Origin of the sequence: Streptomyces sp. NBC_01803, assembly GCF_035917415.1 — a bacterium.
Lineage (GTDB): Bacteria > Actinomycetota > Actinomycetes > Streptomycetales > Streptomycetaceae > Streptomyces.
Genome location: NZ_CP109073.1, coordinates 2,662,419 through 2,717,187, shown reverse-complemented (window position 1 = coordinate 2,717,187; position 54,769 = coordinate 2,662,419). Strand labels below are relative to the sequence as shown.

Here is a 54,769-nt window from a genome sequence, read left to right as displayed (position 1 = left end):
GGTCCACGGCGCGGCCCCGTAACCGAGGTCGACGGCCAGCGGCGGGCCGGGGGAGCGGCGCAGGGCCGGGGCGTGGGTGGCGGCGATCCAGCGGTCCATGCGGCGCAGCCGGTTGGGGTTGGTCGTCCCCCGCGTCACGACACCCTCCGCCATGCGCCCGAGGGTAGTGGCCGCGCACAATGGGATCGCGCGGGAGGGGAGAAAGGGAAGAAGTCGGGCCGTGGCATAGTTGCACGGATTGGCGTGTAGACGGGAACAGGGACTGACCCGTTGTCTCAGGAGGATCGGTGCCGCACATCCGACGGATCGCGATGCTCAGTGTGCACACCTCGCCGCTCCATCAGCCGGGGACCGGCGACGCGGGCGGCATGAACGTCTACATCGTGGAGCTGTCGCGGCAGCTCGCCGCGCTGGGGATCGAGGTCGAGATCTTCACGCGCGCCACCTCGGGCGATCTGGCGCCGGCCGTCGAGCTGGCGCCGGGCGTGCTGGTGCGGCACGTCGACGCCGGGCCGTACGAGGGGCTGAGCAAGGAGGACCTGCCCGCCCAGCTGTGCGCCTTCACGCACGGCGTGACGCAGATCTGGGCGGGGCAGCGGCCCGGCTACTTCGACCTGGTGCACTCCCACTACTGGCTGTCCGGGCACGTCGGCTGGCTGGCCGCCGAACGCTGGGGCGTGCCGCTGGTGCACGCGATGCACACCATGGCCAAGGTGAAGAACGCGGCGCTGGCCGCCGGGGACACCCCCGAGCCGGCCGCGCGCGTCATCGGCGAGACGCAGATCGTGCGGGTCGCCGACCGGCTGGTCGCCAACACGGCGGAGGAGGCGGCCGAGCTGGTCCGCTTCTACGACGCCGACCCGCTGCGCACGGAGGTCGTGCACCCGGGTGTGAACCTCACCACGTTCCACCCGGCGGACGGCCGAGCCGCCGCCCGCGCGCGCCTCGGGCTGCCGGCCGGCGCGTTCGTCCCGCTCTTCGCCGGCCGCATCCAGCCGCTGAAGGCGCCCGACATCCTGCTGCACGCCGTGCGCGAGCTGCTCGACGCCGACCCCTCGCTGCGCTCCCGGCTGGTGGTGCCGGTGGTCGGCGGGCCGAGCGGCACCGGGCTCTCCCGCCCGGAGCGGCTGCAGAAGCTGGCCGCCCGGCTGGGCGTGGCCGACCTGGTCCGGTTCCGGCCGCCGGTCTCGCAGGCCGAGCTGGCGGACTGGTACCGGGCGGCGAGCGTGCTGGTGATGCCGTCCTACAGCGAGTCGTTCGGCCTGGTCGCCGCCGAGGCCGAGGCGTGCGGCACGCCAGTCGTCGCGGCGGCGGTCGGCGGCCTGCCGGTGGTGGTGCGGGACGGCGTGACCGGCTTCCTGATCGACGGGCACGATCCGGCCGACTACGCCCGCGCCCTGCGCCGGCTCGTGGACAGCCCGGCGCTGACCGACCGGCTCGGCGGAGCGGCGGCCCGGCACGCGCTCGGCTTCGGCTGGGACGCCACCGCCGCCGACATGCTCGCGGTCTACCGAGGGGCCGTGGAGGCGCGCCGGTTCACCCGGACGGGCATACGATCGGCCCATGGCTGATCCGCGGCAGATCGTCGAAGACTCGTTGCGCGACTCGGGCGCCGAGTGGGAGTCCCCCGCCCCCGGGCGCTACGTGGTCACCCTCCCGGGGACCCGGAAGCTGGCCACCACCTGCTCGCTGGTGCTGGGGCGGCACTCCCTCTCCGTGAACGCCTTCGTCATCCGGTGCCCCGACGAGAACCACGCGGGTGTGCACCGCTGGCTCCTCGAACGCAACACCCGGCTGTACGGGGTGGCGTACGCCATCGACCGGCTCGGCGATATCTATCTGGCGGGCAAGCTTCCGTTGTCGGCGCTCTCGCCGGAGGAGATCGACCGGGTTCTCGGCACGGTGCTGGAGAACGCCGACGGGCCGTTCAACACCCTGCTGGAGCTGGGCTTCGCCTCGGCGATCAAGAAGGAGTACGCCTGGCGCACGGCCCGGGGTGAGTCCACGCGCAACCTGGACGCCTTCGCGCACCTCACCCGCCCCTCGTCCTGACCCGCCCTCGTCCTGACCCGCACCCCGTCCGCACCCCGTCCGGGCCCGCATCCGTCCGGCCTCCCGCTCGGCCCGGTCACGGGTGGTACCGGGCGGGGAGGCGCTGCGAGACGGCGAAGGCGGACTCCGTCTTCACCTGCCGGGGACTGAAGGATCGGGGCGGCGGCGACGACGGCGGCCACCAGGAGCGCCACGATCACCACGTGGAGGAGGGACATCTGCCCCCCGACGCTGCGCGCACGCGGCACCGAACGCGGGGACGCGGACCCGGACCCGGACCGGGCTCCGTCTCGCCGACGCCGGAGAAATGCCGCTATTCCTCCACTTTGTACCCTTGGCCAACTCCGGGCCGCATCCGCCGGGCGGACCGGGCTCGTCTAATCTCGGTCCATGGCCGACGCACCGTACAAGCTGATTCTGCTCCGCCACGGCGAGAGCGAATGGAACGCGAAGAACCTCTTCACCGGCTGGGTGGATGTCAACCTGACGGACAAGGGCGAGAAGGAGGCGGTCCGCGGCGGTGAGTTGCTGAAGGACGCCGGTCTGCTCCCCGATGTCCTGCATACCTCCACCTTGAAGCGCGCCATCCGCACCGCCAATCTCGCGCTGGACGCCGCCGACCGGGCCTGGATCCCGGTACGCCGCTCCTGGCGGCTCAACGAGCGCCACTACGGCGCGCTCCAGGGCAAGGACAAGGCCGCCACCCTCGCCGAGTTCGGCGAGGAGCAGTTCGTGAAGTGGCGGCGTTCCTACGACACCCCGCCGCCGGTGCTCGCCGACGGCGCCGAGTGGTCCCAGAGCGACGACCCGCGCTACACGGCGATCCCCAGCGAGGTCCGCCCGCGCACCGAGTGCCTCAAGGATGTCGTCGTGCGCATGCTGCCGTACTGGTACGACGGCATCGTCCCGGACCTCAACACGGGCCGGACCGTGCTGGTCACCGCGCACGGCAACAGCCTGCGGGCCCTGGTCAAGCACCTGGACGGCGTCTCGGACGACGACATCGTGGGCCTGAACATCCCCACCGGCATCCCGCTGCTGTACGAGCTGGACGCCGACTACCACCCGGTCAAGCCCGGCGGCACCTACCTCGACCCGGACGCCGCCAAGGCCGCCATCGAGGCGGTCAAGAACCAGGGCAAGAAGTAGCTCCCTGCCCCCTTGAGCCCCCCGCCCGCGGTCCCGCCGCGCGCGGGGGGCTCCGCCGCTGTGCCGTCCCCGTCGCTCGCCGGGAGAGCGGCCGGGAAGCCCTAGGCTCGGGGCATGACCGACACGGGGGCCCGGGCGAGGTGGGAGGACCGCTGGCTGCTGCCCGCCGAGCTGCTGGCCGACGGGAGCGGGCGCGGCGCGTCCGGGGGAGGCGGACGGCGCACCGGGCGCGACTGGGCCGTCGACGTCCTGCTGTTCCTGTGGGCGGTCGGCATGTGGATCGTGCTGACCCTGACCCTGCCCGACCGCGACTACCTGCCCGAGTGGATAGTCGTCATCGACCCGCCGCTGGGCGCGCTCGCCTGCCTCGCCGTGTGGTGGCGCCGCAGCCACCCGCTCGCCCTGGCCCTGGCCCTGGTCCCGGTCGGCGCGGTCACCAGCTCCGGCTTCGGCGCGCTCACCGTCGCGATCCTCACCCTCGGGCTGCGCGTCCCGTGGCGCACCGGCGTGCTGGTCATCGCCCTGCACTTCGTCGCCGCCCTGCCGTACATGCTGATCTACAGCCTCCCGCACGAGGGCGGCTGGACGACGATCGCCTTCATCACCGCGTACTACCTGTTCTTCTTCTCCTGGGGCGCCGGGATGCGCGTCCGGCGCCAGCTCGTGGTCCGGCTGCGCGAGGACGCCCAGCGCGAACGGGACGAGCACGCCCGGCGACTGGCCGACGCCCGGCGCGGCGAGCGCGAGGCCATCGCCCGCGAGATGCATGACGTGCTGGCGCACCGCATCTCCCTGCTGTCCGTGCACGCGGGCGCCCTGGCGTACCGGACGGACCGGTCGGCGGGCGGTGGCGCCAAGCCGCTGACGTCCGCGGAGATCAGCGACAGCGCCCAGATCATCAGGGACACCGCGCACCAGGCCCTGGAGGAGCTGCGCGAGGTGCTGAACGTGCTGCGCGGCCCGGACCCGGCGGGCGGCCGGCCGCAGCCGGGCATCGCGGGCATCGGCGAGCTGGTGGCCGAGGCCGAACGGGCGGGACAGCGGGTGGGTCTCAGCGTGGAGTACGACCACGACGCGGCCGACGGCCTGCGCGGTCCGGTGCAGCGCACGGCCTACCGGGTCGTTCAGGAGGGGCTGACCAACGCCCGCAAGCACGCCCCGGACGCGGGGGTCACCGTGCGGGTCTCGGGCGCGCCCGGCGAGGGCCTGACCGTGGAGGTCCGCAACGACCTGCCCGCCGGCGCCTCACCGGCCCAGATCCCCGGCGCCGGGGCCGGTCTGGCCGGTCTGGAGGAGCGCGCCGCGCTGGACGGCGGCAGCTTGCGGCACGGCATCAGCGACACGGCGTTCGAGCTGGTGGCCCGACTGCCATGGGGCCCCGCCGGACAAGGGCGGGGCCCCGACGCTCAGCAGGCACCCCCGCACTGACACGCGGAGCCGGACTGGCAGCCGCAGCCGCAGCCCGAACCGCACCCGCAGCCGCTCAGCAGCGGCAGGGGGCGGCGCTCACGCGGGGACACGGGGGCGGGAACGGATATCGGGGCGGGAGAGGCGGGTGAGGCAGCCATGAAATCCTCCTCGACAGCGGATGTACATCGCTGCCCATGGACCCCTACCCCGCGCCCCGCGTCAACCAGCGCGGAACAGGCGCGCGGGAGCACGGACCGGCGTCCAGGGGGCGCGTCCTCAGACGGTGGCCTCGGGCTCCGGGGTGAACTCGTCCGCGTGCTCGCCCGTCACCAGGTACACCACCCGGCGGGCGATCGACACCGCGTGATCGGCGAACCGCTCGTAGTAGCGGCCGAGCAGCGTCACGTCCACGGCCGTCTCGATGCCGTGGTTCCACCGGTCGTCCAGCAGGTGGCTGAAAAGCGTCCGGTGCAGCGAGTCCATCTCGTCGTCGTCCTGTTCGAGCTGCATCGCCAGGTCGACGTCCTTCGTCAGCAGCACCTCGGTGGCCTTCGCCATCAGCCGCTGGGCGAGCTGCCCCATCTCCAGGATGGTGGCCGCCAGGTCGCGCGGCACCGCCGAATCCGGGAAACGGAGCCGGGCGACCTTCGCGACGTGCTGCGCGAGGTCTCCACAGCGCTCCAGGTCGGCGCTCATCCGCAGCGACATCACGACGATCCGCAGGTCGGTGGCGACCGGCTGCTGCCGCGCGAGCAGCGCGACCGCCGAGTTCTCCAGGTCCCGCTGCATCTCGTCGACCTTGTCGTCGGCGGCTATCACGCTCTCCGCGAGCTTCAGGTCCGCGTCCAACATCGCCGTCGTCGCCCGGCCTATCGCCGAGCCGACGAATCTGGCCATCTCGACCAGGTTGTCGCTGATCGCGTCGAGCTCCTCATGATACGCGTCACGCATGACTGTCCTTCCTCACCTGTGGCGCCGTTCGTGTCGTTCATAAGCTCTGTCCGCAAAGCAGCCGGTTCCGCCCCGTCAAGTGAATCATCGCTGTCAGCAAGGTGAACTCTCGCGGGCGCCCGGAAGAGCATCTTCGGTCACATCTGTGGTCCGCGCGCACAACCCGCATAACCTGAGGATATGGACGTGAACGCGGCGGTCGCCGCCGTGGCGGCGATAGCCGGGATGTGCACCGGCGCCATCGCCATGCTGGCATTCCGCCTCAGCGAGCGCGAGCGCACGCGTCCCCTCCGCGCCACCCTGACGGCCGATGCGACGCTGCCTCCCGGCGTGGACACCGTGCTGTCGGTGCTGCGCTCCTCGGCCGTGGTGCTGGACGAGCGGGACGACGTGGTCAAGGCCAGCTCGGCGGCGTACGCGCTGGGCCTGGTCCGCGGCGGCCGGCTGGCCGTGGAGCCGATCCTGGGGATGGTCCGCGACACCCGCCGCGACGGCGAGATACGGGAGACCGAGCTCGACCTGCCCCGGCGCGGCCGGGGCCTGGGCCGCGCCGACGTGCTGGCCGTCTCCGCCCGCGCCGCGCCGCTGGGCTCCCGGCTGACGCTGCTGCTGGTCGAGGACTTGACGGAGGCGCGCCGTATCGAGGCGGTCCGGCGTGACTTCGTGGCCAACGTCAGCCACGAGCTGAAGACCCCGGCCGGCGCGCTCTCCCTGCTGTCCGAGGCCGTCCTCGACGCGGCCGACGACCCGGTGGCCGTGACCCGCTTCGCGGGCCGCATGCAGCACGAGGCGACCCGGCTGACCAACCTCGTCCAGGAGCTGATCGACCTCTCCCGGGTGCAGGACAACGACATGCTCACCCAGGCCGAGTTGGTGCCGGTGGAGGAGCTGGTGGTCGAGGCCATCGACCGCTGCCGCCAGCAGGCGGGCAGCAAGCAGATCACCATCGCCTCCGGCGGCACCGAGGGCCTGTGCGTCTGGGGCAACCGCGGCCAGCTCGCCGCGGCCCTCGGCAACCTGGTGGAGAACGCGGTGAACTACAGCCCGCCGCACACCCGGGTCGCCATCGCGGGTTCCCAGGTCCCCGCCCCGGGCCAGGATCTGATCGAGATCGCCGTCACCGACCAGGGCATCGGCATCCCCGAGACCGACCGGGAGCGGGTCTTCGAGCGGTTCTACCGCGTCGATCCCGCCCGCTCCCGGGCGACCGGGGGCACCGGCCTGGGACTGGCGATCGTCAAGCACGTGGCCGCCTCGCACGGCGGGGAGGTCATGGTGTGGAGCGCCGAAGGCCAGGGCTCCACGTTCACCCTGCGGCTGCCCGAGCCGGGCAGCGCGCGGGAACGCCATCTGTCCGTCCGCAGGAAAAGGGACGGACTCGGTGGCACCCTGCATGAACCGGCCGAGTTCCCCGACGGCACCGAGCCCGACGCCGTCTCGGGTCCCCGGCCACATCCCACCCGCACCAACGATCCCGCCCGGGAGGTCCTCCCGTGACCCGAGTGCTCGTCGTCGAGGACGAGGAGTCTTTCAGCGACGCTCTGTCGTACATGCTCCGCAAGGAGGGCTTCGAGGTCGCCACCGCGGCCACGGGCCCAGAGGGGCTGGACGAATTCGAGCGCAACGGCGCCGACCTGGTGCTTCTCGACCTCATGCTGCCGGGCCTGCCCGGCACCGAGGTCTGCCGCCAGCTCCGGGGCCGCTCCAACGTGCCGGTCATCATGGTGACCGCCAAAGACAGTGAGATCGACAAGGTGGTGGGCCTGGAGATAGGGGCTGACGACTACGTCACCAAGCCGTTCTCCTCGCGAGAGCTGGTGGCCCGCATCCGCGCGGTGCTCCGCCGGCGCGGGGAGTCGGAGGAGGAGAGCCCGGCGGCCCTTGAGGCCGGGCCGGTGCGGATGGACGTGGACCGGCACGTGGTCACCGTCTCCGGCCGCAAGGTGGATCTGCCGCTCAAGGAGTTCGACCTGCTGGCGATGCTGTTGCGCAACGCCGGCCGGGTGTTGACGCGGATGCAGCTCATCGACCGGGTCTGGGGCGCCGACTACGTCGGCGACACCAAGACGCTGGACGTGCACGTGAAGCGCCTGCGCGCCAAGATCGAGCCCGACCCGGGAGCCCCGCGCTACCTGGTCACGGTGCGCGGGCTCGGCTACAAGTTCGAGCCGTAAGGCGGCCGACGGCGTGGCAGGGGGACGGCACCCACCGGGGGCCGTCCCCCTGCCACGCCGGGAGTCCGGGAGGGCCCGGAGCGGCTTCAGTCCTCCGTGCCGGCGCCCGCGACGGTGGCCGCCTCGTCCTCGGTGGCCTCGTCCTCGGTGGTCCCGTCCGTCGCCTCGTGCGTCGCCTCGTCCGTGGCCTGGTCGCCGTTCGCCTCGTCCGTCGCCTCGTCGGTCACGTCCGGGTCGGGGGGCTCGGTCTCGTCCGCCGAGGCCGTCGGGGACGGCGTGGCGGCGGGCGTCGGCCCCCAGTCGCCCTCGTAGACGCCCTGGTCCGCGACGACGCGGGCGAAGAGCCCGATCTCGCCGGTCTCGCTCAGGGTGAAGACCACGTGCTGCGCGTTGCCCAGCGCCACGTCCGTGGCGGCCGGGTTCTGGAGGTACGCCGCCGCGTCGCCGGCGCCCGAGCCCAGCGCGATCGATCCGCCGGCCGGCACCACGACCGCGTCCTCGCCCTCGGCGGGGACCAGCTCGACCTGGGCGCCCGAGTCGGGCAGCGCGACCGACCGCAGGGTCTGGTCCTCGCTGCCCTGGTTGAACAGCCGCGCGCTGATCGCGCCCGGCCCGTCGCCGGACTCCGGCAGCACGACGTTGACGTTCTGGACCTTGATGTCATCGACCTGGGCGGCGGCGTTGTCCGGCTTGACATTGCCGGTCTCGGCCCCGTTCCCGGCGCCGCAGGCGGTCAGCCCGGCGATCGAGAACGCGAAGAACGCGGCGGCTGAGCCGCGTCGAAGGCTGCTGCTCACGGCGGCGGCATCTCCTCGGACGGTCTGGATGATCTCTCGGGCCACAGGGTACCGACCCCGAATTCCGGCCCCGCACCCGCCCCGGGGCCGGAGCGCCGGAAGCACTCGAATGGAATGATGATCAAGAGACCGGCCTATGATCGATTCTTCGAAACGCGGACTGGTGGCTGAGCACATTCCGCCAACTGGGACAAATCGGGCAACTTTTACTGATCGGCTGAACCTTTTCCTGTCCGTCCGCGTCTAGATCGGCAAACTTCCGGGTCCGCCCAACCCCGCTCTCACCTGCGGTTACCTGCCGTCCCGCGCTTCCCGAAGCATGCCGCGGCCGCCCTTGTCAACCCCCGAGATGCGGTCTGACCTGCGAAAACGTCATTCAAAGGGGCGGCTTCCCGTGTTAGCATGGAGAGCCACGGAAGGGGTACCTGTCACATGACGTTCAAGGTTGGCGACACCGTGGTCTATCCCCATCACGGGGCCGCGCTGATCGAGGCCATCGAAACCCGCCAGATCAAAGGTGTGGACAAGCTCTACTTGGTGCTGAAGGTCGCTCAGGGTGATCTCGAAGTGCGTGTGCCGGCGGAAAACGCGGAGCTGGTCGGCGTGCGCGATGTGGTCGGGCAGGACGGACTGGAGCGGGTCTTCGAGGTGCTGCGCGCGCCGTATGCCGAAGAGCCGACCAACTGGTCCCGCCGCTACAAGGCGAATCTCGAAAAGCTGGCGTCCGGCGACGTGATCAAGGTGGCCGAGGTCGTGCGCGACCTGTGGCGCCGGGAGCGCGAGCGCGGTCTCTCCGCGGGTGAGAAGCGCATGCTGGCCAAGGCGCGCCAGATCCTCGTGAGCGAGCTCGCTCTCGCGGAAGCCACCAACGAGGACAAGGCCGAGTCCCTCCTGGACGAGGTTCTCGCATCCTGATGTCTTCCCGGCCCGGCCTGTATGTATGTCCGGCCCCGGTGCGACTCGGCCCTGATTGATGCGGCCCTATGTGATGCGGCCCTATGTGATGCGGCCCTATGTGATGCGGTGAGTCTCGCCACGTCGAGCCCCTCGCACGCATAAGCTCCCGCCACTGTCCGCGGGTCGGCCTATTCTCCCGGGAACTGGCATTCCCAGGCCGACAGGATTTCGACGCCGACGGGATTTCGACAACGTGGCTGGGAACACCGGAATCGTCAGCGTGCGACACGTGCCGCAGCGCCCGAAAGGCATTTCCCCTATGCCGCACGGGCGCTGTGGCATGTACGGATCGTTCACAGATGCGTGCCGGGACCGTGAAGCTCGCTCGACCGGCCTGTCACGGAAGGGGCCGATCGCGTGGTCCCCAGCACGCTCAGGCCATACCCAACACCGCCCCGCGAACAAACCTGCACCCGTCGCCAAATGACAGACACCACACCCTCCCGCGCCCGGCCGCCGCGCACCGCCGCCGTCATCCCGGCCGCGGGCAGCGGCCTCCGGCTCGGTCCCGGAGCCCCCAAGGCGCTGCGCCCGCTGAGCGGTACCCCCATGCTCGTCCACGCCGTGCGCGCGATGGCCCGCGCCCGGGCGGTGAGCCTCGTCGTCGTCGTGGCCCCGCCCGGCGAGGTCGAGGCCGTTCGCTCGCTGCTGGACGAACACCCCCCGCCACCCGCGGTGGAGCAGTTCGTCGTGCCCGGCGGCGCCACCCGCCAGGCGTCCGTCCGCCGCGGTCTGGACGCGCTGCCGGCGGACGTCGAAGTGGTCCTCGTGCACGACGCGGCCCGCCCGCTCGTGCCCGTCGACACCGTGGACGCGGTGGCCGCCGCCGTCCGCGCCGGGGCGCCCGCCGTGGTGCCGGCCCTCCCGGTCACCGACACGGTGAAGCAGATCGCCGCCCCGGCCGTCGGCGGCGCGCCCGAGCCGGTCGTCGCGACGCCCGACCGTGCGCTCCTGCGCGCTGTGCAGACGCCCCAGGGATTCGATCGCGCCACGCTGATCGAAGCGCATACCAAGCTGGCCGACTCGGACATCACCGACGACGCCGGCATGGTCGAGCGGCTCGGCGTCCCCGTGGTGCTGGTGCCCGGCCACGAGGAGGCGTTCAAGGTCACCCGCCCGCTCGATCTCGTGCTCGCCGAGGCCGTGCTCGCCCGCCGGAGGAGGAACGATGGCTTCTGAGGCTCCCCCGCTGCCCCGGATCGGGGTGGGCACCGATGTGCACGCCTTCGAGGCCGGCCGCGAGCTGTGGTGCGCCGGGCTGCACTGGCCCGGCGCCGGGTACGGCCTCGCCGGCCACTCGGACGGCGATGTCGCCGCGCACGCCGCCTGCGACGCGCTGTTCTCCGCCGCCGGGACCGGCGACCTCGGCGCGCACTTCGGCACCGGCCGCCCCGAGTGGTCCGGCGCCTCGGGCGTGACCCTGCTCGCCGAGGCCGGCCGGATCGTCCGCGCCGCCGGCTTCGGCATCGGGAACGTGGCCATCCAGGTCATCGGCGTCCGCCCCAAGATCGGCACCCGGCGCGCGGAGGCCCAGCGGGCCCTGTCCGACGCGCTCGGCGCGCCCGTCTCCGTCTCCGGCACCACCACCGACGGCCTCGGCCTGACCGGCAGGGGCGAGGGGCTGGCCGCGATCGCCACCGCCCTGGTGTGGCCACGCTCCGTCACCGGGTGAGACTGGACTCAGGTCGCCTTCCCTCATCACGCACCGCGGCGCACCTTCCTCACCTCACCCCCACCCTCACCCCCACGACGAGGAACCCCGTGTCCGTCATGTCCCTCACGCTTCCCGACGGGGTCAAGACCCTGCTCGACAGCGCCCCCCACCTGATCCTCGCCACCATCCAGCCGGACGGCAGCCCCCAGCTCTCCCCGGTCTGGGGCATGCGCGACGGGGAGGAGGTGCTGATATCGACCACGGTGGGACGCCGCAAGGAGCTGAACCTGCGCCGCGATCCGCGCGCCACCGTCCTCGTGCGGCCCTCCACCTACGTCTACGCCGAGATCCGCGGCACCGTCACCGTCAGCCCCGACCCGGAGTGGCGGCTCGTTGACGAGCTGTCGCGGCGCTACACCGGCCGCCCCTACGCCGAGTTCAACCCGCGTTCGGTCCACGACGCGCCCCGTGTGGTGGTCCGCGTGAGCCCGCGCAAGATCCACACCCAGGGCCTCGGCTGAGTGCTTCCCCCCGCCCGTCCTTTCCCCCGCGCCCGGCGGCGCGGGGGAGCCCCCTCGCCCACTACTCTTGACGCGTGACCATTCGCCTGTACGACACCAGCAGCCGGCAGATCCGTGACTTCGACCCGCTCACGCCGGGCCGCGTCTCGATCTACCTCTGTGGTGCCACCGTGCAGGCCGCGCCGCACATCGGGCACATCCGCTCGGGGCTCAACTTCGACATCATGCGGCGCTGGTTCGCCCACCGCGGGTACGAGGTGACGTTCATCAGGAACGTCACGGACATCGACGACAAGATCATCGCCAAGAGTGCCGAGCAGGGCCGTCCCTGGTGGGCCATCGGCTACGAGAACGAGCGCGCGTTCGACGCCGCCTACACGGCGCTGGGCTGCCTGCCGCCCAGCTACGAGCCGCGCGCCACCGGGCACGTGCCCGAGATGATCGAGATGATGCGCACCCTCATCGGCCGGGGGTACGCCTACCCGTCCGACGGCAACGTGTACTTCGACGTGCGCGGCTTCCCCGGCTATCTGGGGCTGTCCAACCAGGACCTCGACCACCTCCTCCAGCCCGGGGACGAGGGCGAGACCGGCAAGCGCGACCCGCGCGACTTCGCGCTGTGGAAGGCGGCCAGGCCGGGCGAGCCGAGCTGGGAGACGCCCTGGGGCCGCGGTCGGCCCGGCTGGCACCTGGAGTGCTCGGCGATGGCGCACAAGTACCTCGGCGCGGCCTTCGACATCCACGGCGGCGGCATCGACCTGATCTTCCCGCACCACGAGAACGAGATCGCCCAGTCCCAGGCGGCCGGCGACGAGTTCGCCCGTTTCTGGGTGCACAACGCCTGGGTCACCATGAGCGGCGAGAAGATGAGCAAGTCCCTGGGAAACTCGGTGCTGGTCTCCGAGATGGTCACCCGCTGGCGCCCCATCGTCCTGCGGTACTACCTGGGCACCCCGCACTACCGCTCCACCATCGAGTACAGCGACGAGGCGCTGGCCGAGGCCGACGCCGGCTTCGGCCGGATCGAGGGCTTCCTCCAGCGCGCCACCGAGCAGCTCGGCGAGATCGTCCCCGCGCCCGCCGTGCCGGACGACTTCGCCGCCGCCATGGATGAGGACCTCGGCGTCCCGCAGGCGCTGGCCGCCGTCCACACCACGGTCCGGCAGGGCAACGCGGCGCTGGCGGAGGGCGACAAGGAGTCGGTCGTCGCGCTGGCCGCCCAGGTGCGGGCGATGCTCGGGGTGCTCGGCCTCGACCCGTTCGACGCCCGGTGGGCCGCCGCGGGCGGGCGCGGCGACGAGCTGACGGGTGTGGTGGACACGCTGGTCCGGCTCGTCCTGAAGCAGCGCCAGGCCGCCCGAGAACGCAAGGACTACGCGACCGCGGACGCCATCCGCGACGACCTCCAGTCCGCCGGCCTGGTGATCGAGGACACCCCCAACGGTCCGCGCTGGGAAATCGGCTGAGCTGAGAAGGAAACAGGAACACATGCCAGGCAACAGCGCGCGTCCCAACCGCCGCACGTCCCAGAAGAAGGGTCCGCAGATCGGCAGTGGCGGCCAGAGCCGCCGCGCCCTGAAGGGCAAAGGTCCTACCCCGCCCGCCGAGATGCGCAAGGGCCATGCCAAGCAGCGCGCGGCCGCGGCCAAGGCGCGCAAGGAGCAGTCCGGGCGCGGCGGCCGGGCCGGAGGTGGCGCTGGACGCGGTGCCGGACGCGGCGGCAGGTCGGCCTCCGAGCTGGTCGTCGGCCGCAACCCGGTGGTCGAGGCGCTGCGCGCGGGCGTTCCGGCGCGGACGCTGTATGTGCAGCAGTTCCTCGACACCGACGAGCGCGTCACCGAGGCCATCAAGCTGGCCATGGAGCGTGGCGACGTGCACCTGGTCGAGGCGCCCCGGGGCGAGCTGGACCGGATCACCACGGGCCTCAACCACCAGGGCCTGGCCCTCCAGATCCCGCCCTATGAGTACGCGCATCCGGACGACCTGGCCGCCGACGCGGCCGAGGCCGGGGAGGACCCGCTGATCGTCGCGCTCGACGGCGTCACCGATCCGCGCAACCTCGGCGCCGTCGTCCGCTCCGCCGCCGCCTTCGGCGCCCACGGCGTGGTGGTGCCCGAGCGCCGCGCGGCCGGGATGACCGCGGGCGCGTGGAAGACGTCGGCCGGCACGGCGGCGCACACCCCGGTGGCCCGCGCGACCAACCTGACCCGCGCCCTGCAGAGCTACCAGAAGGCCGGGATCACCGTCGTGGGCCTGGCCGCCGACGGGGAGAGGGACCTGGCGGAGCTGGAGACGCTGGCCGGGCCGGTGGTCGTCGTGATCGGCAGCGAGGGCAAGGGCCTGTCCCGGCTCGTCGGCGAGACGTGCGACGTCCGGGTCCGCATCCCGATGCCGGGCGGCGCCGAGTCGCTCAACGCGGGTGTGGCCGCCGGGATCGTGCTGTACGAGGCGGCGCGCCGCCGGTCCTGATCCGGTCGTCCTCCGGGGCGGGGGGCGCTTGACGGGTCGCGGACAGTCTTTGTGCGGTCAAGGCAGTGTCTTAAACCAGTGTCACTCGGTTAGATGAGTGTGGACACCAAGACACCCCGCGGCCTCTCGATCGACGAGCCGGTGTTGAGCACGGTCAAGGTGCCGTGCGATCCCGCCCAGGTCATCGTGAACCACGCCAGTTTCCGGGTGCGGCTCGCCACCCCGCCCCCGGTGAGCATCGCTGTCAGTGACACCGCCACCCTGACCCGGGTCCCGGCCGCCGCCGCGCGCCGCCGCCCGCTCGTCTGGAGCGGCCGGAGCGCGCCGGGCGACCCGGGCGCGACGATGCTGCTGGAGGCGGTCCGCGAGGCCGGGCACACGCCCGGCACCGACGCCTTCAGCACCCAGGTGCTGCCGCGGGTCGGCACGGACGCGGGCCCGCCGGCGGTGATCGCCCCGCGCTCCCCGCAGGGCCCGGAGACCACCCAGCTCCTGCCCTCGATCGCCCCGGAGCCGGCGGAGGAGCGGCCCCGGGCCGCCGACGGCCGGCAGGCGTACCACCCGGGCCGCCACCTGAGCCTGGGCGTGGTGCTGCTGCCGCTGCGCGTCCTGCTCGGCTTCATCGCGATCTACGCCGGCATGGGCAAGCTGACCGACCCCGTCTACTTCGACGGCGGCGAGCGTGGCTCCCTCTACACCTGGCTCGACACCCTCCAGCCGTGGACGGCGGCGGCCCCGCTGCACGAATGGGCGCTCTCGCACCCGGTCGGGGCCGGGCTGACCGTGGCCTTCACCCAGATCATCGTGGGCGTGCTGACCATCTTCGGCCTGTGGCAGCGCCTGGCCGCCGGGCTCGGCGCCCTGCTCTCCCTGGCCCTGCTGGTGACCGTGAGCTGGGGGAACGGCCCGGCGTACGACACCCCCGACATCATCCTGGCCGCCGCCTGGTCCCCGCTGCTGATCGCCGGCGCCCCCGTGTTCTCGCTGGACGCCCGGCTGGCGGGTGAGGCGTGGCGCAGGCTCGGCCCGCGCGCGCCGCTGCCCGACCTGCGCCGCCGCGTCCTGCGCCGGGGCGCCGTGCTGGCCACCCTGCTGCTGGGCTGCGCGTTGCTGATCGGCTCGCTGCTGGGCAGCGCGGTGCGGTCCTCGCAGTTCGTCACCGTGCCCGAGCCGGGCGAGCCGCCGCGCAATCACCGCCTGGGCCAGCCGCTGCCCGAGGAGGCGGAGGAGGACGGCGAGGACACCGCCGAGCGGAGCGAGGAGGGGTCCGTCACCGAGGAGCCCGACGCGCCGCGGGAGGCGGCCGAGGAGGCGGAGCCGGGCGCGGACCCGGACGCCGAGACCGGCGCGGCGACGGACGGGCCGCGGCAGCAGGTGCCGCCCACCGAGCAGACCGTGCCCGCGCCGCAACAGCCGTCGTCGCCCGAGCAGTCGGTCCCCGTGGAGGTGCCCCCGGCCTCCCCGCCCGGCGCTGGGAACGCCGGCGAGCCGGTCGAGGAGTCGCCCACCGACGACGGAGGTGACCGGAGCAGCCTCAGCCCCATCGGCGGGCTGCTCGGTTAGGTGGCGTTCTCGGCGCTTGAGACGTGACCGGCGCCACGGGAACCCGTGGCGCCGGTCGGACCATACCCGGGGGACCTACGATGCGCGCCCGCGTGCGCGCCGGCGATCCGGAAGCGTTCCGAGAGCCGTTCACCTCCTCCGCGCGGCACGGCGCGGCTACGGGAACGCGGCGCGGGCGACGGGCGTGCTCGGCCCGGCCGGGGACGTGGTGTCCCCGACGCTCCCCGACGCTCCCGGAGGCGTGGCGGCTGCGCGAACGGCTCCGCGACGAGGGCGACCAGCCCCCGCCCCTGGTGAGGGACATCACGGTCAACGTCCCGCGCAGCACCACGGGCGCCAAGCGCCGCCCGAGCGCGCCCTGGCCCGCCTCCCGGCCCGCGAGGCGCGCGCCCCCCGGTCACCGACGAGCTGGTCGGCCGCCTGGCGGACGGCGGACCAGCCGGCCGCCGCCAGGGCCGCCCCGGGCGGCAGCGGACCTCCCGGGGTCGCCCCGGTGGAGAAGGCCGTCGACGCCATCGGCCGGGAGGGCATCGCCGTCCCCCGCACCGACGAGGCGCGGCAGGACAGGACCGAGTGATCTCCGCCCCCGAGACCTTCGCGTACCTGGGGTCACGCCGGAGCCCGGCGCCATCACCGGGAACACGGCCGTCCTGCGCAGGGCCGTGGTCGACAGGGAACGGGAACGGTCGGCGGGCACCCTCGCCTGATCGGCGGGGGCGCGGTCCGGTGGTGGGCGCCCCTGTTTGATCGGCGGGGGCGGTCCGGCCGACGGGGGCGGGCCGCCCCCGTGTCCGTCAGCGCGTCAGCTCCCGGGCCGCTTCTCTGAGGTCCTTGGCGGTGTCGATCGCCCGCCAGTACGCGCCCTGCGGCAGCGGGAAGCCGGCCAGCCGCCGCTCCCTGGCCAGCCGGGGGAACGTCGTCCGCTCGTGGTCTCCCTGGTCCGGGAGCAGCTTGGTGAACTCGGCGGCGAAGACGTAGACGCCGGCGTTGATCAGGTACGGCGACGGCGGCGCCTCGATGAAGTCGAGGACATGGCCGAACTCGTCGGTCTCCACCGCGCCCCACGGGATGCGCGGCCGGGCCAGGGCGAGGGTGGCCAGGGCGTCCCGCTCGGCGTGGAACGCGGCCATCTCGCGCAGCGAGAAGCGCGTCCAGACATCGCCGTTGGTGGCGAACCACGGCTCGTCGGGGCGCGGCAGCGCGGTGGCGGCGTACTTCAGGCCGCCACCGCGGCCCAGGGGCTCGCTTTCCACCACAGTGGTGACCCGCAGCGGCAGCTCGGTCCCGTCCAGCCACTCCTGGAGCACCTCGGCGAGGTGTCCGCACGAGATGACGGCGTCGGTGACGCCCTCGGCCGCGAGCCAGGTGAGCTGGTGGCCGATGATCGGAATCCCGGTGCCGGGTATCTCCACCATCGGCTTCGGCCGGTCGTCGGTGTACGGCCGCAGCCGCGAGCCCTGGCCACCGGCCAGGACCACGGCCTGTGTGGGCAGCGGGGCGTCGGTCATACCCGCAGCCTATGTGCCGTCACCCGGCCTCCGCGACCTCCGCGACCTCCGCGACACCGGCGGCGAAAGAGGTGTCGCAGACCGGGCGGGAGTGCTCCTGGGCGCGCTGCGCGCTGCCGTACTTCTCCACGGCGGCCTCGCCGAGGGCGTGGGCGATCTCGGCGCAGTGCGGAGCGAGCGACGGCTCGCGGTCGACGGCCTGCTGGAGCTCGGTCAGCGCCACGCTCGGGTCTTCCTGGCGCAGTGTGGTGATGAGCTGGTCGCGCAGGATGTCCTGGGGCTCCTGCCGGGTCCGCTCCGCTGCCGCGGTGAGCATCTGGGTCTCGGACGGCGCGGCGACCCACGAGACGCGGGTGACGGCCAGTGTCCCGGACAACACCAGGACGACCGGGAGAGCGATGGCGAGACTTCTGCCGATGTGACGGAGTGCCTGATTCACTGGAGCCTTCCTCGCACGAACGATGACGGGCGTGCCTGATCGTAGCGAGGGGTAGTGATGTGGTGACATTTCGCCACCCTCACGGGTGACGATGGCCCGGAAATTCGATTCGGGTGTTGACGTGCGGAGGGCCGTGCCCCCGCCGCGGGGGCGGGAGCACGGCCCTGTGGAGCCTCGTGTCAGTCGCTGAGCCGCTCGCCCGAGCCGGTCGCGAAGACGTGGGTCTCACCGGGGCGCGGCACCACGTTGAGCGTCGCGCCCTTGTCCGGCACGTGGCGGCTGTCGACGCGGATGACGAGGTCCTTCACCGTGCCGTCGAACTCGGCGGTGCCGTAGACGTAGGCGTCGGCGCCGGTCTCCTCGACCACGTTGACCGTGACGGCGAGGCCGTGCGCCTCCTTCTCGTTCGCCTTGGCGAGCGCGGCGCCCTCGCCGAGGGTGTCCCCTTCTTCCACGATGGCGAAGTGCTCGGGGCGGCAGCCGACGACCACGGTGGTGTCGCCCTTGCTCTGCGCCCCGGCGAGGGCGGCGCGCTCGACGGGCACCACGCTGTTGCCGAACTTCACGCCGCCGTCGGTGATCGGGACCTCCACCAGGTTCATCGCGGGGGAGCCGATGAAGCCCGCGACGAAGAGGTTGGCGGGATGGTCGTACATGTTCCGCGGGGTGTCGATCTGCTGGAGGATGCCGTCCTTGAGGACCGCCACCCGGTCGCCCATGGTCATGGCCTCGACCTGGTCGTGGGTCACGTAGACGGTGGTGACGCCCAGGCGCCGCTGGAGGCCGGCGATCTGGGTGCGGGTCTGGACGCGGAGCTTGGCGTCGAGGTTGGACAGCGGCTCGTCCATGAGGAAGACCTGCGGCTCGCGGACGATGGCGCGGCCCATGGCGACGCGCTGCCGCTGGCCGCCGGAGAGCGCCTTGGGCTTGCGGTCGAGGTACTCGCTGAGGTCGAGGATCTTCGCGGCCTCCTCGACCTTCTTGCGGATGTCCGTCTTGTTGACGCCGGCGATCTTGAGGGCGAAGCCCATGTTCTGCGCGACGGTCATGTGCGGATACAGCGCGTAGTTCTGGAACACCATGGCGATGTCCCGGTCCTTGGGCGGCAGGTGGGTGACATCGCGGTCACCGATGTGGATCGACCCGCCGTTCACGTCCTCCAGGCCGGCGAGCATCCGCAGCGAGGTGGACTTGCCGCAGCCGGAGGGGCCGACCAGAACGAGGAACTCGCCGTCCTCGATCTGGATGTCGAGCTGATCGACGGCGGGGACTTCGGCGCCCGGGTAGATCCGGGTGGCCTTGTCATAGGTGACCGTTGCCATGTCGTGTTGTCTCCTTCTACCGGCAGGAACGTGCCGGACGATCCGAGTAGGAAGGTGTTACGTCCATGTGAAGAGACGCGAAGTGAAACCTAACTCGAAGAAGGCAAGAAAGTCAGCACCCCAGGAGCAAAAAGTGTTCATCCCATGATCGGCGGGTGAGTCGGCCGGCGCGCGGCGTCATTCGGCCGACCGGCCGATCGGGCCCGTGTAGGCTGTGGACGACCCGCCGCCTTAGCTCAGTTGGCCAGAGCAGCTGTCTTGTAAACAGCAGGTCGTCGGTTCGAGTCCGACAGGCGGCTCTTCTTCCGGGTCTTCACGGCCCGCGCGTCCGCCCGCGTGTCCCCCGGCCGTCCCGGTGTTGACTGGGCCGGGGACCGAACATACAAATAGCGCGCACGTTCACCCACGATCGATCAGAGGATCACGCATGCGCGGCGGGACCTTCCTTCACTTCCGTGCCGCGGGCGCCGGTCTGGTGCTGGACTGCACCGGGGACGGGCTGCCCCGGATCGTGCACTGGGGTGAGGATCTCGGGGAGCTGCCGGAGCACACCCTCGCCGCGCTCGCCCGTGCCGCCGTGCCGCAGGTGGCGTCCAACAACGTCGACCTCGTGGTGCCGCTCGCGCCGCTGCCCGAGCACGCCTCCGGCTGGCTGGGCACGCCGGGGCTGACCGGGCACCGGGCCGGGGCCGACTTCTCCACCGCGTTCGCCGTGACCGCCCTGGAGACCGGGGACCGGTCGCTGACCGTCACCGCCGAGGACGTGCGGGCCGAGCTGGAGCTGCGGCTCGACATCGAGCTGACCGGCTCCGGCCTGGTGCGTCAGCGCGCCACGGTCACCAGCCAGGCGGAGGCGGACGCGCCGCCGTTCGCCCTCTCCGGTGTGCTGCTGGCCCTCCCGGTGCCGGAGCGGGCCGTCGAGCTGCTCGACATGACCGGCCGCCATCTGCGGGAACGCAGCCCGCAGCGGCACGAGTTCACCATCGGGACGCATCTGCGGGAGAACCGCAAGGGCCGCACCGGCACCGACGCGGTCACCGTGCACATGGCCGGCGAGCGCGGCTTCGGGTTCGGCGCCGGCGAGGTGTGGGGCCTGCACGTGGCCTGGAGCGGGAACCAGCGCTCGCTGGCCGAGCGCACCCACACCGGGGTCTCCCTGCTCGGCGGCGGGGAGCTGCTGCTGGCCGGCGAGGTCGCGCTCGGCTCCGGCGCCTCGTACACCACCCCCTGGGTCTACGGCGCCTACGGGCGGCACGGTGTGGACGAGCTCGCCGGGCGCTTCCACGGCTATCTGCGCGGACGCGCGCGGCATCCGCGCACGGCGCGGCCGGTCACGCTGAACGTGTGGGAGGCCGTCTACTTCGATCACGACCTGGCCCGGCTGACGGCGCTCGCGGACGTGGGCGCCGAGGTGGGCGCCGAGCGGTTCGTGCTGGACGACGGCTGGTTCCGGGGCCGGCGCGACGACCACGCGGGCCTGGGCGACTGGTATGTGGACGAGACCGTGTGGCCGGACGGCCTGCACCCGCTGGTCGCGCATGTGCGCGGGCTCGGCCTGGAGTTCGGGCTGTGGGTGGAGCCGGAGATGGTCAACCCCAACTCCGACCTGGCCCGCGAGCATCCCGAGTGGATCATGGCGACCGGCGACCGGATGCCGCCCGAGTCCCGCCACCAGCAGGTCCTGGACCTCGGACATCCCGAGTGCTATGCCTACCTCCTGGAACGGCTCGACGCGCTGATCGGCGAGTACGCGCTGACGTATCTGAAGTGGGACCACAACCGCGACCTGGTGGACGCCGGGCACAGCCCCACCGGGCAGGCCGGGGTGCACACCCAGACGCGCGCCGTCTACCGGCTGCTGGACGAGCTGCGCGCCCGCCACCCGGCCCTGGAGATCGAGTCCTGCTCCTCCGGCGGCGGCCGGGTGGACCTGGGCATCCTGCAGCGGACCGACCGGGTGTGGACCAGCGACTGCATCGACGCGCTGGAGCGGCAGCGGATCCAGCGCTGGACGGGCGTGCTGCTGCCCCCGGAGCTGATGGGGGCGCACGTCGGCGCCCCCGAGGCGCACACGACCGGCCGGACGCACACCCTCGGGTTCCGGGCCGGGACCGCGCTGTTCGGCCACTTCGGCATCGAATGGGACCTGACCCGGGCGAGCGCGGCCGACCGGGCGGCGCTGGGCGAGTGGATCGCGCTGTACAAGCGGCTGCGCCCACTGCTGCACGGCGGAACGGTGGTCCGCGGCGACCACCCCGATCCGGCGCTGTGGGTGCACGGGGTGGTGGACGGCGACCGTTCGCGCGCCGTGTACGCGCTGGTGCAGATGGAGACGGGCGTGACCTCGCCGCCCGGTACGGTGCGGCTGCCCGGGCTCGACCCGGCGGCGGAGTACCGTGTGGCGCCGCTGGCGCCGGGGGACCGCCCGGTCGGCCCGGCCACGGACGTGCCGCTGTGGTGGAGCGAGGGCGTGCGGCTGCCGGGCCGGGCGCTGTCCGGGGTCGGGGTGCGGGCGCCCGTCCAGTTCCCCGAGCGGCTGGTGCTGCTGGAGGCGGTGCGCGTCACGCCCGCCGGGGGATGAGGACCACCTTGCCGATCGTGCCCCGGTTCTCCAGGGCGCGGTGGGCGGCGGCGGCCTCGGCGAGCGGGAAGTGGTGGACCAGCGGCACCAGGGTGCCGGCGGTGGCGTGGGCCATCGACTCCTCCTCCAGCACCCGGAGGTTCTCCCGGCCGCCGATCTTCCGGAACAGCGCCGGGCCGAGGACCGGTCGGCTGGTGATCTCGCGCTGGGCCAGCTCCGCGTCCGGCAGCGTGGCGTGTTCCTCGCCGCCGGGGCCGACGGAGGCGTTGCCGTAGGTGAGGTGGATGCCGCCGGGCGCGAGCAGGCGCATGGCGGCGCGGCCCAGCTCGCCGCCCACGCCCTCGTAGACGTGGCTGACGGGCCGGTCGCCGAATGTGGCGCGGATGTGGTCGGCCCAGCCCGGCCGGTTGTAGTCGACCGCGAGGTCCGCGCCGAGGTCGCGCACGGCGCCGGTCTTGGCCGGGCCGCCCGCGGCGCCGATCACCATGGCGCCCTTCAGCTTGGCGTACTGGACCAGCAGCGCGCCGATGCCGCCGGCCGCCGCCATGACGAGGACGGTGTCGTCCTCGGTGGGGTCGGCGAAGCGGAGGATGCCCATGGCCGTGCGGCCGGTGCCGATCATGGCGATGGCGCGGTCCTCGCGGAGGCCGTCGGGCAGCGGGTGGAGGCGGTCGGCGGCGGTGACGGCCAGCTCGGCGTAGCCCCCGGGCACCATGCCGAGGTGCGCGACGACGCGCCGGCCGAGCCAGGACGGGTCGACGTCCTCGCCCACCTCGTCCACGGTGCCCGCGATCTCGCGGCCGGGGATGGTGGGCAGCTCGGGCACCGGGAAGGGGCCGTCCACCGGGCCGGCGCGCAGCATGGTGTCGACCAGGTGCACGCCGGCCGCCGCCACCGCGACGCGGACCTCGCCGGGGCCGGGACGGGGGTCGGGCACCTCCTCGTGGACCAGGTTCTCGGCCGGGCCGAAGGCGTGCAGTCGGACGGCGTGCATGGTGGTCTCCTCGCGTCATGGCCGAGTGGTCCCACGATGCGACTTCAAGGGCGCTTGAAGTCAACTCCACGCTCGAAGTCAACTCCGGGGTGCGCGTGGTGCCGTGACGCGCGAGGACCGGCGGCTCCCGTCCGGGTGCCGCCGGTCCTCCGCCGCTGGGGCCAGGCGTGTCCGCCCGCTCGTCAGACGTTGACCCCGAAGTCCTGGGCGATGCCCGCCAGACCGGAGGCGTAGCCCTGGCCGACCGCGCGGAACTTCCACTCCGCGCCGTTCCGGTAGAGCTCGCCGAAGACCATCGCCGTCTCGGTGGAGGCGTCCTCGGTGAGGTCATACCGGGCGATCTCCGCGCCGCCCGCCTGGTTCAGCACGCGGATGAACGCGTTCCGCACCTGGCCGAAGTTCTGACCGCGGTTGTCGGCGTCGTGGATCGAGACCGGGAAGACGATCTTGTCGACCTCCTGCGGCAGGCCTGCCAGGTTGACCTTGATCTGCTCGTCGTCGCCCTCGCCGGCACCCGTCAGGTTGTCCCCGGTGTGCTCGATGGTGCCGTCGGGCGTCTTCAGGTTGTTGTAGAAGATGAAGTGCTGGTCGGACACGATCTTCCCGCTCACGTTCACCCCGAGGGCGCTGGCGTCCAGGTCGAAGTCCGCACCGGTCGTGGTGCGGACGTCCCAGCCGAGACCGACCGTGACGGCCGTCAGGCCCGGAGCCTCCTTGCTCAGCGAGACGTTGCCGCCCTTGGACAGGCTCACACCCATGGAGAAATCCCCTCATTCGAAATACTGCGCAGCATCGCCTTCGCGATGACGTTACTCTCACTTGTCCCAACGATGTCAGGGGGTTGCCCGGTTCCCCCAAGGTGTCGGCGAAAACCGGCGTGCGGCGCTGGGCCGGTCGGGGGACCATGGAGCACATGTCCGGTCCCTATGTCATCCGAGGCTCGGTCTCCCTTCCGGAGTCCGAGCTGCGCTGGCGTTTCTCGCGCTCCTCCGGGCCGGGCGGACAGCATGTCAACACCACGGACACCCAGGTCGAGCTGCTCTTCGATCTGGCCGCCACCGACGCGCTGCCGGAGGTGTGGAAGGAGCGGGCCCTCGACCGGCTCGCCGACCGGCTCAACGACGGGGTGCTGACGGTCCGGGCCAGTGAGCACCGATCCCAGTGGCGCAACCGGGAGATGGCCGCGCGGCGGCTGGCCGCGCTGCTGGCGGAGGCGTCGGCGCCGCCGCCGGGGCCGCGCCGGGCGACGCGGGTGCCGCGCGGGGTCGTGGAGCGGCGGCTGCGGGACAAGCGGCGTCGCGCGGACGTGAAGCGGGGACGCTCGCGCGAGCAGGGCTGGGACTGAGGATGGGGGCGGGGAGCCCGGTCAGCCCAGGTGCCGGTAGCCGGCGCGGTAGTAGAGAAGGGGACCGCCCTCGACGGTCGGCAGCTCCGCGGCCAGCACCCGGCCGATCACCAGCGTGTGGTCCCCGGCCGGCACCCGCTGCTCGGTGCGGCACTCGACGGTGGCCAACGAGCCCTTGATCAGCGGCGCCCCGGTGTGCTCGCCCAGCGTGTGCGGCACCTCCTGGAAGAGGAGCCGGTCGCTGAGCCGTCCCTTCATCGCGAACCGCCCGGCTATGGACCGCTGACCGTCGGTGAGCAGGGACGCGGCCCACAGCGGCTGCCGCTCCAGCACCTCGTCCATCCGCGAGTCGGTGCGCACGCTCACCAGCACCAGCGGCGGGTCGAGGGACACGGACAGGAACGCCGTCGCCGTCATCCCGGCGGGCGCCCCGCGCGGCTCGTCCTCCTCGTCGTGGGCGGTGACGAGCACCACCCCGGCGGCCAGCCGGGCCAGGGCGCCGCGGAACTGCTCCTCGCTCACCCCCTCAGGATGGGGGATGTGCCGGTGCTGGGACTGCCGCGCTGGTAGGGACACGGTACGAAACGGTAACCGGCGCCCCCCGGGGGCCGCATCGGCCCCGGGAACCAGAACGAGTCGCCAAGCGTCCTACATCCCGCGACCGAGCACTTTCGTACTGTGACATGAATCACAGCAGGCGACTAATTGCTGACCCTGTGTACCTAGCGGGCAGCTCGCTGTGATTCAGTGGCCTGTATATCTGCACGTGCATTTCGCGCCCGGGGGAGTGATGGAAACGGAGACGGAGCCATATGTGCGCCTCGCCTCACTGCGGGAGCTGCACCAGGTTGTCGCTCAGCTCAGCACCGCCCGCAGTATGGCCGACACCCTCCAGACCATCGCCGACGGGGCCGTCGCCGCACTCGGCTTCGAGCTGGCGGCGGTGAACCTGGTGAGACCCGACGGCGACCTGCTGGTCGCCGCCGTGGCCGGGAGCGACAAGGCCGAGGCCGCCATCGCCGGCCGGACCGGCTCCCGCGAGTCGTGGGAGCGCCGCCTGTCCATGGGCGAGCGCTGGGGCGAGCTCCGTTTCATCCCGTACACCGAGGGCTGGGTCCTCGATCACGACGACGTCCCGCAGTGGCACACCACCGGGCCCGCCCCGCGCTATCCCGACGAGTGGCACCCGATGGACCGCCTCTTCGCCCCCATGTACGCCTCCGACGGCGAGCTGCTGGCCGTGCTGGAGGTCGACAAGCCGCGCAACGGCCGCCGTCCCGGGCCCTGGGGCTGCGAGGCCCTCCAGCTCTACGCCTCCCAGGCCGCCATCGCCATCAGCAACGCCCGCCTGCGCGGCAACATGCAGCGGGCGCTCATCCGTCTGGAGCGGGAGCAGCAGGCGCTGCGGGCCAGCGAGGAGAGCTTCCGGCAGGCGTTCGAGTACGCGCCCAGCGGCATGGCCATCGCGGAGGTGGGCGGCGAGAGCCACGGCCGCCTGATCCGCGTCAACGACGCGCTGTGCCGGTTGCTGGGCCGCCCCGGCTCGGTGCTGCGCCGCTACAGCTTCGCCGACCTCGTCCACCCCGAGGACACCGGCGTCCTGCTGCGCACCTCGGCCGAGGGCGGCCGGGCCGAGCTGCGGCTCGCCCGGCGCGACGGCTCGTACGTCTGGGTCAGCCTGCGCAACTCGGTGGTCGCCGACGCCGCCGACGGCCCGCAGGTGCAGCTCACCCACGTCGAGGACATCGAGGAGCGCAAGCGCCACGAGCTCGCCCTCGCCCACCGCGCGAGCCACGACTCGCTCACCGGCCTGCCCAACAGCGCCGAGCTGCGCGCGCGGCTCGGCGGGCGGATATGCGACACGACACCCGACCGGTTCGGCCGGACCGCCCCGGCCGCCGACCGGGTCACCGACGCGTTCGAGGGCTACGGCACCCCGCCGCCGCGCGCCTACGACCACCACGAGCACGTCGTCGCGCCGGACGCCCCCGGCGGCGACGGCAAGGGCCTGGCGGTGCTCTTCTGCGACCTCGACGGCTTCAAATCGATCAACGACCGCTTCGGCCATGTCTGCGGCGACGCGGTGCTGGTCGAGGTCGCCCGCCGCCTGGAGCAGGGCGTGCGGGACAACGACACGGTCGCGCGCCTCGGCGGGGACGAGTTCGTGGTGCTGGCCGAGGGCCTGGGCCCGGCGGAGGCGTCGGACCTGGCGGTCCGGCTGCGCAACGGCATCATCCCGCCGATCCGGGTCGAGGGCCGCGCCGTGCGGGTGGGCGCGAGTTTCGGCATCGGCTGGGCGGCCTGCGGGATGACCACCGAAGAAGTCCTGGAATCCGCCGACCAGCGGATGTACATCGAGAAGCGCTCCCGCTCCCAGGGCAGACGACGCGCGGGCTGAGCCGGAGCGTTCCGGAACGGTCCCGGCCGTTCGCTCGAACGGGGTAGGCTCGGCAGCCGTACCAGGGTGGGGGAAAAGCGGTGACTAAGGAGCGGTAGTCGGATGAGCGCGGGGAACAGCGGCAGGGGCACGCCCGACGAGCCGGACGACCCGTTCGCGTACCTGTACCGTCCCGAGGGCGACGCGCCGCCGCCGCAGCAGACCCTGCGGCAGCCGTCGTACAACCAGGTCCGCCCGGTGGGGGAGCGGACCTTCGGCGGCCAGCAGGGATACCGGCAGCAGCAGGCACCGGCGCGCCCGGACGCCCGCTACGCGGCGCCCGAGACACAGGTGGGCGGCAGGCCGCCGAACGGTGGCGGGCCGCACGACCGGCGCCGCGCGCCGGGGCCCGACCAGCGCCGGAACGGGCTGCTGATCGGCGCCATCGCGGTCGTCCTGGCCGTGGTGCTCGGCGTCGGCGCGGCGATCCTGTTCAGCGGCGGCGAGGAGAACCAGGGGGCGAACGACGGAGAGTCGTCCGCTCCCACGGGCAACGCCGACGACGAGCAGGACGGCGACGACCCGACGGACCCGCCGGCCGACGAGGAGACCGAGGCCCCGGACCTGCCCGTGGCCGACCTCACGCGGCTTCAGTTCGGCAACGGCGCGGCCCTGGAGTCCACCTTCCAGAACGCCCGCTCGGACACCGGCGCCTACATCGCGGTGCAGGGCCGTCCGAACGCGACGATCACCTGGACGTTCGACTTCGAGGGCGAGCCGGGCCAGTACTACCTCTACACCGGGTACTCGACGATCACCGACGGTCAGGCCATGGGCTTCTCCGTCAACGGCACGCCCCGCACCGACCCGGTGGACATGCAGGACTACTCCACCGCGAGTGACGCCTTCGACGACAGCTGGGTGCGCACGTTCAACCTGGTCGAGCTGGTCCAGGGCAGTAACACGGTCACGCTCACCTGTGACCGCCCCTGCGACGTCGCCATAGACCAGCTCTGGATCAGCGACCACGAGGAGAGCTGAGGGCCGTCGGCCGGGGCGGACCGCTCAGCCACTCCCCGCCGCGCATCACCCCGGCCACCGCGAACTCCTCGTCCAGAACTACCAGGTCGGCGTCCTTGCCCTCCTCGATCGACCCGACCCGGTCGGCCACGCCCAGCAGCCGCGCCGGGGTCGCCGACAGCGCCCGGACCGCCTCCGCGACGGGCAGGCCGTCGACGGTCACCGCGCGGCGCAGCGCCCGGTCCAGGGTGAGTGTGGAGCCCGCGATGGCGCCCCCCTCGGCCAGCCGGGCGACGCCGCCCGCGACCTCCACCCGCAGCGGGCCCAGCGGATAGCTGCCGTCGCCCATCCCGGCCGCGCCCATGGCGTCGGTGACGAACGCCACCCGGCCCGCTCCCGCCGAGCGGAAGGCGAGCCCCAGCACGGACGGGTGCAGATGCGTGCCGTCGTTGATCAGCTCGACGGTGACCCGCTCGTCCTCCAGCAGCGCGGCGATCGGCCCGGGCGCGCGGTGGGCCAGCGGCGGCATGGCGTTGAACAGGTGGGTGGCGACGGTGGCGCCCGCCTCGACGGCCCGTCGCGTCGCCTCGTAGGTCGCGTCGGTGTGGCCGACGGCCGCGATCACACCGTGGTCGCGCAGCAGCCGCACCGCCTCGATACCGCCGGGCAGCTCGGGCGCGAGCGTCAGCATCCGGGCCGTCCCGCGCGCCGCGTCGATCAGCTCGCCGACGGCCGAGCGGTCCGGGTCGCGCAGCAGCGTGGGCTCGTGGGCCCCGCAGCGGCCGGCGGCGATGAACGGGCCCTCGAAGTGGATACCGGCCAGGTCGCCCTGCTCCACCAGCTCGGAGAGCGTGCCGGCCTGCGCGGCGAGGTCGCCGAGGTCGCCGGTGACGGTGGAGGCGACCATGGTGGTCGTGCCGTGGGCCCGGTGGGCGCGGATGACGCGCAGCGCCTCCTCGGCCGTGCCGGCGGAGAACGACGCGCCGCCGCCGCCGTGCGCGTGGAGGTCCACGAAGCCGGGCACCAGCCAGTGCCCGGTCAGGTCCACGACGGGCGAGCTCTCCGCCGGGCGGTGTTCCGCCGGGCGGGCGTCCGCGACGATCCGGCCGTCCTCGACCGTGACCCGGCCGCCCGCGTCGACGCCTACGGGTCGCACGACGCGCGCCCCGGCGAGCACCACGCGACTCATCGGGTCACCTCCGCGATGGCCGGGGCCGCCGGGCCGAGGCCGGCGCGTTCCCACGCCAGCAGACCGGCGCCCAGGCAGCCGGCCGAGTCGCCCAGCGCCGCCGGGACGACCGTGGGCAGCCGGTGGAACGTGGCCTTCGCCGCCAGAGCCGTGCGCAGCGGGTCGAGCAGGGTCTCGCCCGCCTCGGCCAGCCCGCCGCCGATGACGACGGCGCCCGGGTCCAGCAGGGCGACGGTGGTCAGCAGCCCGTCGGCGAGGCCGTCCACCGCCTCCCGCCACAGCGAAGCGGCCCGCCCGTCACCCGCCGCGAGGGCCGCCGTCGCGTCGGCGGCGGTGGCCCCGGGCGTGCCGGAGGCGGCGGCCCAGGCGCGGCCGACCGCGGCGGCGGAGGCCACCGTCTCCAGGCAGCCGTACTGGCCGCAGCCGCAGCGGACACCGCCGGGCCGGATCACGATGTGGCCGATCTCACCGGCCGCGCCGTGCGCGCCCGGCTCCATCCGGCCGTCGACGCCGATGGCGCCCGCGATGCCGGTGCCCAGGGCGACGAAGAGGAAACGGCTCAGCCCGGCGCCCGCGCCCAGCCGGCCCTCGGCGAGGCCGCCGGCCCGCACGTCGTGGCCGAGGGCCACCGGGACGCCGCCGAGCCGCTCGCTCACCAGCCGGGCCAGCGGCACGTCGCGCCAGCCCAGGTTGGCGCTGTAGACGGCGAGGCCCGCCCGTTCGTCGACCAGCCCCGGCACCACGATCCCGGCGGCGGCCGGCGGCCGGCCGAAGCGGGCGGTGCCCGCGTCGTACAGCTCGCGGGTGAAGTCCAGGATTCCGGCCACCACGTGGGCCGGGTCGCCGGTCCCCGCCGTGGGCCGGCGCGCCTGGTGCAGCGGTCCGTCGTCCCGTCCGGTCAGCGCGGCCTTCAGCACGGTGCCGCCCACGTCGAGGGCGATCGCGTAGTCCTGCTCGGTGTCCTGGAGAGTCACACGCGCCAGTCTCACCCGAGAGGGGAGAAGAGGTCTAGTCCACACGACCCGATCCGGGGCGGGCGAGGATTTCGGCCGCTTCGGGGGAGATGGGCGGCTGGGCGTGCAGCGCGTCCCGCTGCGTGCAAGGGGTGTTGCCAAACCGATACCACTGCTGCCCACTGTGGCGGATGAGGGGGAGGCAGACTCTGGAATTTGGGCGCCGACGGGGGTCGTGTGCGCCTCGTGAGATTCCGTTGACCAGGAAACACAAAGGGGAAGTGACGTGCGACGTCGGCGATTCATGGGCGTGACCGCTGGGCTCACCAGTGCCCTCGGCCTGACGGCAACGGCGACGGCCTGCGGCAGCGATTCGGCCGGCGGGGAGGTGGTGCTGAGGCTGGTGGTGACCGAGTTCGCCGACCTGGTGGGCGGCGGCAGCGTCGAGCAGTTCTGGAACGACCTGGCCGCCGACTTCCGCGAGATCAACCCGGACATACGGGTCGAGGTCACGGCCATCCCCTACCAGTCGACCTACGACGAGGTGGCCCGGATGATCGGCGCCGGGAACGCGCCGGACATGGCGCAGCTCTACATGTTCGCGGACTTCGCCCGGGAGGGCGAGCTCTACGACGCCAACGACCTGCTCACCATCCCGGTGCTGTCCGACTTCCCCTCCTCGATCGCCGCGGCGGGCGAGGTGCGGCGCGTCCAGTACGGGATGCCGTTCGTCGCCTACCTCCAGACGTTCTTCTGGAACAAGGACCTCTTCACGCAGGCCGGCCTCGACCCCGACACCCCGCCGCGCGACTGGCAGGAGCTGCTGAACGCGGCCGACATGCTGCGCGCCGCCGGTGTCGAGCAGCCGTACGGGCTCGCGTTCGGCCATGACGACGCGAACGCCGAGGCGCTGATGTGGATGCTCGCCGGCGGCGGCACGCTCACCGACCCCACCGGCAGCTACACGATCGAATCGCCCGCCAACACCTGGACGTTCACCTGGCTGCGCGACCACCTCGTCGGCGCGGACCGGACCGGCGGGGCGGCCCCCGGCGACACCACGCGCCAGGCGGTCTACGAGGCGTTCGCCGCCGGGCGGGTCGGGATGCTCACCGGGGACCCGTTCCTGATGGGCTACGCCGAGCAGGGCGGCGTCGAATACGGCATGTCCGCGATGCCCGGTCGGCGCGGCGCCAGCCTGTCCGTGATGGGCGACGCCTCCTGGCTGCTCGGCTTCAAGCAGCGGGGGAACCAGGAGCACATCGCCACGTTCCTCAACTACCTCTTCAGCGAGCACCGCAACGTCAGCACCTTCGCCGAGCGCTTCCGCCTGTTGCCCGTCTCCACGCCCGCCGCGCACACGATGAGCGAGAGCGATTCGCCGGAGAACCGGCGGCTGCGGCCGTTCCTGAACGAGCTGCCGGGCGCCACCTTCCTCCCGGCGGGCAAGGTGTCCTGGACCACGGTCGCGGGCCTGATCTCCGAGGTCATCGGGGACGCCGTGCGCCCCGGCGGCGACGTGGAGGGCGTTCTCTCCCGGCTGCAGAGCGACGCGGACGCCCTCGACCGGGACGAGGAATGAATTCGTCTGGAAACGACCCCATAAACTGCCCGGATGACCACCGAGCACCACGACGAGGGCGGTGACGACGCGGACGGGCTGTCCGAAAGGGACCGTGCCGTCCTCGCCGTCGAGCGCGCCGCGTGGCCGGGTGCCGGTGCGAAGGAGCGGGCCATCCGGGAGCGCCTGGGGATCTCGCCCACCCGCTACTACCAGCTCCTCAACGCCCTGCTGGACGATCCGCGCGCCCTCGCCCACGACCCGGTGACGGTGAACCGTCTGCGCCGACTGCGCGAGTCCCGCCGCGAGCGCCGCTGAGGCCGTCGGTAAGGTCATGTACATGGGCAGCCTTCCCGTACCCGTGACGGACGCCGGCCGCGCCGGCCTCGCGGCACTCCTCGATCAGCCCCGGCGGGCGCTGATCGCCCTCGACTTCGACGGCACGCTGGCCCCCATCGTGGCCGACCCCGAGCAGGCCAGACCCCACCCCGACGCCGTGCCCGCGCTGGCCCGGCTCGCCGGGCGGGTGGCCGCCGTCGCCATCGTCACCGGCCGCCCGGCCGGGGTCGCCGTGCGGCTCGGCGGCTTCGCGGGCCACCCCGAGCTGGCCGGTCTGGTGGTGCTCGGCGCGTACGGCGCGGAGCGCTGGGACGCGGCCACCGGCGTACTGCGCACCCCGCCGCCGCACGCGGGCGTCGCCGCCGCCCGCGCGGAGCTGCCCGCGCTGGTCGCGGAGACCGGCGCGTTCGTCGAGGACAAGGGCAACGCGCTGGCCGTCCATACCCGCCGCGCCGACGACCCGGCGGGCGCGTTCGCCGCGCTGCGCGAGCCGATGACGGAGCTGGCCGCGCGCCACCGCCTGACGCTGGAGCCGGGCCGCCTGGTCCTGGAGCTGCGCCCCCCGGGCATGGACAAGGGCGCGGCCCTCACCGCCCTGGCCCGCGACACGGGCGCGGCGTCGGTGCTGTACGCGGGCGACGACCTCGGCGACCTCGCCGCCTTCGAGGCGGTCACCAAGCTCGCCGAGACCGGGGTGGCCGGCCTGCGGGTGTGCAGCGGCAGCGCCGAGGTGCGAGAGCTGGCGGCGGCCACCGACCTGACGGTGGACGGCCCCGAGGGCGTCGCCACCCTCCTGACCACCCTGGCGCACCACCTGCGCTGACCGCGACCGCCCGGTGTGGGCCGCGTGGGGGTGCGTCTTTCGGGTGTGTCCCTGGCGTCGCCCGTCGGGCGGCGGCCGGTCGTGGACGCGCGGGTCGCCCGGCGTGGGCCCGGCGTCCCGTCGGCGGTGGTGGGTGTCCCGACCGTGACGGCTCGCGAGGTGTCGCCGCCCTCCTGGCCGTGTGGGCCGCACCACCCGCGCTGACCGCGACCGCCCGGTGGGGGCCGCGTGGGGGCCGCGTGGGGCCGTTCCTTCCGCTGTCGCGGTCAGATCTCGCGGAGGGCCGTGAGCTGGTCCAGGAACCACGCCTGGGGGGGCAGGGCCGTCGCGGTGGCGGCCAGGCGCTTGGAGCGTTGGGCGCGCTCGTCCGGGGGCATCGACAGGGCGAGGTGCAGGGCCTCGGCCGTGGCGGCGATGTCGTAGGGGTTCACCAGCAGGGCGTCCTCGCCCAGCTCCGCCGCCGCGCCCGCCTCGCGGGACAGGACCAGCGCGCAGCCCCGCTCGGAGACCACCGGGATCTCCTTGGCGACCAGGTTCATCCCGTCCCGGATCGGGTTCACGAACGCCACGTCGGCCATCCGGTAGGCCGCCAGCGAACGGGCGAAGTCGTCCTTGACGTGCAGCACGACCGGCGTCCAGCCGTCCGCGCCGAACGCCGCGTTGATCTCGTCCGCCACCCGGGAGACCTCGGCCGTGTACTCGCGGTAGACCGCCAGGTCCTGCCGCGACGGATACGCGAACGCCACGTGCGTCACCCGGCCGCGCCACTGCGGGCGGTCGGTCAGCAGCCGGCGGTAGGCGTACAGGCCGCGCACGATGTTCTTCGACAGCTCCGTGCGGTCCACCCGCACGATCGTCCGGCGGTCGCCGACCTCCTCGCGCAGCGCCGCCAGCCGCTCGTCCACGTCCGGACGGAACGCCCGCTCCCGCAGGAAGTCGGCGTCCGCCCCCAGACCGTGCACGCCCAGCCGCGTCGTGCGGCCCTCGTAGGTGACGGACAGCCCGTCCACCTCCGCGCCCAGCACGGCCGCGCAGCAGTCCGCGAAGGCCCGCGCCCAGCGGTGGGTGAGGAAGGCGGCCCGGTCCGCGCCCAGGATGCCCAGCAGCACCTGCCGCGCGATCGCGTCCGGCAGCACCGCGTACAGCTCGGGCGGCGCCCAGGGGGTGTGCGAGAAGTGCCCGATCCGCAGGTCGGGCCGGCGCTCGCGCAGCAGGCCGGGGACCAGCGAGAGGTGGTAGTCCTGCACGAGCACGGCCGCGCCCGGCGCGGCCTCGTCGGCCAGGGCGTCGGCGAAGGCCCGGTTGTACGTCTCGTACGCGGCCCACTGCTCCTCGAAGCCGGTGTCGAAGACCGGCTCCAGCGGCGTCTGGTACAGCAGGTGATGGACGAACCACAGCACGGAGTTGGCGACCCCGTTGTACGCCGCGTCGAACGTGCCGGCCGGGATGTCCAGCATCCGCACCGCCTGCCCACCCGTGTCGGCCGGGTCCAGCCGGGGGCCGGCCCGTCGGGCGGCCTCGCGGTCGCCGTCACCGAGCGCCGCGCAGACCCAGGTGCCGGCCGCGGTGCCCAGCGCGCTCAGCCCGGAGACCAGGCCGCCGCCGCCGCGCTTGGCGGTGAGCGAGCCGTCCTCGGCGATCCCGTAGCTCACGGGGCCGCGATTGGAGGCCACCAGCACCTGATCCGTGTGGCTCGTCGCCTCGGCGCTCATCCGTCGGTCTCCGTCCACCAGGGGGCGCGTCTCGGGCGGAGGCTAGCCAGTCCCACGGCTCAGGAAACGTGTCACCTGTCACAGCGGCCCCCGGTTCACCCCTGTGGGGGTGGACCGGGGGCCGCTGGGGCGATCTCGCTAGGCCGCCTTGCGGGCGGCGTACTCGGGGACGGTGGCCATCGGGGGCCGCTCCTCCGCGTTGATCGCGTGGGTCGACGGCGAGAAACCGCCGTCGTCCGTGCGTTCGAACTGGGTGAGCCCGAGTCTGATGGGCATCACCGAACCCGGCAGCCGGCTCTGCGCGGTGCGCATGATCGCGGCGGCCATCCGGCCCAGGGCCTGCCCGTCCTGGTGCCGGTGCTTGCGCACGCCCACGTCGACCTGGGCGAGGGCGTCGAGCCCCATCAGGTTGAGCGTGTCGATGAGCAGCCCGAGCTCCACGCCGTACCCGACGGGGAACGGGAGCCGCTCCAGCAGCGAGCGACGGGCCGCGTACTCCCCGCCGAGCGGCTGCACCACACCGGCGAGCTGCGGCCAGTGCAGATTCAGCAGGGGGCGGGCCACCAGCTCGGTGACTCTGCCGCCCTGCTTGGCCTGCGCCGGCTTGTCGCCCAGCGGCCGGTCGTACATCGCCTTCACGAGCTGCACGCTCGGCTCGGTGAGCAGGGGGCCGAGAATCCCCGAGACGAATCTGGAGTCGAAGTCCTTCAGGTCGGCGTCGACGAAACAGACGATCTCGCCGCTCGTGGCCAGGAGCGAGCGCCACAGCACCTCGCCCTTGCCCGGGACGGTCGGCATCCGCGGCAGGATCTCGTCGCGGTGCACGACCTTGGCGCCCGCCGCGGCGGCCACCTCCGAGGTGCGGTCGGTGGAGCCGGAGTCCACCACCATCAGTTCGTCGATCAGTGGCACGTCCTCCATGAGGTCGCGCCGCAGCGCTTCCACGATGGCACCGACGGTCGCCTCTTCGTTCAGCGCGGGGAGGACCACGCTGATGCTGCCTGCCGCGCCTGCTGCCCGCTTCGCGTTCAACAGCTGCGGCATAGAGCGGTCAGCGGCGTCCCAGGACCGGCGGCTCAGCCACTCCTCTGCCTCTTCCAGCACGAATGTCGCTCCTGTTCGCGTTCGGCCACATTTACTCCGTATGGCCGTATCTGCCCCTTCCTGGCGGGGTCCGAACCCAGTGAGACCAGGTTTCTTCTGTGATCTCGCGGTCTCATCCCGTGTCTCGCGGATCGGACGGCCCGGGCCATTGTGCGGGCCGTCCGTTACAGTCTCGAACAGCGCAGGTGTCCTCCGCATATCGGGAAGCCGCGCATACAACCACATACCGCTCATCCAGAGGGGCAGAGGGAACGGCCCGTTGAAGCCCCGGCAACCCTTCCGCCGGTCTCGTGAAGACGCGAGGCTCCCGGTGGGGAAGGTGCCAAATCCGTCCTGCGACGAGAGCCGTCGCGGGGAAGATGAGGAGAGGGCCTCGCACATGTCTGTGCTCACTCAGAAGGGCGGCGCGCGCGCCGCCACCCCCGCCGTCGACCTGGGTCCCGCCGTGGCGCTGTCCTGCCGGGAGTGCGGCGAGCGATTCGAGCTCGCCCCGATCTTCGCCTGCGCGTCCTGTTTCGGGCCGCTGGAGATCGCCTACGACCTTCCCAGCGGCGACCCCGAAGAGCTGAGGCGCCGGATCGCGGCGGGTCCGGCCAGCATCTGGCGTTACGCACCGCTGCTCCCCGTGCCCGCCGACGTGGCGGACAAGCCGAATCTGAACCCCGGCTGGACCCCGCTCGTCAAGGCCGACCGCCTCGCCGCCGCGCTGGGCGTCACCGGCGATCTGTATGTGAAGGACGACTCCGGCAACCCCACGCACTCCTTCAAGGACCGCGTGGTGGCCAACGCCGTGGAGGCCGCCCGCGCCTTCGGCTTCACCACCCTCTCCTGCTCCTCCACGGGCAACCTGGCCGGCGCCGTCGGCGCGGCGGCGGCCCGCGCGGGGCTGCGCTCCTGCGTCTTCATCCCGCACGACCTGGAGCAGGGCAAGGTCGTCATGGCGGCGGTGTACGGCGGCGACGTGGTCGGCATCCAGGGCACGTACGACGACGTGAACCGGTTCTGCAGCGAGCTGATCGGCGACCCGGCCGGCGAGCGCTGGGGCTTCGTGAACGTGAACCTCCGCCCCTACTACGCGGAGGGCTCCAAGACCCTGGCCTACGAGATCTGCGAGCAGCTCGGCTGGCGGTTGCCGGACCAGCTCGTGGTGCCGATCGCCTCCGGCTCCCAGCTCACCAAGATCGACAAGGGGCTCAAGGAGCTGATCGCCATCGGGCTGGTCGAGGAGAAGCCCTACAAGATCTTCGGCGCCCAGGCGGCCGGCTGCTCGCCGGTCTCGCAGGCGTACAAGGCGGGCCACGACGTGGTCCGGCCGGTCAAGCCGGACACCATCGCCAAGTCGCTGGCGATCGGCAATCCGGCGGACGGCCCGTATGTGCTGGACATCGCACGGCGTACGGGCGGCGCGATCGAGGACGTCACGGACGAGCAGGTCGTGGACGCCATCCACCTGCTGGCGCGCACCGAGGGCGTCTTCGCGGAGACCGCGGGCGGGGTGACGGTCGGGGTGACCAGGAAGCTCATCGAGTCCGGCGCTCTCGACCCCTCGCTGACGACGGTCGTCCTCAACACCGGTGACGGTCTGAAGACTCTGGACGCGGTGGAGTCCACCGCTCGTCCTTCCGCCATCATTCGTCCGAATCTTGACGCGTTCCGAGAGGCTGGCCTCGCATCATGAGTGTTACCGTCCGAATCCCGACCATTCTGCGCACGTACACCGGCGGTAAGGCGGAGGTCGCCGCCGAGGGCGAGACGCTCGGTGACGTGCTCGCCGACCTCGACCGGAAGCACCAGGGCATCGCCGGCCGGGTGCTGGACGACGACGGCAAGCTGCGGCGATTCGTCAACGTTTATGTGAACGACGACGACGTCCGCTTCACGGAAGGTCTGCGGACGCCGACCCCGGACGGCGCGGGCGTCTCGATCATCCCGGCCGTCGCGGGCGGCTGACCGCCCCGCCTTCACAGCGACTCCACGACCGCCTCCCGCGACCCGGTCGCGCGGGGCGGTCGGTCGCGAGCGGGCGCTAGAGTGGCCCTCGTCTCATCGCGTAATTGTGCCACCCGCATATGAATTCTCGTCACTTCGCACTAAGAAGATGATGAAAATTGGTGCACCAATTGTCGGGTTAGCGCTTTTGGGTACGCAAAAAACATTCAACTTTATGCTTTTATGCGGTCTTTGCCCGTTCTGGGTGGCCAAGAATTCCTTCCCGAATGGCCTGTTGCACTGGGCGTCCGTCCAGATACATTCAGCGGCGGTCGACGCGTTCCGGCGCACACCCCCAACCGCCAGGGGGTGGAGTCTGAGAGGTCTGACCCGGGCCCGCGAAGTGCGGTCCCGTGAAAGGGCCAGCAACATGGGGAGTTTGGAATGGCTCAGGGCACCGTCAAGTGGTTCAACGCGGAGAAGGGCTACGGCTTCATCGCGGTAGACGGTGGTGCGGACGTGTTCGTCCACTACAGCGCGATCCAGATGGACGGGTACCGCACCCTGGAAGAGGGGCAGCGGGTCGAGTTCGAGATCTCGCAAGGACAGAAGGGGCCACAGGCCGACATGGTCCGAGTGAGCGCCTGAACCGCCGACCGTACCGCTTCACGTCCCAGGGCCCGCACCCGATCAGGGTGCGGGCCCTGGCATGTGTCCCGCTCGCCCCCCGGTCCGCTCTCCCGCCCTCGCGGCACCCGGCGTCACCCTCCGATGCGCTTGCACTCGAAGGGGGAGAGTGCTAATCATTGGGCATTAGCACTCTGCAGGTGAGAGTGACAGAAGTAAGGACCGGTTCGGTGAGGTCCACAGGCCGGGCGGGGCAAGGAACCGCCAGGTCGGGGGCCGTCCGTCGCGGGCGCCAGCGCGGTCCGGAGCAACCCCACGCCGGTTTGGGAGGACCACTTCACATGGCCAAGATCATCGCGTTCAACGAGGAGGCGCGGCGCGGCCTTGAGCGCGGGATGAACCAGCTCGCCGACGCCGTCAAGGTCACACTCGGCCCCAAGGGCCGGAACGTCGTGCTGGAGAAGAAGTGGGGCGCCCCCACCATCACCAACGACGGTGTGTCCATCGCCAAGGAGATCGAGCTGGAGGATCCCTACGAGAAGATCGGCGCCGAGCTGGTCAAGGAAGTAGCCAAGAAGACGGACGACGTGGCCGGTGACGGCACGACGACCGCGACCGTCCTGGCGCAGGCGCTGGTCCGTGAGGGCCTGCGCAACGTCGCCGCCGGCGCCAACCCGATGGCGCTGAAGCGCGGCATCGAGGCCGCGGTCGAGAAGGTCTCCGAGGCCCTGCTGAACCAGGCCAAGGAGGTCGAGACCAAGGAGCAGATCGCCTCGACCGCCTCCATCTCCGCCGGCGACACCCAGATCGGTGAGCTGATCGCCGAGGCCATGGACAAGGTCGGCAAGGAAGGCGTCATCACCGTCGAGGAGTCGCAGACCTTCGGGCTGGAGCTTGAGCTCACCGAGGGCATGCGCTTCGACAAGGGCTACATCTCCGCCTACTTCGCGACCGACATGGAGCGCATGGAGGCCGAGCTGGAGGACCCCTACATCCTCATCGTCAACTCCAAGGTCAGCAACGTGAAGGACCTCCTTCCGCTGCTGGAGAAGGTCATGCAGTCGGGCAAGCCGCTGCTGATCATCGCCGAGGACGTCGAGGGCGAGGCCCTGTCCACCCTGGTCGTGAACAAGATCCGCGGCACCTTCAAGTCCGTCGCCGTCAAGGCCCCGGGCTTCGGCGACCGCCGCAAGGCCATGCTGGGCGACATCGCGATTCTCACCGGCGGCCAGGTGATCTCCGAGGAGGTCGGCCTCAAGCTGGAGAACGCGACGCTCGACCTGCTGGGCCGCGCGCGCAAGGTCGTCATCACCAAGGACGAGACCACGATCGTCGACGGCTCCGGTGACAGCGAGGCCGTCCAGGGCCGGGTCAACCAGATCCGCGCCGAGATCGAGTCCTCCGACTCGGACTACGACCGCGAGAAGCTCCAGGAGCGGCTGGCGAAGCTGGCCGGCGGCGTGGCCGTCATCAAGGCCGGTGCCGCCACCGAGGTGGAGCTGAAGGAGCGCAAGCACCGCATCGAGGACGCGGTGCGCAACGCCAAGGCCGCCGTCGAGGAGGGCATCGTCGCCGGTGGTGGCGTGGCCCTGCTCCAGGCGTCCAGCGTCTTCGAGAAGCTGGAGCTGGAGGGTGACGAGGCCACCGGCGCCGCCGCCGTCCGGCTGGCCCTGGAGGCCCCGCTGAAGCAGATCGCCGTGAACGCCGGCCTTGAGGGCGGTGTCGTGGTGGAGAAGGTGCGGAACCTGACCCCGGGCCACGGCCTCAACGCCGCCACCGGTGAGTACGTGGACATGCTGGCCGCGGGCATCATCGACCCGGCCAAGGTCACGCGCTCCGCGCTGCAGAACGCCGCCTCCATCGCGGCGCTGTTCCTGACGACCGAGGCCGTCATCGCCGACAAGCCGGAGAAGGCGGCTGCCGGTGCGGGCGACGCGGCCGGCGGCATGGGCGGCGGCATGGACTTCTGAGTCCGCGCCACGCCTCGCCGGCTCCGCCGGACAGGTGAGGAGGGCGGCACCCCCCGGATGGGGGGTGCCGCCCTCGTCGTTGTCATGCGTGGTGCGTGATGCGGAAGATCAGAGGTAGATGCCGAGGCTCTCCAGCAGGGCGACAAAGGCGTCCACGGTCGGCTGGATACCGAGGTCGACCTCCACCGCCGAAGCCGAGCCGGCCGACCCCATCACCGCGACGGCGGTGAGGATTCCGACGGTGGCGGCGGCCTTGACTCCGAAGCTACGCATGTTTCGCAAGGTGTCTCCCTTTCACTGTGGGGGTTGAGCGAGACATCTGACACGATTGTCCGCTGGTGTTACCAGTGGATGAAATAAGCCATGATCGCAGCAGCAAACCACCCATTCGGTGGACGTGCGTCTACTGACACTGACGTATCGGCCAGGTGGCGCAAAACCTAACCCCGGTCCGCCGCCGAGAGCGCGGCGCGCAGATGGCCGCGCGATTCCGTGAGCAGCCGGTCGGCCGTCGGCGCGTCGACGCCGCCGAGGATGGTGAGAATCGCGTGCTTCACCTCGCCGCCCGTCGCCGTCAAGGCGGACTCGATCACCCCGTCCGGCGCGCCGGTCGCGAGGCGCACGATGCGGCGCGAGCGGGCGCGGAGCTTCTCGTTGGAGGCGCGGACGTCCACCATCAGGTTCCCGTAGGTCTTGCCGAGCCGGATCATGCTGATGGTCGAGATCATGTTGAGCACCAGCTTCTGCGCGGTGCCCGCCTTCAGCCGCGTCGAGCCGGTGATCAGCTCGGGCCCGACGACCACCTCGATGCCGTGCTCGGCGGCGGCGGCCAGCGGCGAGCCGGCGTTGCACGACAGTCCGATGGTGAGCGCCCCGCGCGCCCTGGCGTGCTCCACCGCGCCGACCGCGTACGGCGTGCGCCCGGAGGCCGAGACGCCGACCACCACGTCGTCCGGCGTCACACCGTGCGCGTCCAGGTCGGCCGCCGCCAGCGCGCGGCTGTCCTCGGCGCCCTCGACGGCCGACACCATCGCCTCCGGGCCGCCCGCGATCAGGCCGATGACCTCCTCGGGCGCGGTGTTGAACGTGGGCGGGCACTCGCTGGCGTCCAGCACCCCCAGCCGGCCCGCCGTGCCCGCGCCCAGATAGAACAGCCTTCCGCCGCGCGCCAGGCGCTCCGCCGCCGCGTCGATGGCGGCGGCGATGCGCGGGAGCTGCGCGGCCACGGCGCCGGGGACGACGGCGTCCTCGGCGTTCATGGCGCGGGCGATGTCGAGCGTCGAGCGCTGGTCGATCTCGGCCAGCTCGGGACGGTGTGCCTCGGTCGTCAGCGATTCGAACTCGGTGGACATGCGGAGCGGCTCTCCGGTGGGGGGTGATGGCGGCTGCTTCAGCGGCGTTCCCGTGGTGCGTGGCGGTGCGCCAGCGCCTCGTAGCTGGCGTGCAGCGCGGGGGCGGCCGTCTCGTAGGTGCGCTGCGCGACACCGATGAACAGGCAGTCCACAACCAGGAGTTGGCTGGTGCGGCTGGACATGGCGGCCGGGCGCAGCTCGCTCTCGCGGGCGGTCGAGGTGGTCAGCACGTGGTCGGCGTAGTGCGTGACCTCGCCGTCCGGGCGGCCGGTGATGGCGATGGTGGTGGCGCCGTGGTCGAAGGCGGCTCGCAGCGGCTCGATGACGTCCACCGTGCGGCCGGAGTGGGTGATGGCGACGGCGACGTCCCCGGTGCGGAGCTGGACCGCGTTGGTGACGGCCAGGTGGGGGTCGGAGTGCGCGTGGGCGATCAGCCCGATGCGCAGCAGCTTCTGCGCCAGGTCCTGGGCGACGAGCGAGGAGGCGCCGATGCCGTAGACGTCGATGCGGCGGGCGGCGGCCAGGGCGGTGACGGACGCTTCGAGCTGGGCTATGTCCAGCGCGCCGGCCGTGTCGGTGAGGGTCTGGCGCTCGTCCTGGGTGAGCTTGGCGACGACGTCCCCGAGCGGGTCGTCCACCGAGATGTCCGCCGTGACGGCCGGGGCGGCGCCCGACGCCTGCTGGGCGGCGAGCCCGGCGAGGGCCAGGCGCAGGTCCCGGTACCCGGGATAGCCCAGGAGGCGGGCCGTGCGCACGACGGTGGCCTCGCTGGTGCCGGTGCGCTCGGCGAGACTGGTGACGGTGAGCGCGGCGCAGCCGGCCGGGTCGCTGGCGACGGTCTCGGCGACGCGCTGCATGGAACGGGTCATGGAAGGCGCCATGGTTCGCACCTTCGCGGCCAGCGCGCCCGGCTCGGGTGGAGCGGGCCGGGGCGCGATGGCGACGGGACGGGGTCTGCCGGCCCGGCGGGTGAAATTTTCCTTCATCGCTTTCCTCACAGGTGAAACGTATTTTCGAGCGCGAGGTCCGTCAAGCTCTCCGGGCCGCTCGGACGAGTCGGGGATGTCCGGTGGCTCTGAGCCTTCGGTGTTCTGGTCCAATGGTCGGTATGGAACAGCCGACTCCGGAAGACGCCGTCCACCGTGGCAGGGCCCTGGTGCTGGCCGATCTGGCCGCCGACCAGGTGGCCGGGCCGGAGGAGGTCTCCCTCCTGGAGGAAGCAGTTTCCCACCGGCGCTGGTGGTGCGACCAGTGGCCGGCCGGGGCGGCCTTCGTGCCGGGGTTGCTCGCGCAGGACATGCAGGACGCGCTGCTCGGCCGGCGCGGGCGCTGGCCGTTGTGTCCGTTGTGCGGGGGAGACGACCCGCACGCCCTGGAGGTGGAGCCGGAGTTGGGGGAGGACCCGCACTGGGTCTGCGGGGTGACCGGCCAGGTCGTGGCCGCCGTCGGCTCGCTGGCGAGGGCCCGCCGGTGACCGTGTACATCGATCCGCCCACCTGGCCGGGGCACGGCCGGATGTGGTCGCACCTGGTCAGCGACACGTCGTTCGCCGAACTGCACGCCTTCGCCGCCCGGTTGGGGGCGCCGCGCCGTGCCTTCGAGCGTGACCACTACGACCTGCCCGCCGAGCGGTACGCGGACGCCGTCGCGCTGGGCGCCGTCGAGGTCGGCAGCCGCGAGCTGGTCGCCCGGCTGCGGGCGGCCGGGCTGCGGCGGCGCAAGCGGCGTCAGCGCACGTAGACCCCGGCGCGGGCGGCCTCGGTGGCGGCCTCGGCGGCGCGGTCCGCGCTGTCCTCGTCCAGCGGCCCGCCGCTCGCCAGCAGCCGGTAGTAGAGCGGTGCCGAGACCGCCCTGATCACCTCGCGCGCGTCCGTGCCCCCGGGCAGCTCGCCGCGCTCGACGGCGCCTTCCACGCAGGGTGCCCACTCGTCGACGCGGACCTCGTAGAACCGGTGCAGTGCCTCGGCGGTGCGCTCGTCGCAGGTGGCGGCGGCGATGACCGCCTTGAAGAGCGCGCCCTGCCGGGGGTCGGCGAGGGCGCGCCGCACCAGGCGGGCGTTGGCCTTGAGGTCGTCGAGCAGCGCGCCGGACTCGTCGCGGGGCAACGGCTGTTCCGCCATGTCGAGCAGCAGATCGGCGACGAGCCCGGTGACCGTGCCCCAGCGGCGGTAGACCGTCGTCTTGCCCACCCCGGCGCGGCGCGCCACGTCCGCGAGGTCGAGGTGGGCGAAGCCGCGCTCGGCCAGGGCGTCCCCGGCCGCGTCGAGGACGGCCGCGCGCACCCGGGCCGTGCGGCCTCCCGGGCGTACGGTGCCGGGCCCGGCCGACTCCGCCGGGTCTTGTGCGTCGTCAGTCATCAAAGGCTCTCCAGTCCCGCGTCGATGCTGGTGCGTGTGCTCGCGTCAGATCAACGGGTCTCCCGTTGTCCTCAGTTCCTCCCCGGAGGAACCTCCATGTCCGCGCTCGCTCCCGCCGCCCCACCACCAGCAGACGCGAACGGGGTGGGACACCTGACCACCCGTCAGCGGCTCGTGCCGGTCCTCCTGTCCGGGGGCCCGGCTCAGGCTCGCCCTGGACTTCTCGATCCTGGACGTGGCCCTGCCGGTCCGCGGCGCCGGCCTCGGCTTCTCGCCGGCCGCGTTCCTGGCGACCGCGGCCGTCACCCGCGCCGGGCTGTCGCCGCCGTTCACCGTCTCCTTCAGCGATGGCGTCCAGGGCGGCGCGCATCGCACGGGAATACGCATGGACGCGAGCGCGTTTGGCCCCCCGTGTCCGCTCCCTCCGAGACCTCCGGTTCCTCGTCCCTGCCCGTCGCCGTATACGTGCTTGGTGCCGCCGTATTCGCCCTCGGCACCTCGGAGTTCATGCTCTCCGGGCTGTTGCCCGATGTCGCGGACGATCTGGACGTCTCGATCCCGACCGCCGGACTGCTGATCTCCGCCTTCGCCATCGGTATGGTCGTCGGCGCCCCGCTGCTGGCCGCCGCCACCCAGCGGCTGCCCCGGCGGCAGGCGCTGCTCGGGCTGCTCGCGGTCTTCGGCGCCGGGCACGTCGTCGGAGCGGTGGCGCCCGGCTACGCGCTGCTGTTCGCGTGCCGGGTGATCAGCGCGCTCGCCTGCGCGGGCTTCTGGGCGGTGGGCACCGCGGTCGCCATCTCGCTGGTGTCGGCCGACGCCCGCGCGCGGGCCATGGCGGTGATGCTGGGCGGGCTGAGCATCGCCAACATCGCCGGCGTACCGGCCGGCGCGCTGCTCGGGCAGCACCTGGGGTGGCGGTCGGCGTTCTGGGCGGTGGCGCTGCTGACCGCCCTCGGGCTGGCGGGCGTGCTCGCGTTCGTGCCCCGGGGCGTCGGCGCCCGGGACGCGGCCCGGCGGCCGAGGCTCCGCGCCGAGCTGGTGATGTACCGTGACCGGCAGGTGTGGCTGGCCATCGGCACCATCGCGTTCTTCGCCGCGGGCACCTTCTGCTTCTTCTCCTACCTCGCGCCGCTGCTCACCGACGTCACCGGGCTCGGCGAGGGTTGGGTGCCGGTGGTGCTGGTGCTGTACGGGATCGGGGCGCTGACCGGCACCCTCGTCGGCGGGCGGCTCGCCGACCGCCACATGTTCGGCACGCTCTACACCGGCCTGGGCGCCGCCACCGCGGCGCTGGCGCTGATCGCGCTCACGGCGCGGAACCCGGTGGCCGTCGTCGCCCTGTCCGGACTCCTGGGCCTGGCCGCCTTCGTCGGCGCGCCGGCGCTCAACGCCCGCATCTTCGTCCTGGCGGGGGCCGCCGCTCCGACCCTCGCGGGCGCCACGGTGACCTCGGCGTTCAACACCGGGAACACCATCGGCCCTTGGGCCGGCGGCGTGGTGATCAGCGTCGGCCTCGGCTACGCCTGGACGGCCGGGCTCGGTGCGCTGCTGGTTCTCGCGGCGCTGGCCGGAGCCTGGCTCCAGGACCGCGAGGCGCGGCGTGGCTCACGAGCCGTCGCGGGCGGGCGTCCCTTCGCCGGTGCACTCCCGCGCAAGAAAGTGTCGACCCAGAGCTAACGACTCCGGCCCGCCGCTGCGGCATGCTCGACAACGAGCCGCCGAAGTAGGAGCGGACGGGCGAGGCGGCACTTCGGTGTCGTCCAGGCCCACCGCCCTGGGCCCCGGGGACTGACCATCCCCGGTGGCCCGCGGCTCGGCCGACTGGCCGGCGCGTCGAATGAACGGGGGCGATGCGCCGGTCCCCTAGGGGGAAGGGAGCGGAAGCGGCGGACACGGCCGCTTCCGCTCCCTCACGGTGCGTCGCTCCCTCACGGTGCGTCGCCTGCCCGCCTGCCCGCGTGCCCGCGTGCCCGCGTGCCCGCGTGCCAGCCTGCCCGGCGCCCGCGTGCTCCGGTCAGGTCCGCACGGCGCCGAGCGTCTGCTGCCGGAAGTCCCGGGGCGGAACGCCGTACGTCGCGCGGAACGTGCGGCTGAAGTCGGCGGCGTTGGGGAAGCCCCAGCGGGCGGCGATGGCGTGGATGGGCATGCCGCGCAGCGCCGCGTCGGAGAGCGCCCGGCGGATGTGCTCCAGGCGCTGCCGCCGGATGAACGCCGCGACCGTGGTGCCCTCCGTCTGGAACAGCTTGTGCAGATAGCTCACCGAGATGTGGTGCGCGTCGGCGACGGTCTGCGGGGAGAGCTCCGGGTCGGACAGATGCTCCTGGATGAAGACGCGGATGCGCAGGATCAGCGTCCTGGCGCGCGACTCGGGCGTCACCGCGTCCTCGCCGGCCAGCAGATGGCCGAAGAGCGCGGACACCAGGTCGACCGCCACGGTGCCGAGCCGGGGCCCGTCCGCCGGGCCGAAGGAGTCGGCGTCCGCCGTCAGCCCGCTGAGGAACTTCTCCAGCAGCGCGCCGAACCCCTCGTCGACGGGCACCCGCCGCCCGAAGAGCCGTTCCACCCTGGCGGGCGGCAGCGCGAGCATGGACTTGGGCACGATCATGCACAGCGACTGGTACGGCTCCCCGCCCGCCGGCACGTGGAAGGCGGACATCTCGACGCGCGCCGGATCGTGCACGTACAGGCCGCCCGCCGGGGACACCGCGGAGACGCTGTTCCGCTCGGTCCACTCGGTGCGCACGATGCCGTTCTGGACAAGGGAGATCTGGTAGATGTCCGAGCCGCTCGCGAAGGGCGAGGTCGGGGTCCGGTGCACCTCCATCGGGAGGAACCGCTTGTGGGACACCTGCACGGCGCCCAACTGGAGATACCGCTCGTGCGCCCAGTAGTCCTCGGCGTGTTCGCTTCTCGCGTCGTAGAACTCCCGCACCATCCCCCGGAAGCGCTCGAAACGCTCCTCACGTGGCAGATCGTCGCTGCGGAACGCGGTCTCGATCATCTCTGGAGCAAACCCCCTTCGGCTGGACGCGCGCGCAACTCGCGTTGAGCACCCGTAAAGGCAACGCCTCGGCGCCGCGTAAAGCTTCCCTGCCGTACTGGACGGGCGCGAGGGGCTTTCGCGTTCCCGCGACCAGTGCACTCCCGCGCAAGAAACTGTGGACTCGCTGCTAAGGACTCCGCCTCGCCGGTCCGCCATCCTCGGAGTGTGCCGCCGGGAGGCGGCTCGGCCTTCGCGGTGACCGACGTGGAAGGCCGGGGAAGAGGTGGCGTGTTGGCAGCACTACGGCCCTTCAGCGAGTTCCCGGGGCCGGCTTCCTCTTTCGCGCGGAACAGAGGTGCACATGGACGGGTCGGCGCGTCGTTGACAACGGGGGCGATGCGTCGGCCGTACAAGGGGAGGGGAGCGGAAGCGGTGGACTCCCGCGCTTCCGCTCCCCACCACTGCGGGCGCCGCCCGTCGTGTCGTGCCTTCTCAGCCATCGGACCCCAGAGCGTGTTGTCGGTAGTCGCGGGGCGGAACACCATACGCCGCTCGGAAGGCCCGGCTGAAATCCGCCGAGTTGGCGAAGCCCCAGTGTGTGGCGATGGTGTGGATCGGCGTGCCCCGCAGCGCCCTGTCGGTGAGGGCGTGACGCGCCCGTTCCAGGCGCTCGTGGCGGATGAACGCCGCGACCGTGGTGTCCTCGGTCCGGAACAGCTTGTGCAGATAGCTCACCGAGATGTGGTGCGCGTCGGCGATGGCCTGCGGCGTCAAGTCCGCGCTGGTCAGGTGCCGTTTGATGAAGGCCCGGATGCGCAGGGTCAGCGCCCGCGATCTGCTCTCGGGTGGGAGTGCGGACTCGGCCGCCAGCAGGCTGCCGAAGAGCGCGGCGACCAGATCGACCGCGACCGTGCCGAGCCTGGGCCCGTCGTCGGGGCCGAACGACGCGCTGTCGGTGGTCAGCTGGCGGATGAACATGGTGAGCATCGCGCCGAAGCCGCTGTCCACGGGCAGCCGTTCGCCCAGCAGCCGGTCGACCTTGTCGGTCGGCAGCGTCAGCAGCGACTTGGGAACGCTCAGCCCGATCTCGTGATACGGCCGTGCCTCGTCGTGCGTGCGGAAGGACACCGAGCGCACGCGGCTGATGTCGTGCACGTACAGCCCGCCGGGACTCGTCGAGAAGTCCCCGTGGGTGAAGGCGGTGTGCACCACGCCCTGGACCGGGAAGACCAGCTCGTAGGTGTCGGGGACCGGGGCCGACTCGGAGCGGGACACCCGGGTGAGGTCCATCGGCAGATAGGACTTGGTGCCCAGCTGCACGGCGCCCATCGGCAGGAAGCGCTCGCACGCGAAGAAGTGGTCGGCGTGGTCGCTGGTCAGCTCGAAGACGCCCCGATAGCGGCCATGGCAGTAGTCGAAACGTTCACTCCGGGGCAGATCGTCACTGTGGAACCCACGCTCGACCATGCCGACAGCAAACCTCCTCCGGGTACACGCCCGGTCAACTCCGGATAAACGTCTCGTGTGACGTCGGCTCGGCACCGTGAACCCTGCCCAGCCGGGAGGAGTTGACGCTCTTCGCGGTCAACCGGTCAGCAGCCGCAGCTCTCCACGCAGGTTGAAGCGCGCCGTGGTCTCCCAGTGTTCCTTCCCGTACGGGGTGCGGAACAGGTGCGGCAGCGCGAGGAGATGGCGCAGCACGACCGCCCGTCCGGCGCGGAAGTCCTCGTCGGTCACGAAGCCGTACTCCTGGCGGACCTCGGCCGCGTACGCCGCGTACCGCGCGGGCGGTCCGGCCAGCACGGCGAGGTCGGCGTCGCACAGGGCCGCGCCGTTGGCGTCGCCGTCGGCCGGGTCGTGCGTCGCGGTGAGCCGCACCAGCCGCGCCACCTCGTCGCGGCGGGCCCCGGGCGGCAGCAGCCGTTCGGCGAGCAGGGCGGACCGCTCCTCGTTGTCCGAGGCGTACGGGTCGTATACGGCGTCGTGGAACCAGGCCGCCAGGCCGACCGCGGTGTCGTCCTCGGCGCACCCGGCCAGCTCGTCCAACCGCCCGAGCACGGCCCGCAGATGGGACACGGTGTGATAGCGCCGATGCGGCTCGTCCCACCGCGCGAGCAGCTCCTCCCCGACTCCGCGGGCACCGGGCCCGGCGAGGGCGGTGAAGCGGACGAGGAGGTCGTTGTTGTCCTGGGGGGACGCAGCTGCCGGCATGCGCCCATTGTCACCCCGGCGCCCGGACCGCGCCCGGCGCGTACCCGGCGCGCGCCCGGCGGCTCAGTGCCGTGCCCGCCGCGCGGTGGCTCAGTGCCGTGCCCGCGCGCCGGGGAGCGGGGCCCTCGGTCTGCCGGTCGCCAGGGCGAAGCGGAGCGCCGCCAGGCAGATCATCGTCGCGGCGAAGGTCGCGAAGCCGGCCCAGCCGGCGCTGTCGTAGGCGGCCTGGCCGACCGCCGCGCCGAAGGAGCCGCCGAGGAAGGTGGCGCCGACGAAGACGGTGTTGGCGCTGCTCCGGTCCGTCGCCGCCTCGCCCAGCACCCGGGCCTGGTTGACCGACTGGGCGAGTTGGATGCCCAGGGTCAGCGCGAACATGCCCACCGCCAGCCCCACGATCGTGCCGCCCGCCGCCGCCAGCAGGGCCACCGCTGTCACCGCCAGGCCGAGGCCGGCCCCGATGACGGTGGTGCCGCCGTACCGTTCGGCCAGCGGGCCCGCCAGGGGTGTGAGCGCTCCGGCGGCCAGGCCGACCAGGCCGGACAGGCCCGCGGCGGCCGTCGACCAGTCGAACGCCGGGCCGGTCAGGCGCAGCACGATCACGGCCCAGGCCGCGATGAACACCGAGAACCAGCAGAACTGCAGTGCGCACGCCTGCCGCAGCACCGGTCGTTCACGCAGCAGCCGGGGCAGACCCGCCAGCAGCGCGCCGTACGAGGCGGCGTGGCCGGCCGGGGGCCGGGTGCCGGGCAGCGCCGGGCGCAGCAGCAGGGCGGTGGTGGCGGTGGCGACGGCCGCGCCCAGGTAGACGGCCCGCCAGCCGGCCGCCTCGCCGAGCAGGCCGCCCAGGACGCGGCTGCCGAAGAGGCCGAGGTACAGGCCGGCGGCGAGGGTCGCGACCGTGTGCCCGGCCCGGTCCGGCGGGGTCAGCCGGGTGGCCAGCGGGATCAGGATCTGCGGCACGACCGTGCACGCGGCGGCGGCGAACGAGGCGGCCAGCAATACCGGCAGACCGGGCGCGGCGGCGGCCACCACGAGGCAGCCGGCCGCGGCCAGCAGCAGGACGGTGACCAGGCGGCGCGGCTGGACCACGTCGCCCAGCGGCGCCAGCAGGATGATGCCGGTGGCGTAGCCGAACTGGGCGAGGGTGGCGACCAGTCCGGCGGCCGGCTCGGAGATGTCCAGGCTGTCGCCGATGACCGTGACCAGCGGCTGCGCGAGGTAGAGGTTGGCGGCGCCGACGCCGCATGCCACGGCGAAGAGGACGATCAGCCCGCGCCGCGCGGCGGGTATGGCAGGCGAGGGCGACCGCGTCATGAGGTGAGCTGAGCCCGGAGCACGGCCTGGTCGAAGTAGGCGCGGGCCTCGCTGATCAGCCCCTGGCCGTCGAGCTCGAAGACGTTGATGCCGGACCAGCTGACCGGGCGGCCGGCGGTGGTGAGGGCCGAGCCGTGCCAGGCGACGGCGACCGCGTCCCCCGCGGTGTGGGCCTGGAGCGGAGTGAGGCCGAGGAACGGGCTGAAGCCGGACAGAACGTCGGCGAAGAAGGCGTGTATCGCCTCGCGCCCCTCGATCGGGGGCTGGCCGACCGGGTCGTGGAACAGGGCGTCCTCGGCGAAGGCTGACGCCCACGCCTCGGCGTCGGCGGCGTGGGAGGCGGTGAAGAACCGCAGGACGGAGGCGGGCATGGCGGGCATGGGCACGGCGGTGCGCTCCTCGGGATTCCTACAGAGGATTCCTAACCATTTGGTTTAATCCTGGCCCATCCTCTGCCGCAACTGGCATCAAAGTCAACTGGTTAGTTAGATTGGGGTCATGCCGTACGACGCCGCGGCCACCCGCGCCAGGATCATGGAAGCCGCCACCGCCGAGTTCGCGGAGCGAGGCATCGACGGCGCCCGCGTCGACCGCATCGCCGAGCGCGCCGGAGCGAACAAGGCGTCCATCTACAGCTACTTCGGCAACAAGGAGCAGCTCTTCGCCGCCGTCCTCGAACGCCAGATGGGCGAGCTGATCGAGGCCATCCACATCCGCCCCGAACGGGTCCCCGAGTTCGCCGGCGAGCTGTTCGACCACTACCGCGCCCACCCCGAGCTGCTGAAGCTGCTGCTCAACGAGGCCCAGTTCTACGGCGCCAAGCACTCCTCCGAGGACCCGGTGCGCATCGCGCACTACCAGGTCAAGACCGACGCCCTGGCGGCCGGCCAGCGTTCCGGCCACATCACCGCCGACCTGCCGCCGGCCCACCTGCTGATGCTGCTGATCGGCACCGTCGCCTGGTACTACGCCGTGCCCCAGGTCGCGGCGGCGCTGCTCGGCGACGGCGACGACCCGGAGGTCGTCGCCGCCTACCGCGCCTCCGCCGTCGAGGCCGTGCGCCGCATCATCACCCCGCTGCCAGCTGAGGGGGCAACGGAGCCGCGTGCACGATCGTGAGCCCGGACACCGCACGGGTCAGGGCCACATACAGGCGGCGCAGCCCGGTCCGTTCGTCCGGTTCGTGGTCCACCACGGCCGCCGGGTCGTCCAGCACCACGTAGTCGTACTCAAGACCCTTGGCCAGTGAGGCCGGCACCAGCGTCAGCCGCGCCTCCCGGGAGGTCTCCTCGCCGGGCGCGAGATGGCTCAGCCCGGCCGCCGCCAGCGCGTCCGCCAGCGCCCCGATCCGGGCGTCCGCCGCGATCAGGCCGGTCGACCCCTCGTGCGCCAGCGCCTCCCGGCAGGCCGCCACCACCGCGTGGTCGAGCCCGGCCGGGTCGGGCACCCGCCGCACCTCCAGCGAACCGGCCGCCTCCCGGATCGACGTCGCCTCCGACAGCTCCGGCGCGATCGCCGGCAGCAGCCGCGAGGCGTACGCGATGACCTCGCGCGGCACGCGGAAGCCCCGCGTCAGCTCCTCCACCACCGCGTCCGGCTTGCCCAGATGGGCCAGCGCCGCCGCCCAGCTCTCCGTCGCCCACGGCGTCGTGCCCTGCGCGATGTCGCCCAGCACCGTCGCCGAGCCGGTGGAGCACCGGCGGCCCACCGCCCGGTACTGCATCGGCGACAGGTCCTGGGCCTCGTCCAGCACCACGTGCCCGAGCGACCCGGTGCGCTCGATCAGGTCCCGGGCCTCGTCGATCAGCACGGTGTCGGCCGGTGACCAGCGGGCCGACGCGACCCCGCGGGCCGGCTTCTCCCACCGGATCTCCTCGCGCTCCTCGGGGGTGAGGAGGCCCGCCGACTGCTCCGCCAGGAAGTCCGCGTCGGACAGCAGCCGCAGCACGAGCTTCGCCGGATCCACCAGCGGCCAGATCTCCTTCACCGCCGCCTTCACCGCGGGCGTGCGGGCCACCGCGTTCTGCGTCCGGTCGTCCGGCGCCTCGCCGGCCTGCTCCATCCGCACCAGCACCGCGTGCGCGACGCGCTGCGGCAGCGCCTCGCGCGCCGAGCCGTACCGGATGTCGCGGGCCAGCAACTCCCGGACGATCTCTTCCAGTTCATGCACGGGAACCCGCCAGTGCCGCGAGCCGCGCACCACCACGACCGGCTCGCGCGGCATCCGCACCCCCGACCGCACCGCCCGCCGCAGCACCTCGGCCATCCGCGCGTCACCCTTGATCCGCGCCGCCGTCGCGCTGTCCGCGCCCCGGACCGGGACGTGCCCCACCAGGTCGTCCACGGTCGCCTGCTTGACCTCCAGCTCGCCCAGCGCGGGCAGCACCTGCTCGATGTAGCGCAGGAACGAACGGTTCGGCCCGATCACCAGGGTGCCGCTGCGCGCCAGCCGCTCCCGGTGGCTGTAGAGCAGGTACGCCACCCGGTGCAGGCCGACCGCCGTCTTCCCGGTGCCGGGCGCCCCCTGCACGCAGACCGTGCCGCCGAGCGCGGCGCGGACGATCTCGTCCTGCTCGGGCTGGATCGTCGCGACGATGTCCCGCATCGGGCCGACGCGCGGGCGTTCGATCTCGCGCTGGAGGAGGGCGCTGGTCCTGGCCTCCTCGGCCGGATCGGAGAGGTGCTCGTCCTCGTACGCGGTCAGCTCACCGCCGTCGTAGCCGAAGCGGCGACGCAGCCGCACGTCCCGCGGGTCCCGCTTGGAGGCCCGGTAGAACGGCTGCGAGACGGGCGCGCGCCAGTCGATGACCATCGGGTCGCCGTCGGCGTCGTGGACATGGCGGCGGCCGATGTAGAAACGGTGGCCGCTCTCGCCCTCCGCGTCGAGGTCGCGCAGGTAGTCCAGCCTGCCGAAGAACAGCGGCGTTCCGTCGAGATCGGCCAGGGACTTGATCCGCAGGTCGATCTCGGAGCGCAGCACCTGGGCGTTGACCCAGTTGGCGGTGACGTCCTTGATGTCGAGTGCCTCGGCATCGGCGCGCATCGCGCGCAAGGCGGCGCGGGAAGCGGCCAGATGAGCGCGCTCGGCGTCCAGGGGGGAGTGGGCGGGCACGACGAAGCCTCCGTTGCTGCGAAACGGGTGAGGAAACGCCGCCCGGTTGCCGTCCGGCCGGCTCCGGTCCGAAACGGCCGGAGGCAAGGCACGGGAGCCTAGGCGCCCCCGGAACGGCCCGCAAACGGTTTTCCCGGCGCCCCGGCGCCCCGGCGGCTGTCCGGGGCCAACTGGGGAGATGTCGCGAGATATTTATAAGGAATATGCCAACTTTGTGTTCCTTGTGGGTCGCAAGTTGCATAGCCTGTGCTCCCCGCCGCATATGAACGGCAGTCACACACAGGGGGGAGCCTCATGCCCGGGATAGAACAGTGTCTGGTCGACGCGATGGCTCTGCCCGGGGCGCGGGGCGCCGCGGTGGTCGACTGGACCAGCGGACTCACCCTGGGCACGGTCGGCGGCTCGCCCAACAGCGACCACGACACGGCTGCCGCCGAGACAGCGGAACTCGCCCGTATGGCCGCCGAACAGACCACGTTCATCCCCGAACCCGCCGACGCCGACAGCCCGGACGCGGCGATCCCCGTCGAGGACATCATTGTCACCACCCGAACCGGCTATCACATACTGCGTTTTGTCGAGACGCCCTTCGACAGCAGTGTCTTCATCCACCTGTGGCTCGACCGGCACGAGGGGAACCTGGCCCTCGCCCGCATCCGCCTGCGGGCCCTGGCCGAGAACCTGGTGCTGGCATGACGGGTGAGGCCGCCCCGACGCTCGACCGGCTGGCCGCGGAACAGGCCACCGGCGCGCTCCTGCGCGACACCGGGACGCTCTATTTCGCCGACGGTCAGGTGGTCCACGCCGAGAGTCCCGCCACGCCGGGGATCGATGTTCTCCTGCTCAAGAACGGGCGGCTCCCGGCCGAGCGCTGGCGCATGGCCATCGACGAGGCCGGAGCGCGCTGCCAGGTCGGCAGATTCCTCGTCGACAATGGTCACCTGGGCAGCGGCGAACTGGAGATCTGCCACCTGAACACCCTGTTCGACGCGGCGTACTTCGCTCTGGCGCCCGGTGGCGGACCGGCCCGCTTCCGCCGCGGTGTCAGGCACTGGCTCGGCCCCGTGCGACCCGTACGGGCCGAGTCCGTCGAGCGGGAGAACCGCCGCCGCCGAGAACTCCTCGCCAGGCTGTGGCCGTATCCGCAGATCGACATGGCGCCCGTGGTACGGCGTCCGGTCGCGGGCGCCGCCGTCCTCAGCCAGCGTCAGCGGGCCGTGCTGGCCCTCACCGACGGGGTCCGTACCCCCAACGGGATCGCCTGGGTGCTGGGCCGTCCGGCGTTCCACACCCTGGTCGACGTGCGGCGCCTCGCCGCGGCCGGGCACATCGAGACGCCACGCGCACCGGCCCCTCAAGCCCTTCCTCCGCGTCCCGCCCATGTCCCGGATGTCTTCGCCGACCCCACTCCGGCTTTGCTTCGCCGACTTCGTGACGCCTTGGAGGCAACACTGTGATCCCCGAGCCCGTCCGCACGGCGCCCGCGCCGTCATGAGGCGCGTTCTGAGACAGCGCGCCGAAAGGATCAGACTCATGGCCGTGGAGGCTGAGGTACTCGAAGAACTGAAGCAACTGCGGGCGCGGCTCTCGTACGTGACCGGTGCCCTGGCAGCCAGCGTCGATGGGCTCGTCCTCGCCCATGACAGCGACACAGCCGAGGCGGAAGGCATCGCCGCGCTCACCGCGGCCGCTCTGGGGGTGGCGATGCGGCTGACGGACGTCACCGGACAGGGAGACTTCCGCGAACTGCTCGTGCGGGGCGAGCAGGGCTACGTCGCCACCTACGCGGCCGGCACCGCAGCGGTCGTCACCGTCCTGGCTGAGCCACGCACCAACGTTGGTCGGCTGCACTTGGAGGTCCGCCGGTCGAGCGCGCGCATCGGAGATCTGATCGATGCCGCGCGCGACCGTCCGGAAGCGCCTTGACCCGCGGTCACCACTCCCCCCCGG

Annotated in this window: 54 protein-coding genes, 1 tRNA gene and 1 riboswitch (1 of these 56 running past the window's edge); of the genes, 32 read left to right on the top strand and 23 right to left on the bottom strand. The window is 72.6% G+C overall.

The genetic code is table 11. The features are described 5' to 3' along the window. Nucleotides 1–153: the beginning of a class I SAM-dependent methyltransferase gene (locus OIE51_RS11870; protein WP_326597573.1), read on the bottom strand. The gene continues 642 nt to the left of window position 1, outside the view; only the first 153 of its 795 coding nucleotides appear in the window; the start codon lies at nt 151–153; the stop codon falls past the left edge of the window. A 158-nt stretch (nt 154–311) separates the two neighbouring features. On the opposite strand from OIE51_RS11870, the gene mshA reads away from it, so the two are divergent. From mshA to OIE51_RS11850, 4 genes are all read left to right on the top strand, one after another. Beyond that, complete coding sequence (gene mshA / locus OIE51_RS11865; RefSeq protein ID WP_326600606.1) at nt 312–1,571, top strand: D-inositol-3-phosphate glycosyltransferase; 1,260 nt, start codon at nt 312–314, stop codon at nt 1,569–1,571. Continuing rightward, nucleotides 1,564–2,052, top strand: coding sequence for a YbjN domain-containing protein (locus tag OIE51_RS11860; protein WP_326597571.1), 489 nt, complete (start codon nt 1,564–1,566; stop codon nt 2,050–2,052). The genes mshA and OIE51_RS11860 overlap by 8 nt, the downstream gene beginning before the upstream one ends. 390 nt (nt 2,053–2,442) lie before the next feature. Beyond that, on the top strand, nt 2,443–3,201 hold the full coding sequence (locus tag OIE51_RS11855; protein WP_326597570.1) for a phosphoglyceromutase: 759 nt from the start codon (nt 2,443–2,445) through the stop codon (nt 3,199–3,201). 114 nt (nt 3,202–3,315) lie between these two features. Beyond that, nucleotides 3,316–4,629, top strand: coding sequence for a sensor histidine kinase (locus tag OIE51_RS11850; RefSeq protein ID WP_326597569.1), 1,314 nt, complete (start codon nt 3,316–3,318; stop codon nt 4,627–4,629). Nucleotides 4,630–4,887: 258 nt separating this feature from the next. Here the strand turns inward: OIE51_RS11850 and phoU are convergent, their stop codons facing one another. After that, on the bottom strand, nt 4,888–5,562 hold the full coding sequence (gene phoU, locus OIE51_RS11845) for a phosphate signaling complex protein PhoU (RefSeq protein ID WP_326597567.1): 675 nt from the start codon (nt 5,560–5,562) through the stop codon (nt 4,888–4,890). Nucleotides 5,563–5,742: 180 nt separating this feature from the next. On the opposite strand from phoU, the gene OIE51_RS11840 reads away from it, so the two are divergent. Beyond that, the gene (locus OIE51_RS11840; protein WP_326597565.1) at nt 5,743–7,059 is read left to right on the top strand and encodes a sensor histidine kinase; all 1,317 of its coding nucleotides are present in this window, start codon (nt 5,743–5,745) and stop codon (nt 7,057–7,059) included. After that, complete coding sequence (locus tag OIE51_RS11835) at nt 7,056–7,736, top strand: response regulator transcription factor (protein ID WP_049563925.1); 681 nt, start codon at nt 7,056–7,058, stop codon at nt 7,734–7,736. Before OIE51_RS11840 ends, OIE51_RS11835 begins: the two co-directional genes overlap by 4 nt. An 86-nt stretch (nt 7,737–7,822) precedes the next feature. Here the strand turns inward: OIE51_RS11835 and OIE51_RS11830 are convergent, their stop codons facing one another. Continuing rightward, the gene (locus OIE51_RS11830) at nt 7,823–8,533 is read right to left on the bottom strand and encodes a DUF461 domain-containing protein (protein ID WP_326597564.1); all 711 of its coding nucleotides are present in this window, start codon (nt 8,531–8,533) and stop codon (nt 7,823–7,825) included. A 432-nt stretch (nt 8,534–8,965) separates the two neighbouring features. On the opposite strand from OIE51_RS11830, the gene OIE51_RS11825 reads away from it, so the two are divergent. From OIE51_RS11825 to OIE51_RS11795, 7 genes are all read left to right on the top strand, one after another. Beyond that, the gene (locus tag OIE51_RS11825; RefSeq protein ID WP_326597562.1) at nt 8,966–9,448 is read left to right on the top strand and encodes a CarD family transcriptional regulator; all 483 of its coding nucleotides are present in this window, start codon (nt 8,966–8,968) and stop codon (nt 9,446–9,448) included. A 465-nt stretch (nt 9,449–9,913) separates the two neighbouring features. Continuing rightward, entirely contained in the window at nt 9,914–10,669 is a 756-nt protein-coding gene (gene ispD, locus OIE51_RS11820; protein WP_326597560.1) for a 2-C-methyl-D-erythritol 4-phosphate cytidylyltransferase, read from the top strand. Next, entirely contained in the window at nt 10,659–11,162 is a 504-nt protein-coding gene (ispF, locus tag OIE51_RS11815; RefSeq protein WP_326597559.1) for a 2-C-methyl-D-erythritol 2,4-cyclodiphosphate synthase, read from the top strand. Before ispD ends, ispF begins: the two co-directional genes overlap by 11 nt. 98 nt (nt 11,163–11,260) lie before the next feature. Beyond that, entirely contained in the window at nt 11,261–11,665 is a 405-nt protein-coding gene (locus OIE51_RS11810) for a PPOX class F420-dependent oxidoreductase (RefSeq protein WP_326597557.1), read from the top strand. Between the two features lie 74 nt (nt 11,666–11,739). Beyond that, nucleotides 11,740–13,131: a cysteine--tRNA ligase gene (gene cysS / locus OIE51_RS11805; protein ID WP_326597555.1), complete on the top strand. Its 1,392-nt coding sequence runs from the start codon at nt 11,740–11,742 to the stop codon at nt 13,129–13,131. 22 nt (nt 13,132–13,153) lie between these two features. Continuing rightward, nucleotides 13,154–14,134 (top strand): 23S rRNA (guanosine(2251)-2'-O)-methyltransferase RlmB, encoded by a 981-nt coding sequence (gene rlmB / locus OIE51_RS11800; protein ID WP_326597554.1) that lies wholly within the window; start codon nt 13,154–13,156, stop codon nt 14,132–14,134. A 93-nt stretch (nt 14,135–14,227) separates the two neighbouring features. Beyond that, nucleotides 14,228–15,697: a DoxX family membrane protein gene (locus OIE51_RS11795; RefSeq protein ID WP_326597552.1), complete on the top strand. Its 1,470-nt coding sequence runs from the start codon at nt 14,228–14,230 to the stop codon at nt 15,695–15,697. Nucleotides 15,698–16,491: 794 nt separating this feature from the next. Here the strand turns inward: OIE51_RS11795 and OIE51_RS11790 are convergent. The 3 genes from OIE51_RS11790 to OIE51_RS11780 form a co-directional block, all read right to left on the bottom strand. Beyond that, nucleotides 16,492–17,205: a nucleotidyltransferase family protein gene (locus OIE51_RS11790; protein ID WP_326597551.1), complete on the bottom strand. Its 714-nt coding sequence runs from the start codon at nt 17,203–17,205 to the stop codon at nt 16,492–16,494. A gap of 19 nt (nt 17,206–17,224) precedes the next feature. After that, nucleotides 17,225–17,644 (bottom strand): hypothetical protein, encoded by a 420-nt coding sequence (locus tag OIE51_RS11785; RefSeq protein ID WP_326597550.1) that lies wholly within the window; start codon nt 17,642–17,644, stop codon nt 17,225–17,227. 179 nt (nt 17,645–17,823) lie between these two features. Then, complete coding sequence (locus OIE51_RS11780; protein ID WP_326597547.1) at nt 17,824–18,966, bottom strand: ABC transporter ATP-binding protein; 1,143 nt, start codon at nt 18,964–18,966, stop codon at nt 17,824–17,826. Nucleotides 18,967–19,191: 225 nt separating this feature from the next. Here OIE51_RS11780 and OIE51_RS11775 point away from each other — a divergent pair. Both OIE51_RS11775 and OIE51_RS11770 read left to right on the top strand, forming a co-directional pair. Then, nucleotides 19,192–19,265: transfer RNA gene (locus tag OIE51_RS11775), tRNA-Thr, on the top strand. Between the two features lie 128 nt (nt 19,266–19,393). Further along, on the top strand, nt 19,394–21,547 hold the full coding sequence (locus tag OIE51_RS11770; RefSeq protein ID WP_326597546.1) for an alpha-galactosidase: 2,154 nt from the start codon (nt 19,394–19,396) through the stop codon (nt 21,545–21,547). Here the strand turns inward: OIE51_RS11770 and OIE51_RS11765 are convergent. Both OIE51_RS11765 and OIE51_RS11760 read right to left on the bottom strand, forming a co-directional pair. Then, complete coding sequence (locus OIE51_RS11765) at nt 21,528–22,541, bottom strand: zinc-binding dehydrogenase (protein ID WP_326597544.1); 1,014 nt, start codon at nt 22,539–22,541, stop codon at nt 21,528–21,530. The genes OIE51_RS11770 and OIE51_RS11765 overlap by 20 nt on opposite strands. 182 nt (nt 22,542–22,723) lie before the next feature. Further along, nucleotides 22,724–23,299 (bottom strand): TerD family protein, encoded by a 576-nt coding sequence (locus OIE51_RS11760; protein WP_326597542.1) that lies wholly within the window; start codon nt 23,297–23,299, stop codon nt 22,724–22,726. Between the two features lie 146 nt (nt 23,300–23,445). On the opposite strand from OIE51_RS11760, the gene arfB reads away from it, so the two are divergent. Further along, nucleotides 23,446–23,886: an alternative ribosome rescue aminoacyl-tRNA hydrolase ArfB gene (arfB, locus tag OIE51_RS11755; RefSeq protein ID WP_326597541.1), complete on the top strand. Its 441-nt coding sequence runs from the start codon at nt 23,446–23,448 to the stop codon at nt 23,884–23,886. A 21-nt stretch (nt 23,887–23,907) separates the two neighbouring features. Here arfB and OIE51_RS11750 read toward each other — a convergent pair whose 3' ends face one another. Next, the gene (locus OIE51_RS11750; protein WP_442812052.1) at nt 23,908–24,426 is read right to left on the bottom strand and encodes a flavin reductase family protein; all 519 of its coding nucleotides are present in this window, start codon (nt 24,424–24,426) and stop codon (nt 23,908–23,910) included. A 250-nt stretch (nt 24,427–24,676) separates the two neighbouring features. Between OIE51_RS11750 and cdgB the strand changes: the two genes are divergently transcribed. Continuing rightward, nucleotides 24,677–26,284, top strand: a complete 1,608-nt coding sequence (gene cdgB / locus OIE51_RS11745; protein ID WP_326597538.1) for a diguanylate cyclase CdgB — start codon at nt 24,677–24,679, stop codon at nt 26,282–26,284. 102 nt (nt 26,285–26,386) lie between these two features. Continuing rightward, nucleotides 26,387–27,304, top strand: a complete 918-nt coding sequence (locus OIE51_RS11740; RefSeq protein ID WP_326597536.1) for a hypothetical protein — start codon at nt 26,387–26,389, stop codon at nt 27,302–27,304. On the opposite strand, the gene nagA is transcribed toward OIE51_RS11740, so the two are convergent. After that, the gene (gene nagA / locus OIE51_RS11735; protein ID WP_326597535.1) at nt 27,282–28,472 is read right to left on the bottom strand and encodes an N-acetylglucosamine-6-phosphate deacetylase; all 1,191 of its coding nucleotides are present in this window, start codon (nt 28,470–28,472) and stop codon (nt 27,282–27,284) included. The genes OIE51_RS11740 and nagA overlap by 23 nt on opposite strands. Then, a complete protein-coding gene (locus OIE51_RS11730; RefSeq protein WP_326597533.1) occupies nt 28,469–29,446 on the bottom strand; it encodes an ROK family protein in 978 nt (325 codons plus the stop codon). Before OIE51_RS11730 ends, nagA begins: the two co-directional genes overlap by 4 nt. Before the next feature lie 265 nt (nt 29,447–29,711). Here OIE51_RS11730 and OIE51_RS11725 point away from each other — a divergent pair, with 265 nt between their 5' ends. Genes OIE51_RS11725 through otsB form a run of 3 tightly spaced genes read left to right on the top strand, consistent with a single transcriptional unit; the run spans nt 29,712 to nt 32,148 of the window. Beyond that, complete coding sequence (locus OIE51_RS11725; protein WP_326597531.1) at nt 29,712–31,007, top strand: ABC transporter substrate-binding protein; 1,296 nt, start codon at nt 29,712–29,714, stop codon at nt 31,005–31,007. A gap of 33 nt (nt 31,008–31,040) precedes the next feature. Beyond that, nucleotides 31,041–31,304 carry a DUF3263 domain-containing protein gene (locus OIE51_RS11720; RefSeq protein WP_326597529.1) on the top strand — a complete coding sequence of 88 codons (264 nt, stop codon included), beginning with the start codon at nt 31,041–31,043 and terminating at the stop codon, nt 31,302–31,304. A gap of 22 nt (nt 31,305–31,326) precedes the next feature. Continuing rightward, on the top strand, nt 31,327–32,148 hold the full coding sequence (otsB, locus tag OIE51_RS11715) for a trehalose-phosphatase (RefSeq protein WP_326597528.1): 822 nt from the start codon (nt 31,327–31,329) through the stop codon (nt 32,146–32,148). A gap of 266 nt (nt 32,149–32,414) precedes the next feature. Here otsB and OIE51_RS11710 read toward each other — a convergent pair whose 3' ends face one another. Further along, nucleotides 32,415–33,860, bottom strand: a complete 1,446-nt coding sequence (locus OIE51_RS11710) for an alpha,alpha-trehalose-phosphate synthase (UDP-forming) (protein ID WP_326597527.1) — start codon at nt 33,858–33,860, stop codon at nt 32,415–32,417. 138 nt (nt 33,861–33,998) lie between these two features. Beyond that, nucleotides 33,999–34,964 carry a glucosyl-3-phosphoglycerate synthase gene (locus OIE51_RS11705; protein WP_326597525.1) on the bottom strand — a complete coding sequence of 322 codons (966 nt, stop codon included), beginning with the start codon at nt 34,962–34,964 and terminating at the stop codon, nt 33,999–34,001. A gap of 227 nt (nt 34,965–35,191) precedes the next feature. After that, nucleotides 35,192–35,330, top strand: a riboswitch (SAM riboswitch). Nucleotides 35,331–35,343: 13 nt separating this feature from the next. On the opposite strand from OIE51_RS11705, the gene thrC reads away from it, so the two are divergent. The 4 genes from thrC to groL all read left to right on the top strand — a co-directional run bounded on the left by thrC (nt 35,344) and on the right by groL (nt 39,490). Beyond that, entirely contained in the window at nt 35,344–36,642 is a 1,299-nt protein-coding gene (thrC, locus tag OIE51_RS11700; protein WP_326597523.1) for a threonine synthase, read from the top strand. Continuing rightward, nucleotides 36,639–36,914 carry a ubiquitin-like small modifier protein 1 gene (locus OIE51_RS11695; RefSeq protein WP_326597522.1) on the top strand — a complete coding sequence of 92 codons (276 nt, stop codon included), beginning with the start codon at nt 36,639–36,641 and terminating at the stop codon, nt 36,912–36,914. The genes thrC and OIE51_RS11695 overlap by 4 nt, the downstream gene beginning before the upstream one ends. 423 nt (nt 36,915–37,337) lie before the next feature. Further along, the gene (locus OIE51_RS11690) at nt 37,338–37,541 is read left to right on the top strand and encodes a cold-shock protein (protein WP_010035953.1); all 204 of its coding nucleotides are present in this window, start codon (nt 37,338–37,340) and stop codon (nt 37,539–37,541) included. A gap of 320 nt (nt 37,542–37,861) precedes the next feature. Beyond that, nucleotides 37,862–39,490: a chaperonin GroEL gene (gene groL, locus OIE51_RS11685; RefSeq protein ID WP_326597516.1), complete on the top strand. Its 1,629-nt coding sequence runs from the start codon at nt 37,862–37,864 to the stop codon at nt 39,488–39,490. A 108-nt stretch (nt 39,491–39,598) separates the two neighbouring features. On the opposite strand, the gene OIE51_RS11680 is transcribed toward groL, so the two are convergent. The 3 genes from OIE51_RS11680 to OIE51_RS11670 all read right to left on the bottom strand — a co-directional run bounded on the left by OIE51_RS11680 (nt 39,599) and on the right by OIE51_RS11670 (nt 41,828). After that, entirely contained in the window at nt 39,599–39,763 is a 165-nt protein-coding gene (locus tag OIE51_RS11680; protein ID WP_326597514.1) for a hypothetical protein, read from the bottom strand. 167 nt (nt 39,764–39,930) lie between these two features. Continuing rightward, nucleotides 39,931–40,842: an N-acetylmuramic acid 6-phosphate etherase gene (gene murQ / locus OIE51_RS11675; RefSeq protein ID WP_326597513.1), complete on the bottom strand. Its 912-nt coding sequence runs from the start codon at nt 40,840–40,842 to the stop codon at nt 39,931–39,933. A 38-nt stretch (nt 40,843–40,880) separates the two neighbouring features. Then, the gene (locus OIE51_RS11670) at nt 40,881–41,828 is read right to left on the bottom strand and encodes a MurR/RpiR family transcriptional regulator (protein ID WP_326600605.1); all 948 of its coding nucleotides are present in this window, start codon (nt 41,826–41,828) and stop codon (nt 40,881–40,883) included. Between the two features lie 122 nt (nt 41,829–41,950). Here OIE51_RS11670 and OIE51_RS11665 point away from each other — a divergent pair, with 122 nt between their 5' ends. Both OIE51_RS11665 and OIE51_RS11660 read left to right on the top strand, forming a co-directional pair. After that, a complete protein-coding gene (locus OIE51_RS11665) occupies nt 41,951–42,316 on the top strand; it encodes a hypothetical protein (protein WP_326597512.1) in 366 nt (121 codons plus the stop codon). Beyond that, on the top strand, nt 42,313–42,582 hold the full coding sequence (locus OIE51_RS11660; RefSeq protein WP_326597511.1) for a DUF4031 domain-containing protein: 270 nt from the start codon (nt 42,313–42,315) through the stop codon (nt 42,580–42,582). Before OIE51_RS11665 ends, OIE51_RS11660 begins: the two co-directional genes overlap by 4 nt. On the opposite strand, the gene OIE51_RS11655 is transcribed toward OIE51_RS11660, so the two are convergent. Next, on the bottom strand, nt 42,570–43,199 hold the full coding sequence (locus tag OIE51_RS11655; RefSeq protein ID WP_326597510.1) for a TetR/AcrR family transcriptional regulator: 630 nt from the start codon (nt 43,197–43,199) through the stop codon (nt 42,570–42,572). The two genes, OIE51_RS11660 and OIE51_RS11655, sit on opposite strands and share 13 nt — an antisense overlap. Before the next feature lie 447 nt (nt 43,200–43,646). Between OIE51_RS11655 and OIE51_RS11650 the strand changes: the two genes are divergently transcribed. Continuing rightward, a complete protein-coding gene (locus tag OIE51_RS11650) occupies nt 43,647–44,876 on the top strand; it encodes a Cmx/CmrA family chloramphenicol efflux MFS transporter (RefSeq protein ID WP_326600604.1) in 1,230 nt (409 codons plus the stop codon). Between the two features lie 337 nt (nt 44,877–45,213). Here OIE51_RS11650 and OIE51_RS11645 read toward each other — a convergent pair whose 3' ends face one another. From OIE51_RS11645 to OIE51_RS11625, 5 genes are all read right to left on the bottom strand, one after another. Next, entirely contained in the window at nt 45,214–46,200 is a 987-nt protein-coding gene (locus OIE51_RS11645; RefSeq protein ID WP_326597509.1) for a helix-turn-helix domain-containing protein, read from the bottom strand. A 474-nt stretch (nt 46,201–46,674) separates the two neighbouring features. After that, nucleotides 46,675–47,649, bottom strand: coding sequence for a helix-turn-helix domain-containing protein (locus OIE51_RS11640; protein WP_326597507.1), 975 nt, complete (start codon nt 47,647–47,649; stop codon nt 46,675–46,677). A gap of 117 nt (nt 47,650–47,766) precedes the next feature. Continuing rightward, complete coding sequence (locus OIE51_RS11635) at nt 47,767–48,393, bottom strand: HD domain-containing protein (RefSeq protein ID WP_326597506.1); 627 nt, start codon at nt 48,391–48,393, stop codon at nt 47,767–47,769. Between the two features lie 90 nt (nt 48,394–48,483). Beyond that, nucleotides 48,484–49,707, bottom strand: a complete 1,224-nt coding sequence (locus OIE51_RS11630; protein ID WP_326597504.1) for an MFS transporter — start codon at nt 49,705–49,707, stop codon at nt 48,484–48,486. Further along, nucleotides 49,704–50,087, bottom strand: coding sequence for a nuclear transport factor 2 family protein (locus OIE51_RS11625; protein WP_326600603.1), 384 nt, complete (start codon nt 50,085–50,087; stop codon nt 49,704–49,706). Before OIE51_RS11625 ends, OIE51_RS11630 begins: the two co-directional genes overlap by 4 nt. Nucleotides 50,088–50,205: 118 nt before the next feature. Here OIE51_RS11625 and OIE51_RS11620 point away from each other — a divergent pair, with 118 nt between their 5' ends. After that, a complete protein-coding gene (locus tag OIE51_RS11620) occupies nt 50,206–50,826 on the top strand; it encodes a TetR family transcriptional regulator (RefSeq protein ID WP_326597502.1) in 621 nt (206 codons plus the stop codon). Here OIE51_RS11620 and OIE51_RS11615 read toward each other — a convergent pair. Then, nucleotides 50,777–52,819, bottom strand: coding sequence for a HelD family protein (locus OIE51_RS11615; RefSeq protein WP_326597501.1), 2,043 nt, complete (start codon nt 52,817–52,819; stop codon nt 50,777–50,779). The genes OIE51_RS11620 and OIE51_RS11615 overlap by 50 nt on opposite strands. Nucleotides 52,820–53,113: 294 nt before the next feature. Here OIE51_RS11615 and OIE51_RS11610 point away from each other — a divergent pair, with 294 nt between their 5' ends. Genes OIE51_RS11610 through OIE51_RS11600 form a run of 3 tightly spaced genes read left to right on the top strand, consistent with a single transcriptional unit; the run spans nt 53,114 to nt 54,745 of the window. Beyond that, nucleotides 53,114–53,515, top strand: coding sequence for a hypothetical protein (locus OIE51_RS11610; protein ID WP_326597500.1), 402 nt, complete (start codon nt 53,114–53,116; stop codon nt 53,513–53,515). Then, a complete protein-coding gene (locus tag OIE51_RS11605; RefSeq protein WP_326597498.1) occupies nt 53,512–54,276 on the top strand; it encodes a transcriptional regulator in 765 nt (254 codons plus the stop codon). Before OIE51_RS11610 ends, OIE51_RS11605 begins: the two co-directional genes overlap by 4 nt. A 34-nt stretch (nt 54,277–54,310) precedes the next feature. Then, nucleotides 54,311–54,745, top strand: a complete 435-nt coding sequence (locus tag OIE51_RS11600) for a roadblock/LC7 domain-containing protein (RefSeq protein ID WP_326597496.1) — start codon at nt 54,311–54,313, stop codon at nt 54,743–54,745. Nucleotides 54,746–54,769 lie beyond the last annotated feature (24 nt).

What these genes read in the sequence shown, in the direction of transcription:
- OIE51_RS11630 (WP_326597504.1), bottom strand. Translation starts at nt 49,707, where the DNA reads ATGACGCGGTCGCCCTCGCCTGCCATACCCGCCGCGCGGCGCGGGCTG.
- ispF (WP_326597559.1), top strand. Translation starts at nt 10,659, where the DNA reads ATGGCTTCTGAGGCTCCCCCGCTGCCCCGGATCGGGGTGGGCACCGAT.
- OIE51_RS11610 (WP_326597500.1), top strand. Translation starts at nt 53,114, where the DNA reads ATGCCCGGGATAGAACAGTGTCTGGTCGACGCGATGGCTCTGCCCGGG.
- OIE51_RS11810 (WP_326597557.1), top strand. Translation starts at nt 11,261, where the DNA reads ATGTCCCTCACGCTTCCCGACGGGGTCAAGACCCTGCTCGACAGCGCC.
- OIE51_RS11635 (WP_326597506.1), bottom strand. Translation starts at nt 48,393, where the DNA reads ATGCCGGCAGCTGCGTCCCCCCAGGACAACAACGACCTCCTCGTCCGC.
- OIE51_RS11645 (WP_326597509.1), bottom strand. Translation starts at nt 46,200, where the DNA reads ATGATCGAGACCGCGTTCCGCAGCGACGATCTGCCACGTGAGGAGCGT.
- OIE51_RS11665 (WP_326597512.1), top strand. Translation starts at nt 41,951, where the DNA reads ATGGAACAGCCGACTCCGGAAGACGCCGTCCACCGTGGCAGGGCCCTG.
- OIE51_RS11790 (WP_326597551.1), bottom strand. Translation starts at nt 17,205, where the DNA reads ATGACCGACGCCCCGCTGCCCACACAGGCCGTGGTCCTGGCCGGTGGC.
- murQ (WP_326597513.1), bottom strand. Translation starts at nt 40,842, where the DNA reads ATGTCCACCGAGTTCGAATCGCTGACGACCGAGGCACACCGTCCCGAG.
- OIE51_RS11780 (WP_326597547.1), bottom strand. Translation starts at nt 18,966, where the DNA reads ATGGCAACGGTCACCTATGACAAGGCCACCCGGATCTACCCGGGCGCC.
- OIE51_RS11720 (WP_326597529.1), top strand. Translation starts at nt 31,041, where the DNA reads ATGACCACCGAGCACCACGACGAGGGCGGTGACGACGCGGACGGGCTG.
- OIE51_RS11600 (WP_326597496.1), top strand. Translation starts at nt 54,311, where the DNA reads ATGAGGCGCGTTCTGAGACAGCGCGCCGAAAGGATCAGACTCATGGCC.
- OIE51_RS11695 (WP_326597522.1), top strand. Translation starts at nt 36,639, where the DNA reads ATGAGTGTTACCGTCCGAATCCCGACCATTCTGCGCACGTACACCGGC.
- arfB (WP_326597541.1), top strand. Translation starts at nt 23,446, where the DNA reads ATGGAGCACATGTCCGGTCCCTATGTCATCCGAGGCTCGGTCTCCCTT.
- OIE51_RS11840 (WP_326597565.1), top strand. Translation starts at nt 5,743, where the DNA reads ATGGACGTGAACGCGGCGGTCGCCGCCGTGGCGGCGATAGCCGGGATG.
- phoU (WP_326597567.1), bottom strand. Translation starts at nt 5,562, where the DNA reads ATGCGTGACGCGTATCATGAGGAGCTCGACGCGATCAGCGACAACCTG.
- OIE51_RS11740 (WP_326597536.1), top strand. Translation starts at nt 26,387, where the DNA reads ATGAGCGCGGGGAACAGCGGCAGGGGCACGCCCGACGAGCCGGACGAC.
- OIE51_RS11690 (WP_010035953.1), top strand. Translation starts at nt 37,338, where the DNA reads ATGGCTCAGGGCACCGTCAAGTGGTTCAACGCGGAGAAGGGCTACGGC.
- OIE51_RS11625 (WP_326600603.1), bottom strand. Translation starts at nt 50,087, where the DNA reads ATGCCCGCCATGCCCGCCTCCGTCCTGCGGTTCTTCACCGCCTCCCAC.
- otsB (WP_326597528.1), top strand. Translation starts at nt 31,327, where the DNA reads ATGGGCAGCCTTCCCGTACCCGTGACGGACGCCGGCCGCGCCGGCCTC.
- thrC (WP_326597523.1), top strand. Translation starts at nt 35,344, where the DNA reads ATGTCTGTGCTCACTCAGAAGGGCGGCGCGCGCGCCGCCACCCCCGCC.
- cdgB (WP_326597538.1), top strand. Translation starts at nt 24,677, where the DNA reads ATGGAAACGGAGACGGAGCCATATGTGCGCCTCGCCTCACTGCGGGAG.
- OIE51_RS11825 (WP_326597562.1), top strand. Translation starts at nt 8,966, where the DNA reads ATGACGTTCAAGGTTGGCGACACCGTGGTCTATCCCCATCACGGGGCC.
- nagA (WP_326597535.1), bottom strand. Translation starts at nt 28,472, where the DNA reads ATGAGTCGCGTGGTGCTCGCCGGGGCGCGCGTCGTGCGACCCGTAGGC.
- OIE51_RS11795 (WP_326597552.1), top strand. Translation starts at nt 14,228, where the DNA reads ATGAGTGTGGACACCAAGACACCCCGCGGCCTCTCGATCGACGAGCCG.
- OIE51_RS11765 (WP_326597544.1), bottom strand. Translation starts at nt 22,541, where the DNA reads ATGCACGCCGTCCGACTGCACGCCTTCGGCCCGGCCGAGAACCTGGTC.
- OIE51_RS11760 (WP_326597542.1), bottom strand. Translation starts at nt 23,299, where the DNA reads ATGGGTGTGAGCCTGTCCAAGGGCGGCAACGTCTCGCTGAGCAAGGAG.
- ispD (WP_326597560.1), top strand. Translation starts at nt 9,914, where the DNA reads ATGACAGACACCACACCCTCCCGCGCCCGGCCGCCGCGCACCGCCGCC.
- OIE51_RS11710 (WP_326597527.1), bottom strand. Translation starts at nt 33,860, where the DNA reads ATGAGCGCCGAGGCGACGAGCCACACGGATCAGGTGCTGGTGGCCTCC.
- OIE51_RS11655 (WP_326597510.1), bottom strand. Translation starts at nt 43,199, where the DNA reads ATGACTGACGACGCACAAGACCCGGCGGAGTCGGCCGGGCCCGGCACC.
- OIE51_RS11605 (WP_326597498.1), top strand. Translation starts at nt 53,512, where the DNA reads ATGACGGGTGAGGCCGCCCCGACGCTCGACCGGCTGGCCGCGGAACAG.
- mshA (WP_326600606.1), top strand. Translation starts at nt 312, where the DNA reads ATGCTCAGTGTGCACACCTCGCCGCTCCATCAGCCGGGGACCGGCGAC.
- OIE51_RS11670 (WP_326600605.1), bottom strand. Translation starts at nt 41,828, where the DNA reads ATGAAGGAAAATTTCACCCGCCGGGCCGGCAGACCCCGTCCCGTCGCC.
- OIE51_RS11855 (WP_326597570.1), top strand. Translation starts at nt 2,443, where the DNA reads ATGGCCGACGCACCGTACAAGCTGATTCTGCTCCGCCACGGCGAGAGC.
- OIE51_RS11850 (WP_326597569.1), top strand. Translation starts at nt 3,316, where the DNA reads ATGACCGACACGGGGGCCCGGGCGAGGTGGGAGGACCGCTGGCTGCTG.
- OIE51_RS11620 (WP_326597502.1), top strand. Translation starts at nt 50,206, where the DNA reads ATGCCGTACGACGCCGCGGCCACCCGCGCCAGGATCATGGAAGCCGCC.
- OIE51_RS11770 (WP_326597546.1), top strand. Translation starts at nt 19,394, where the DNA reads ATGCGCGGCGGGACCTTCCTTCACTTCCGTGCCGCGGGCGCCGGTCTG.
- rlmB (WP_326597554.1), top strand. Translation starts at nt 13,154, where the DNA reads ATGCCAGGCAACAGCGCGCGTCCCAACCGCCGCACGTCCCAGAAGAAG.
- OIE51_RS11860 (WP_326597571.1), top strand. Translation starts at nt 1,564, where the DNA reads ATGGCTGATCCGCGGCAGATCGTCGAAGACTCGTTGCGCGACTCGGGC.
- OIE51_RS11640 (WP_326597507.1), bottom strand. Translation starts at nt 47,649, where the DNA reads ATGGTCGAGCGTGGGTTCCACAGTGACGATCTGCCCCGGAGTGAACGT.
- OIE51_RS11680 (WP_326597514.1), bottom strand. Translation starts at nt 39,763, where the DNA reads ATGCGTAGCTTCGGAGTCAAGGCCGCCGCCACCGTCGGAATCCTCACC.
- groL (WP_326597516.1), top strand. Translation starts at nt 37,862, where the DNA reads ATGGCCAAGATCATCGCGTTCAACGAGGAGGCGCGGCGCGGCCTTGAG.